50 protein-coding genes (2 of these 50 running past the window's edge) are annotated in these 57,387 nt (G+C 73.2%); 30 read left to right on the top strand and 20 right to left on the bottom strand.

Features of this window, described 5'->3' with window-relative positions:
• The 18 genes from AB0I54_RS36805 to AB0I54_RS36890 form a co-directional block, all read left to right on the top strand.
• On the top strand, positions 1-429 hold the 3' portion of the coding sequence (locus tag AB0I54_RS36805) for a hypothetical protein (protein ID WP_363300625.1). The gene continues 300 nt to the left of window position 1, outside the view; 429 of the gene's 729 nt are visible here — the last part of the coding sequence; its start codon lies off the left edge, out of view; it ends in the stop codon at positions 427-429.
• A complete protein-coding gene (locus AB0I54_RS36810) occupies positions 422-1,162 on the top strand; it encodes a hypothetical protein (protein ID WP_363300627.1) in 741 nt (246 codons plus the stop codon). Before AB0I54_RS36805 ends, AB0I54_RS36810 begins: the two co-directional genes overlap by 8 nt.
• A 61-nt stretch (positions 1,163-1,223) precedes the next feature.
• Positions 1,224-2,159 carry a Pvc16 family protein gene (locus AB0I54_RS36815; protein WP_363300628.1) on the top strand — a complete coding sequence of 312 codons (936 nt, stop codon included), beginning with the start codon at positions 1,224-1,226 and terminating at the stop codon, positions 2,157-2,159.
• Between the two features lie 34 nt (positions 2,160-2,193).
• On the top strand, positions 2,194-4,227 hold the full coding sequence (locus tag AB0I54_RS36820) for an ATP-binding protein (RefSeq protein ID WP_363300629.1): 2,034 nt from the start codon (positions 2,194-2,196) through the stop codon (positions 4,225-4,227).
• On the top strand, positions 4,218-4,502 hold the full coding sequence (locus AB0I54_RS36825; RefSeq protein ID WP_363300630.1) for a hypothetical protein: 285 nt from the start codon (positions 4,218-4,220) through the stop codon (positions 4,500-4,502). Before AB0I54_RS36820 ends, AB0I54_RS36825 begins: the two co-directional genes overlap by 10 nt.
• Positions 4,499-10,921, top strand: a complete 6,423-nt coding sequence (locus AB0I54_RS36830) for a DUF4157 domain-containing protein (protein WP_363300631.1) — start codon at positions 4,499-4,501, stop codon at positions 10,919-10,921. The genes AB0I54_RS36825 and AB0I54_RS36830 overlap by 4 nt, the downstream gene beginning before the upstream one ends.
• A gap of 13 nt (positions 10,922-10,934) precedes the next feature.
• Positions 10,935-11,642, top strand: coding sequence for a hypothetical protein (locus AB0I54_RS36835; RefSeq protein ID WP_363300632.1), 708 nt, complete (start codon positions 10,935-10,937; stop codon positions 11,640-11,642).
• Positions 11,639-12,325, top strand: coding sequence for a hypothetical protein (locus AB0I54_RS36840; protein WP_363300633.1), 687 nt, complete (start codon positions 11,639-11,641; stop codon positions 12,323-12,325). Before AB0I54_RS36835 ends, AB0I54_RS36840 begins: the two co-directional genes overlap by 4 nt.
• 10 nt (positions 12,326-12,335) lie before the next feature.
• Complete coding sequence (locus AB0I54_RS36845; protein WP_363300634.1) at positions 12,336-12,698, top strand: hypothetical protein; 363 nt, start codon at positions 12,336-12,338, stop codon at positions 12,696-12,698.
• Positions 12,691-13,830, top strand: a complete 1,140-nt coding sequence (locus AB0I54_RS36850; RefSeq protein ID WP_363300635.1) for a hypothetical protein — start codon at positions 12,691-12,693, stop codon at positions 13,828-13,830. The genes AB0I54_RS36845 and AB0I54_RS36850 overlap by 8 nt, the downstream gene beginning before the upstream one ends.
• Before the next feature lie 36 nt (positions 13,831-13,866).
• Complete coding sequence (locus AB0I54_RS36855) at positions 13,867-14,403, top strand: phage baseplate assembly protein V (RefSeq protein ID WP_363300636.1); 537 nt, start codon at positions 13,867-13,869, stop codon at positions 14,401-14,403.
• 16 nt (positions 14,404-14,419) lie between these two features.
• A complete protein-coding gene (locus AB0I54_RS36860) occupies positions 14,420-14,755 on the top strand; it encodes a hypothetical protein (RefSeq protein WP_363300637.1) in 336 nt (111 codons plus the stop codon).
• Positions 14,752-15,144 (top strand): GPW/gp25 family protein, encoded by a 393-nt coding sequence (locus AB0I54_RS36865; protein WP_363300638.1) that lies wholly within the window; start codon positions 14,752-14,754, stop codon positions 15,142-15,144. Before AB0I54_RS36860 ends, AB0I54_RS36865 begins: the two co-directional genes overlap by 4 nt.
• Positions 15,141-18,239: a putative baseplate assembly protein gene (locus AB0I54_RS36870; RefSeq protein ID WP_363300639.1), complete on the top strand. Its 3,099-nt coding sequence runs from the start codon at positions 15,141-15,143 to the stop codon at positions 18,237-18,239. The genes AB0I54_RS36865 and AB0I54_RS36870 overlap by 4 nt, the downstream gene beginning before the upstream one ends.
• Positions 18,236-22,012: a putative baseplate assembly protein gene (locus AB0I54_RS36875; RefSeq protein ID WP_363300640.1), complete on the top strand. Its 3,777-nt coding sequence runs from the start codon at positions 18,236-18,238 to the stop codon at positions 22,010-22,012. Before AB0I54_RS36870 ends, AB0I54_RS36875 begins: the two co-directional genes overlap by 4 nt.
• Complete coding sequence (locus AB0I54_RS36880) at positions 22,012-24,189, top strand: hypothetical protein (protein ID WP_363300641.1); 2,178 nt, start codon at positions 22,012-22,014, stop codon at positions 24,187-24,189. The genes AB0I54_RS36875 and AB0I54_RS36880 overlap by 1 nt, the downstream gene beginning before the upstream one ends.
• Before the next feature lie 58 nt (positions 24,190-24,247).
• Positions 24,248-25,801: a DUF6519 domain-containing protein gene (locus AB0I54_RS36885; RefSeq protein ID WP_363300642.1), complete on the top strand. Its 1,554-nt coding sequence runs from the start codon at positions 24,248-24,250 to the stop codon at positions 25,799-25,801.
• On the top strand, positions 25,801-26,700 hold the full coding sequence (locus AB0I54_RS36890; protein WP_363300643.1) for a peptidoglycan-binding protein: 900 nt from the start codon (positions 25,801-25,803) through the stop codon (positions 26,698-26,700). The genes AB0I54_RS36885 and AB0I54_RS36890 overlap by 1 nt, the downstream gene beginning before the upstream one ends.
• A 28-nt stretch (positions 26,701-26,728) precedes the next feature.
• Here the strand turns inward: AB0I54_RS36890 and AB0I54_RS36895 are convergent, their stop codons facing one another.
• Positions 26,729-27,127, bottom strand: coding sequence for a DUF5997 family protein (locus tag AB0I54_RS36895; protein WP_363300644.1), 399 nt, complete (start codon positions 27,125-27,127; stop codon positions 26,729-26,731).
• Positions 27,128-27,185: 58 nt separating this feature from the next.
• On the opposite strand from AB0I54_RS36895, the gene AB0I54_RS36900 reads away from it, so the two are divergent.
• On the top strand, positions 27,186-27,932 hold the full coding sequence (locus tag AB0I54_RS36900; RefSeq protein ID WP_363300646.1) for a LysR family substrate-binding domain-containing protein: 747 nt from the start codon (positions 27,186-27,188) through the stop codon (positions 27,930-27,932).
• A gap of 35 nt (positions 27,933-27,967) precedes the next feature.
• Here the strand turns inward: AB0I54_RS36900 and AB0I54_RS36905 are convergent, their stop codons facing one another.
• The 3 genes from AB0I54_RS36905 to AB0I54_RS36915 all read right to left on the bottom strand — a co-directional run bounded on the left by AB0I54_RS36905 (position 27,968) and on the right by AB0I54_RS36915 (position 30,850).
• Positions 27,968-29,389: an MFS transporter gene (locus tag AB0I54_RS36905; protein WP_363300647.1), complete on the bottom strand. Its 1,422-nt coding sequence runs from the start codon at positions 29,387-29,389 to the stop codon at positions 27,968-27,970.
• A 259-nt stretch (positions 29,390-29,648) separates the two neighbouring features.
• A complete protein-coding gene (locus AB0I54_RS36910; RefSeq protein ID WP_363300648.1) occupies positions 29,649-30,350 on the bottom strand; it encodes an HAD family phosphatase in 702 nt (233 codons plus the stop codon).
• A 20-nt stretch (positions 30,351-30,370) separates the two neighbouring features.
• The gene (locus AB0I54_RS36915) at positions 30,371-30,850 is read right to left on the bottom strand and encodes an Lrp/AsnC family transcriptional regulator (protein WP_363300649.1); all 480 of its coding nucleotides are present in this window, start codon (positions 30,848-30,850) and stop codon (positions 30,371-30,373) included.
• Between the two features lie 262 nt (positions 30,851-31,112).
• Here AB0I54_RS36915 and AB0I54_RS36920 point away from each other — a divergent pair, with 262 nt between their 5' ends.
• On the top strand, positions 31,113-32,600 hold the full coding sequence (locus AB0I54_RS36920) for an FUSC family protein (protein ID WP_363300650.1): 1,488 nt from the start codon (positions 31,113-31,115) through the stop codon (positions 32,598-32,600).
• 93 nt (positions 32,601-32,693) lie between these two features.
• On the top strand, positions 32,694-33,725 hold the full coding sequence (locus AB0I54_RS36925; RefSeq protein ID WP_363300651.1) for a lactonase family protein: 1,032 nt from the start codon (positions 32,694-32,696) through the stop codon (positions 33,723-33,725).
• 103 nt (positions 33,726-33,828) lie between these two features.
• Here AB0I54_RS36925 and AB0I54_RS36930 read toward each other — a convergent pair whose 3' ends face one another.
• The 4 genes from AB0I54_RS36930 to AB0I54_RS36945 all read right to left on the bottom strand — a co-directional run bounded on the left by AB0I54_RS36930 (position 33,829) and on the right by AB0I54_RS36945 (position 37,762).
• On the bottom strand, positions 33,829-34,752 hold the full coding sequence (locus AB0I54_RS36930) for a hypothetical protein (RefSeq protein WP_363300652.1): 924 nt from the start codon (positions 34,750-34,752) through the stop codon (positions 33,829-33,831).
• Between the two features lie 142 nt (positions 34,753-34,894).
• Positions 34,895-35,884: a BadF/BadG/BcrA/BcrD ATPase family protein gene (locus AB0I54_RS36935; RefSeq protein WP_363300653.1), complete on the bottom strand. Its 990-nt coding sequence runs from the start codon at positions 35,882-35,884 to the stop codon at positions 34,895-34,897.
• Positions 35,881-36,558: a uracil-DNA glycosylase gene (locus AB0I54_RS36940; protein WP_363300654.1), complete on the bottom strand. Its 678-nt coding sequence runs from the start codon at positions 36,556-36,558 to the stop codon at positions 35,881-35,883. The genes AB0I54_RS36935 and AB0I54_RS36940 overlap by 4 nt, the downstream gene beginning before the upstream one ends.
• A 118-nt stretch (positions 36,559-36,676) precedes the next feature.
• On the bottom strand, positions 36,677-37,762 hold the full coding sequence (locus AB0I54_RS36945) for an exo-alpha-sialidase (RefSeq protein ID WP_363300655.1): 1,086 nt from the start codon (positions 37,760-37,762) through the stop codon (positions 36,677-36,679).
• Between the two features lie 274 nt (positions 37,763-38,036).
• On the opposite strand from AB0I54_RS36945, the gene AB0I54_RS36950 reads away from it, so the two are divergent.
• Entirely contained in the window at positions 38,037-38,630 is a 594-nt protein-coding gene (locus tag AB0I54_RS36950) for a hypothetical protein (RefSeq protein WP_363300656.1), read from the top strand.
• Between the two features lie 70 nt (positions 38,631-38,700).
• On the opposite strand, the gene AB0I54_RS36955 is transcribed toward AB0I54_RS36950, so the two are convergent.
• Both AB0I54_RS36955 and AB0I54_RS36960 read right to left on the bottom strand, forming a co-directional pair.
• Positions 38,701-40,689 (bottom strand): HEAT repeat domain-containing protein, encoded by a 1,989-nt coding sequence (locus AB0I54_RS36955; RefSeq protein ID WP_363300657.1) that lies wholly within the window; start codon positions 40,687-40,689, stop codon positions 38,701-38,703.
• Positions 40,690-40,823: 134 nt separating this feature from the next.
• On the bottom strand, positions 40,824-42,485 hold the full coding sequence (locus AB0I54_RS36960; RefSeq protein WP_363300658.1) for a DNA alkylation response protein: 1,662 nt from the start codon (positions 42,483-42,485) through the stop codon (positions 40,824-40,826).
• Positions 42,486-42,556: 71 nt separating this feature from the next.
• Here AB0I54_RS36960 and AB0I54_RS36965 point away from each other — a divergent pair, with 71 nt between their 5' ends.
• On the top strand, positions 42,557-43,297 hold the full coding sequence (locus AB0I54_RS36965) for a PaaX family transcriptional regulator C-terminal domain-containing protein (protein ID WP_363300659.1): 741 nt from the start codon (positions 42,557-42,559) through the stop codon (positions 43,295-43,297).
• 171 nt (positions 43,298-43,468) lie between these two features.
• Entirely contained in the window at positions 43,469-44,128 is a 660-nt protein-coding gene (locus tag AB0I54_RS36970; RefSeq protein WP_363300660.1) for a hypothetical protein, read from the top strand.
• Positions 44,129-44,136: 8 nt separating this feature from the next.
• Here the strand turns inward: AB0I54_RS36970 and AB0I54_RS36975 are convergent, their stop codons facing one another.
• On the bottom strand, positions 44,137-45,213 hold the full coding sequence (locus AB0I54_RS36975; RefSeq protein ID WP_363300661.1) for an NADH:flavin oxidoreductase/NADH oxidase: 1,077 nt from the start codon (positions 45,211-45,213) through the stop codon (positions 44,137-44,139).
• A 127-nt stretch (positions 45,214-45,340) separates the two neighbouring features.
• Between AB0I54_RS36975 and AB0I54_RS36980 the strand changes: the two genes are divergently transcribed.
• Positions 45,341-45,700: a helix-turn-helix transcriptional regulator gene (locus AB0I54_RS36980; protein ID WP_363300662.1), complete on the top strand. Its 360-nt coding sequence runs from the start codon at positions 45,341-45,343 to the stop codon at positions 45,698-45,700.
• Between the two features lie 49 nt (positions 45,701-45,749).
• On the opposite strand, the gene AB0I54_RS36985 is transcribed toward AB0I54_RS36980, so the two are convergent.
• Positions 45,750-47,096, bottom strand: a complete 1,347-nt coding sequence (locus tag AB0I54_RS36985; RefSeq protein WP_363300663.1) for an FAD-dependent oxidoreductase — start codon at positions 47,094-47,096, stop codon at positions 45,750-45,752.
• A 199-nt stretch (positions 47,097-47,295) separates the two neighbouring features.
• Here AB0I54_RS36985 and AB0I54_RS36990 point away from each other — a divergent pair, with 199 nt between their 5' ends.
• Positions 47,296-47,817, top strand: coding sequence for a DUF6214 family protein (locus tag AB0I54_RS36990; RefSeq protein ID WP_363300664.1), 522 nt, complete (start codon positions 47,296-47,298; stop codon positions 47,815-47,817).
• A gap of 13 nt (positions 47,818-47,830) precedes the next feature.
• On the opposite strand, the gene AB0I54_RS36995 is transcribed toward AB0I54_RS36990, so the two are convergent.
• The 5 genes from AB0I54_RS36995 to AB0I54_RS37015 all read right to left on the bottom strand — a co-directional run bounded on the left by AB0I54_RS36995 (position 47,831) and on the right by AB0I54_RS37015 (position 51,720).
• The gene (locus AB0I54_RS36995; protein ID WP_363300665.1) at positions 47,831-48,493 is read right to left on the bottom strand and encodes a helix-turn-helix domain-containing protein; all 663 of its coding nucleotides are present in this window, start codon (positions 48,491-48,493) and stop codon (positions 47,831-47,833) included.
• A 139-nt stretch (positions 48,494-48,632) separates the two neighbouring features.
• Entirely contained in the window at positions 48,633-49,346 is a 714-nt protein-coding gene (locus tag AB0I54_RS37000; protein WP_363300666.1) for an HAD-IA family hydrolase, read from the bottom strand.
• A 10-nt stretch (positions 49,347-49,356) separates the two neighbouring features.
• Positions 49,357-50,079, bottom strand: a complete 723-nt coding sequence (locus AB0I54_RS37005; RefSeq protein ID WP_363300667.1) for a phosphatase PAP2 family protein — start codon at positions 50,077-50,079, stop codon at positions 49,357-49,359.
• A gap of 56 nt (positions 50,080-50,135) precedes the next feature.
• On the bottom strand, positions 50,136-51,071 hold the full coding sequence (locus AB0I54_RS37010; protein WP_363300668.1) for a M56 family metallopeptidase: 936 nt from the start codon (positions 51,069-51,071) through the stop codon (positions 50,136-50,138).
• 97 nt (positions 51,072-51,168) lie between these two features.
• Positions 51,169-51,720, bottom strand: coding sequence for a DUF5134 domain-containing protein (locus AB0I54_RS37015; protein WP_363300669.1), 552 nt, complete (start codon positions 51,718-51,720; stop codon positions 51,169-51,171).
• Between the two features lie 182 nt (positions 51,721-51,902).
• Between AB0I54_RS37015 and AB0I54_RS37020 the strand changes: the two genes are divergently transcribed.
• The gene (locus AB0I54_RS37020; RefSeq protein WP_363300670.1) at positions 51,903-53,588 is read left to right on the top strand and encodes an FUSC family protein; all 1,686 of its coding nucleotides are present in this window, start codon (positions 51,903-51,905) and stop codon (positions 53,586-53,588) included.
• Complete coding sequence (locus AB0I54_RS37025) at positions 53,585-54,133, top strand: MarR family transcriptional regulator (RefSeq protein ID WP_363300671.1); 549 nt, start codon at positions 53,585-53,587, stop codon at positions 54,131-54,133. Before AB0I54_RS37020 ends, AB0I54_RS37025 begins: the two co-directional genes overlap by 4 nt.
• Before the next feature lie 85 nt (positions 54,134-54,218).
• Here AB0I54_RS37025 and AB0I54_RS37030 read toward each other — a convergent pair whose 3' ends face one another.
• Entirely contained in the window at positions 54,219-54,983 is a 765-nt protein-coding gene (locus tag AB0I54_RS37030; RefSeq protein ID WP_363300672.1) for a VOC family protein, read from the bottom strand.
• 165 nt (positions 54,984-55,148) lie between these two features.
• Here AB0I54_RS37030 and AB0I54_RS37035 point away from each other — a divergent pair, with 165 nt between their 5' ends.
• Positions 55,149-56,051 carry an N-acetyltransferase gene (locus AB0I54_RS37035; RefSeq protein ID WP_363300673.1) on the top strand — a complete coding sequence of 301 codons (903 nt, stop codon included), beginning with the start codon at positions 55,149-55,151 and terminating at the stop codon, positions 56,049-56,051.
• Here the strand turns inward: AB0I54_RS37035 and AB0I54_RS37040 are convergent.
• Complete coding sequence (locus AB0I54_RS37040) at positions 56,048-56,440, bottom strand: VOC family protein (RefSeq protein ID WP_363300674.1); 393 nt, start codon at positions 56,438-56,440, stop codon at positions 56,048-56,050. The genes AB0I54_RS37035 and AB0I54_RS37040 overlap by 4 nt on opposite strands.
• A gap of 71 nt (positions 56,441-56,511) precedes the next feature.
• On the opposite strand from AB0I54_RS37040, the gene AB0I54_RS37045 reads away from it, so the two are divergent.
• Positions 56,512-57,051 (top strand): GNAT family N-acetyltransferase, encoded by a 540-nt coding sequence (locus AB0I54_RS37045; protein ID WP_363300675.1) that lies wholly within the window; start codon positions 56,512-56,514, stop codon positions 57,049-57,051.
• A 3-nt stretch (positions 57,052-57,054) separates the two neighbouring features.
• On the opposite strand, the gene AB0I54_RS37050 is transcribed toward AB0I54_RS37045, so the two are convergent.
• On the bottom strand, positions 57,055-57,387 hold the 3' end of the coding sequence (locus AB0I54_RS37050; RefSeq protein ID WP_363300676.1) for a glycerophosphodiester phosphodiesterase family protein. The gene runs 351 nt beyond the window's last position; the window shows 333 of its 684 coding nt (coding positions 352-684); its start codon lies beyond the right edge, outside the window; the stop codon is at positions 57,055-57,057.

Genomic DNA, 57,387 nt, shown 5'->3' on the forward strand with positions numbered 1-57,387 from the left:
CTGTCGGAGGACGGCTGGGACCTCGCGTTCCGGCTCCCCGGCCCCGCCGACCTGACGGCGGCGGCCCGGGCCGCCGACCCGCGCGCCGCGCTGCTCGCCCACTGTCTGGTCTCGGCCGTCCACGACGGGAGTGCCGTGACCGCCGACGCCCTTCCGGCGCCGGTACAGCGGCGGATCGCCGATGCCGTCGAGGCGGCCGACCCGGGCGCCGACGTGACGCTCAACGTCGGCTGCCCCGAGTGCGGCGCGGCCACCCGCGCCGAACTCGACATCGCCTCGTACCTGTGGACCGAACTGGACGCCTGGGCACGGGACGTGCTCCTCGACGTCCACCTGCTCGCCACCGCCTACGGCTGGAGCGAGCCGGAGATCCTGGCGCTCAGCCCGCTGCGGCGCCGCTACTACCTGGAGCTGTGTGCGGATGTCTGACTCCTCCTCGGGGGCGCCGCCGGCGGAGCCCGACTTCCTCGACCGGCTGATCGCCCGGCACGCCGCCCCACGACCGGACACGGTCCGGGTACGACCCCGGCTGCCCGGCCCGTTCGAGCGGGTGGAGGCGGTACGGTCCCGGACCGCGGACCCCGACGCCACCGACCCGGTGACCGGGCCGTCCGCCCTGCCGACTGCCGTACCGGACCGGGACGCGCCGCGCCCGGCCGCCGCCGAGGTCCGGCGGCACACGGAACGGGAGCGGACCGTCGTACACACGGAGCGCGCCCCCGCCGAGCCCCAGGCGCGCCCCGCTTCGCCCCTCGCGGCACAGACGCCGCTGCTGCGTCCCCTCGCGCCCCTGGCGCCGGGACCGCTGTCGGCGCCCCGGACCGGGCCGCGCACGTCCGGGCGAGGCCGCCCGGAACCGGGCGCGGACCGCACCGCGGCGTCCGCACCCATCCCCCCGGGCACGGACGCCGCTCCCCCCACCGTCGTGTCCGCGGCACCACGCCCCACCGCCGCGGACACGGCGGCGGCCCGCGACGCAGTCCGGCTGGCCGCCGCCCGGCGGCCGGCGCGGACACCCGAGCAGGTGGTGCAGGTACAGATCGGGCGCCTGGAGGTGACGGCCAGCCGGCCGGGCACCGGGGCACGGCAGCCGGCGCGGCGCGCCGAGCGGCCGGGGGCCGCCGTGAGCCTGGCGGACTACTTGTCCCGGGGGCGCGAGTGAGCCGCACCGGCAGTGACAACGGCAGGACCGGCAACACGAGAGGAACCGAGGAACTGACGTCATGAGCAACGCACTCGCCATCGCCCATGTCAGCCAGGCCCTCGCCCTGCTGATCGAGTCCCATCTGCGGCCGGAGATCGACATGGGCGTCAAGGTGGAGCCGCGCAAGCCGCCCGCCGAACCGCCGGCGGACCCCACCATCTCCGTGTTCCTGTACCAGGTCACACCCAACACCTCGCAGCGCAACAACGACCTGCCGACGCGCGCGTCCGACGGCACGCTGGTGCGCCGGGCCAGTGCCGCGCTCGACCTGCACTATGTGATCAGCGCGTACGGCGACGAGACCGAGCTGGTCGGGCAGCGGCTCATCGGCTCCGTGGTGCGCACCCTGCACGAGACGCCGATCCTGCCCCGGGACATCATCGAACTCGCCGGTGAGCGGCCCTACTTGACGGGCAGCAATCTCGCGGAGGCGGCGCAGCGGGTGCGGTTCACGCCGATGGTGATGGACGTCGACGAGACATCGAAGCTGTGGGGGATGCTCTACCAGACCCCCTACGCGCTGTCGGTGGTCTACCAGGCCTCCCTCGTCTTCATCGACGGCCGCGAGACGCCCGTCCCCGGGAAGCGGGTGGAACGGTCCCAGGTCCGGGTGCTGCCGTTCGGCGCGCCGGGCGCGCCGGTCCCTCCGGGGCCCGGGCCGCGTGCCGACGAGCCGGACGGGTCGGGTGAGGCGGATGAGCCGGACGGGGCGACCGACGCGGGGAAGGCCGCGAAGGCCGCGAAGGCACCGGCGAAGGCCGTGGCCAGGACCGCGGCCAAGGCGCCGGCGCGGCCGCGCAAGGCGGCGGTGCCGCCGGTCAAGGCCGCCACGAAGCAGGCGAAGACAGCGAAGACCGCGAAGACGGTGCGGACGGCCAAGAGCGCGCCGCCCGCCGAGCCCACGGACCCGGGCTCCGCAGCGGGCGCGGGCGGCGACGAGGGCACGGAGAACTGAGGCGACGTTGGGGTCGACGGGGGCAGGTGAGCACATGGGGACATACGAGACGAGCACTGCGGAGGCAGGCGACGGCAGCGCGGCGCTGAGCGCCGAGATCCGCCGCGTCCTGGCATGCGTCGACACCCACGCGACACGCGCCACCACCGCACCGGACGCGGCGGCCGACGCGGGTGCCGGTTCCGCGGCCGGACCGACCGGCGGATCCGACGCGCACGCACCGGACGGTGCGCGGGGGAACGCCGTCGTGCCCACCGTCCCGGCCCCCGCCCTGCTCGACGCCCTCGTCACCTGTTTCGGGCTCACCCCCTTCGAGCGTGACCTCGTTCTGCTCACCGCCGCCCAGGAGTTGGAGCCCACGGCCGGTGCCCGGTGCGCCGCGGCCGCCGGTGACCCGGGGCGGGCCCACCCCACCTTCTCGCTCGCCCTGGCCGCGCTGGACGGTCCGCACTGGAGCGCGCTCACGCCCGTGGCACCGCTCAGGCGCTGGCGGATCGTCGAGCTGGAGGACGAGACACGGCTGACCACCTCCCGGCTCCGGCTGGACGAGCGCATCCTGCACTTCCTGCTGGGCTCGCCCCACCTGGACGCCCGGCTGCACGGGCGGGTGCGCCGCACCCCGGTGCCGGACGCGCTGCCACCGTCGTACGACCTCGCCGCGAGCCGGCTCGCCGAGGGCTGGACGGACGGCGGCCGCGCTCCGGGCGCACCCCTGCTCGTCGAGGTCACCGGCGGCGACCTGCGCAGCCGCGCCGACCTCGCCGCCGCGGCGGCCGCCCGGTCGGGGCTCGGGCTGTACGCGATGAACGCCGAGGACATCCCGACCGACCCCGCCGAGCGCGACCGGCTGGCCCGGCTGTGGCAGCGGGAGGCGATCCTGCTGCCCGCCGTGCTCCTCGTGGAGGTGGGCGAGCTGGACCGCGATCAGCGGGCGGCCGTCGAGGCGTTCCTGGCCGGTGCCGCCGTACCGGTCGTCGTGTCGAGCGAGGACCCGCTGCGCACCGAGCGCCCGCACGGCGTGCGCGTGGCCGTGCCCCGGCTCGACGACGACGAGCAACTCGCCCTGTGGGCCGATGCGTTCGAGGAGGTCGCCGACCTGGAGGAGGGCGAACTCCGGTCACTGGTGGCGCAGTTCCAGTTGCCGCCGCACGTCGTCGGTTCCGTGGCGGCCACCGTGCGCCGCCGGCTGCCGTACGAGGACGAACTCGACGCCGCCGCACTCGCCTGGCGATCCGGTCTCGACGAGGCCCGGATCGGCATGGACGAACTGGGCCGCCGGATCGAGCCGCAGGCCGGCTGGGGCGATCTCGTGCTGCACGAGCGGCAGACGGCCGTACTGCGGGAGATCGTCGCGCACGTGCGGCAACGCGCCACCGTCCACCAGGAATGGGGCTTCGCCGCGACCCTGCGCCGCGGCCTCGGCGTCACCGCCCTGTTCGCGGGCGGCTCCGGCACCGGCAAGACGCTCGCCGCCGAGGTCATGGCGCGCGAGCTGGGCCTCGACCTGTTCGTCGTCGACCTCTCGCAGGTCGTCAGCAAGTACATCGGCGAGACCGAGAAGAACCTCCGGCGGGTCTTCGACGCCGCCGAACGCGGCGGCGCGCTGCTCCTGTTCGACGAGGCGGACGCCCTCTTCGGCAAGCGCAGCGAGGTCAAGGACAGCCACGACCGGTACGCCAACCTCGAAGTCAGCTATCTGCTCATGCGCATGGAGGCCTACCGGGGCCTCGCCATCCTCACCACCAACATGAAGCAGGCCCTGGACACCGCCTTCCTGCGGCGCATCCGCTTCGTCGTCGACTTCCCCTTCCCGGCCGAGCACGAACGCGCCGAGATCTGGCGCCGCGTGCTGCCACCGCAGGCCCCGGTCAAGGACATCGACCACGCCCTCCTCGCCCGGCTCGCCGTGGCCGGCGGCTCCATCCGCAACATCGCCCTGTCCGGTGCGTTCCTCGCGGCCGAGGAGGGCGACCGGCTGCAGATGCGGCACATGCTAGCGGCCGCCCGCACCGAGTACCTCAAGCTGGAGCGCTCGCTGACACCCTCGGAGGTGCGCGGATGGGTGTGAACAGACAGCCGTCGGCGATCCGCGTGGAGATCGGCGAACTCGTCCTCGACGGCTTCCGGATGGATCCGGACCGGGTCTCGGCCGCGTTCGAGGGCGAGTTGGCCCGGCTGGTCCGGGAGCAGGGCGTCCCCCTGGCGGCGAACGGCACCGTGAGCGTCGACGCGCTGACCGGTCTTCCCCCGCTGCCCGCCGGGCTGTCCGCACGACGACTCGGCCAGGAACTGGCGCGCGCGGTGCACCAGGGACTCAGCGGCCACGGGGAGGTGACCCCGTGACCTCACAGGCGCAGCAGACCGGTTCGGAGCAGGCCGCCGAACAGCGCCGGCGCAAGCGCAAGGAGCGGGCCGCCAAGTCCCGGGCTCCGGAGCCGAAGAACATCGTCAGCGGTGCCGGGCAGCCGCTCGACCCGGGCGTACGGCGCGAGCTGGAGGAACAGCTCGGGCACGACCTCGGCCGCGTACGACTGCACACCGGCCGCGACGCCGCACAGCTGACGGAGCTGCTCGGGGCGGATGCGGTCGCCGTCGGCCAGGACATCCTCTTCCGCGACGGCGCCTTCAAGCCCGGCACCGACGAGGGCCGCCGGCTGCTCGCCCACGAGCTGCTGCACACCGTGCAGAACCCGCACGGGCTGGGGGCGTTGCGGGCGGGGCGGGAGCCGGGCGCGGTGAGCATGCCGCAGCAGGCGATCGAGCGGGAGGCGGAGTCGGCGGCGCAGGATCTCGTACGACCCGAGTCCGCGTCGGCCGCCGATCCAGCCCCGCAGGTGGAGCAGGGGCAGGCGACCCCCGGCTGGCTGCGCTACGCCACCGTCCACGCGGACCGTACGCGCGCCGAGCGCGTCGACCCGGAAACGCTGGTGGACCGCCTGGCCAACGACGTCCTGCGGTCCCTGCGCGGCGACCCCGAGGACGCCTCCGGGCGGGTACGGCAGCACCTGGGGCGAATGTCTCCCGATCTGCAGGACCTGGTCCTGGACCGACTGGAGATCCGGCTGCCCACCCCGGATCACGACCGGCTGCTCGACCTGGTCGACGAGGTCGAGGAGGGCCCGCTCCCCGTGGAGGCGGGCACGGCTCCGCACGCCCTGCCGGACGCGGCCGAGGAGCTGGAGCAGGACCGCGAGAGCGCCGAGTCCGCATGGCAGGCGCGGCTGGAGAACGCCGAGCGGCTGGAGGACGAGCGGATAGCGGAGGCCCAGCGGCGCAAGGCCGAGGACCCGGGGGCCTTCGAGCAGGCGAGGAAGGACGGGAGCGCCGGCGCCTCCCCCGCGTCCGGCCCTGACGCCGGGACGGTTCCGGAGCCGTCCGCGTCCCTCGCCGCGTCCGCAGCGTCTGCCTCTTCCTCGACGGACTCCCAGGAGGCCAAGCCCCTTCAGGTGGCGGACGGTTCGGCCGATGCCGCCCGACAGGACAAGGGCGGTGCTGACCAGGGGCGGTCCGCCGCGCCCGGGAAGGACGCCGGCGCGGGGTCGCGGGAGTCGCGGACCCCGGCGGCGCCCGCCCGCGCCGCCGCCAAGGACTCACCGGCTCGTCCGGTCGGTGCGGTACGGCCGGAACCGGTGGACAGGAGCGCGGCCGAACGGGACGACACCCGTACCCCGGCCGAGGAGGAGGCGGCGCCCGGCACCGACCAGGACCCCGACGACGGGCCGCTGGGCCTGGACGAGAGCGGTGCGGCAGAGGCCCTCGCCGAGCTGGAGAACCTCCTCGACGAGTCGGAGGACGAGGCCGACGCGGAGCCGCAGCTCGGTCCCCGACCCGAGGAGGACACCGCGTCGCTCTCGGGCGACATCAGCACGGTCAACACGGCGGCTCCGGGCGCAACTTCGGCCGCCGACGCGGAGAACGGCGCGCGCAGCCGTCCGCCCGAGCCCCGTGTGACCGCGGACGAGGCCGAGGAACTCGCCTCCGCCCTGGAGGAGGACGGCCCGCAGGAGTACGGCCCGCAGAAGGACACCGCCGACGACGCAACCGAGGCCGCGGACGAGCCTGCCGACCAGCAGGTCGGCCCCGACCCGGAGAGCGAGACGGCCGACCGTCCGGAACCCGTCGCGGGCCCGGACGCCGACGACGAGGGCGGCGACCGGGCCGACCGGGCGGAGGACCGCGACCTGGCGGCCGAGACGCGCCGTGCCAACGAGCGGGCGGGCGGGGGCGGCTCTGACGGCGCCGCCGAGGGTACGGCGGGCGCACCGGGGAAGCTGGCCCGTGCGGACGAGGACGCCCGGGGCCAGGAGACGGGCAGCCCCTCCGGAGGCGGCGGCACCACGAGCGGCGGTTCCACGGCTCCCGCACCGAAGAAGGCTCCGGAGGCGGAGGCGAGTTCACCGGCTCCGGCCGTCGTGAGCTCCCCCGGCCCGGCGGCCGGCGGCGACACCCGCGTCGGTGACCAGGCAGTCGAGGTGGAGTCGGCGACGCCGAGGACCGAAGCCCCGCCGCGGCACGAGCCCGCACGCCAGGACGATGACACGCCCGTCGTCGCCAAGGCGGCGGCCCCCGGGCGCAGGAGCGGCCAGAGCCGTGCTCCGGGCGGAGGGGGCGGCGGCGGTCGCGCGGGAGGCGCCGCCGACAGGCCCAAGAAGCAGGCCGCCGCTGCCGATGTCGGCAACGCCACCCCCGAGGCCGGTCTCGCCGTGGCCGAGAGCCTCCAGCCGCACCTGGCGCTCACCGCTCTCAAGGGCGTCGACACCGCCGTCGGCCGTTCGGTGGACAAGGAGCGAGGCTCCCTGAAGGACGCCCCGCCCAGCATGGCGCGGCCCGTCGGCTCGCCCACGACGGTGCACGGCGGACCGAAGCCCGGCGAGCCGGGCGCCTACAGCTCGGAGCAGGTCCGCGAGACGGAGGCAGCGCAGGGCAACACCCCGCAGATCCAGGGGGAGAAGACCCCCGAAGGCGAGTTGCCCGGCGCGAACATGAAGGAGCCGGGCTGGTGGGACATCACCATCGCGATCGGCGGCGCGCTCGCAAGGAAGCTGCTGTCCCATCTGCTCCCGCTCCACAAGCTCACCGACTCCATCAACGATCTGCCCACCACCGACAAGGGACTTCAGGGCGCCAAGGTCGGTGACGCGCCCAAGCTGCCGCTGAAGGACGACTCCGACCCGGAGCGCACGGACAAGCAGAGCCGGTTGCTCGACGACAAGAGCGCCGAACTGCACGAGTCCGGCCGTGACGACGCGGCCCGCCCGATGGGCGAGGACCAGATCTACCCGGACGTGCCCAAGGAGACCCTCACCGCGAAAATCGGCGGCGGCAAGTCGCAGCCCGGCGCCGACGGCGGGCCGCCCGGCAGTCCCGGCGCCGGCCTGCCCCCCGAGGCGGTCTCGGCCGTCGCCGAGCATGAGCAGGGCCCCCGGATCAAGCAGGCCTTCGGGCAGGCGCGGCAGAAGATGACCACCGCGCGCAAGGAGAAGGACGACAAGGCCCGGCAGGACCGCAGCCAGTACGAGCGGGACGTACGGCGTGAGGTGGACGCCAACGCCAAGGAGCAGGCGGACGCCCGCGGCCGGGGCCGTTCCGAGATCGCCGGCTCCCGGGACAGCTGGCGCAAGGAGCAGGACGACAAGCTCAGCGAGGCCGACGGCAAGAAGAGCAAGAAGTTCACCAAGGTCCGCAAGGACATCAAGGACAAGCAGGACAAGACCGATCAGGACGTCGATCAGCGGACCAAGGACGACCAGAAGAAGATCGACGACCGGCGCACGGGGTCCGAGAAGGACGTGTCGCAGAAGCGGGACGACGGGAAGAAGGACTCCGGGAACTGGTTCGAGAAGGGCCTGAACTGGATCAAGGACCAGTTCAAGAAGCTCAAGCAGGCCATCAAGGACGTCTTCGAGAAGGCCCGCAACTACGTCAAGGGCGTCATCGACGACTTCAAGAAGCAGGTCTTCAAGTTCATCGACGACGCCCGTAAGTGGGTCATCGACCAGATCAACGCCTTCGCGGACGAGCTGATCCGGCTCGGTGACGACCTGCTCAAGGACTATCCGGCCCTGCAGGCCAAGTGGCGTCGGACCATCAACGGGCTGCGCGACGCCGCCGTCCGGAAGGTCAACGAGGCCGCGGACAAGCTCAAGAAGATCGCCGGCACCCTGATCGACGCGTTCGGCGGCATGCTGCTGGCCGGCCTCGACCTCATGGAGCAGGGACTGCTGGCCGCCGTGAACCTCGCGGAGACGGTCACGGTCAAGGCCATGGAGCTGGGCTCGGCGATCCTGAACAGCCTGGGCGAATGGGCGGCCATCGCGACGGACATCCTGTCCGACCCGGGCGGCTGGCTGGGCAAGGCCAAGGACGCCGCGGTCGTCGGCGCCAAGGAGCACCTGTTCACGGAGATCAAGGCCGCCGTCCGGGAGTGGTTCAACCAGAAGATCCAGCAGCTCATCGGCATACCGATGGAGTTGTTCAACCGGCTGATCAGCGGAGGCGTCTCCAAGGAGGAGATGGCCAAGATGGCCTGGGACGAGGTCGTCCCCCAACTCCCCATGATCATCGGTGAGCTGATCGTGACCAAGGTGGTCGCGAAGCTGATCCCTGGTGCCGGCTGGGTGATGGCCGTCATCGACGCGCTCAAGACGGCGTACGAGGCGCTGAGTTCGGTCCTGCGGGCGTTCGGCCTGTTCATGAACTTCCTGAAGTCCGTCAAGAGCGGCCAGGGTGCGCTGCCGTTCGCCAAGGCGGTGGCCTCCGGTGTCGTGGCCCTGCTGGAACTGATCTACCAGTGGCTGGTCGCCGGCATCGGCAAGTACCTCGGCAAGGTGGCGCGCACGCTCAGGGAGCGCGCCGGGAAGCTGTTCGGCAAGGGCCGACCCGGGGGCGGCGGGAAGTCGGGGTCCGGTGACGACCATGCCCCGAAGAAGGAGGCCCAGCAGCCCCGGAAGGACGACCCGGCCGCGCGGACGGCCGCTCCCAGGCCGAACCGTCCCGACCCCGCGCCCACACCCGGCCGGAAGCCCGAACCGCCGTCCTCGAAGACCAAGGAGAAGCGGGACGACGAGGACCGCCGCAGGGACGGCCGCTACGTCAACTCCGCCAACCGGGGCGTGAAGGACGCGGCCCACGACGCGAAGTCCCCGTCCCGACCGTCGCCTTCCCGCCCCGGGGACCGCGGCCCCGAACGTCCCTCCGGTCGCCGCCCCGACGGCCGCCGACCCGGCGACAGGACCCCGGACAAGTCCAGGCCGGAAACGAAGCACCCGGACAAGTCCAGGCCCAGCACCAAGCACCCGGACGGGAAGCGCCCCGACACCGGCCGGCCGGGCGACAAGCACCGCCCCGACCTCCGCAAACCGGACCGCGCCGCCCCGCGCGACCCCAAGCGCGACCGCACCGGCAAGGACCGGGATCACAAGGACCACACGAAGACCCCGGACCGACGCCGCCCGCTCCAGCGCGTCAAAAACGCCGTCAGCAAGGCCCTCGCCAAGGTCCGCCGCGCCTCCCGCGCCCTGCTCGGCAAGGCCCGCGACCTGCGCAACAGGCTCCGCAACCTGGCGAAGCGACTGCGGGAGAAGTGGCAGCGGATGAAGGACCGGCTGCTCGGGCGGCAGAAGCACGAGCGGGACCGGCGGAACCGGGACAAGCGGCAGGACCAGACACGCGACTACGAAATGCCCAAGGTCTGGTTCCACGACCGGCGGGGTGAACTGCACACCCTGCAGTACCGAGGCCGTGGGCGTGGCGCCGACCTGATGGTGCGCAGCGATCCGGCTGCGATCCGCTCCTATCTGGCGGCCTGGGCGAAGGACATCGAACCGATCCAGGACACGCCGCGAGGCCGGACCCAAGAGGCGATCCGGATTCAGGCGGAAGGCGCTTTGCTGCATGTGACCGAGACACAGAAGCTGCTCCCTCCGACCGTGACGCGCGCCGAGTACCAGCGGGTCATGTCCGTGCGCAACCGGCTGCACACCCAGCTGGAGCGGCTTGCGTACCTCCTGGAACAGCGAGAGTTCCCCGACGACAAGCCGCCGTTGCTGGAGACCGTCATGCCGAAGTTCCAGGACGGGATCCGGGGCCGTGGCTTCGAGGCCACAGGCATCAACAAGAACATCAAGCGAGGCGAGGTCTCCACCCAGGCTCGTCCAGGCAATCCTCTCGGCTGGGACACGCTGCCGAGCACCGACAACACCTGGGTGCGCATGCACCTCCTCACCGAACGGCTCGACGGTCCCGCCAAGGGGTCCAACCTGGTGCCGGCGCCCGGTTCGGAGGTGAACACCAAGTTCGCGTTCCGGCTGGAACTTCCGGCACACCGCGCCGTCGCGGTCGACAAGAACGAGGACATGATCTGGTACAAGGTCGACGTCGCGTTCCATTCGGATGACCGGGCCAACCCGGACTACCCCTACCCGAAGTCCATCGGAATGAGGTGGGGTGGTTACGAGGTCAAGAACAGGACGTGGGTCAGAAAACCCACCAAGATGTCGTACGAGCGCGACAACATCGAGAAGCCGGGCCGCTATGCGGAATTCAACATCAACGGCCGGAGCCCGGCGCGGATCGTCCGAAAATTCGGTGTGACTCCGGTGTTCGCGAAGGCAGTCGTTCTGCAGGCGCCCTATCGCAACTTCAGGTCACTCAGACTGAGGATGACGAAATACAAGAGGTCCCTACCCGCGGGTCAGATGACCAGTTTCAAACTCGACCTGCAAAAACTGGAAAACCGCCAGAACGAACTTCGCTACAACTGACCCGGAGAACGATGTGCCCGAACTGACCGACCAGGAGGGGCGTTTCCTTGCCCTCCTCGATGAACTGAAAGACGCCCCTGGTCTGGACGTCCTTTTCGAAGAGAGGGGGCTCGTCGACGAGTACATCGGCGATGCCGACGAGGCCTTCGAACTGATCGCCGAGGAGAGGGGAGTCCTCCTGGATTCCTCGCTGCGTCGTAGTTATCTTCGGTTCGAAGGATTGTCCAGTCACTGGGCCGTCGAACGGCCCGACCTGTACCTGACCGGAGAATTCTCCCTGCAGCACATTGCCGCGGCCATGCTTGTGCCAGGCGTGGAACCGGCCGTCGACGAGCCGTCCGAGCAGGAGAGTCGGCTCTACACCGAACTGCGACCTTTCGACGAACACCCCAGAGGGGGCGGTGGCAGCCTTGCCGCCCTGCGTGTCCCGCCAGGGGCGACGGTTCCCGAGGTCTGGTACTACCAGGCCACCCGGGGGGTCTTCCGCATGGACATCGGATACCCGGAATACCTGGACGCCTTGCTCGTCACCAAAGGGACCTACGGATGGCAATACCTCTTCACAGAGGTTGCGCTCGACGACATCGACTTCCAGGGTGCCGCAGAGAACATCCACAACATGCTGCAGGTGTTCCCGGAAATCTTCCCTGAACACGACTACACGCCTTTCGCGAGGCGACTTGCGGAGCGCCTGGGCAAAGAAGGTGGAGACACGGCATGACCCGCTACGCCGACATCCCCAAACCCATCCGCTCCGGCATAGTCGTGATGGCCCCCGACACCGGCACCCCCCAGCGCATCATCGTCCTCCAGTTCAACCCGGACACCCTGGAGCGCAGCGTCGCGCCGCAGACGGCCGGGGACAGTGGGGACGCCGGTGGCGGGGGCGCCGGGAGTGGGGACCGCAACGAGGCCCTCCGTCTCAAGGGCCCCGCCCAGGAGACCTGGAAGTTCACCGCCGAGATCGACGCCACCGATCAGCTGGAGATCGCCGCGCCCGACGGGATCCACCCGCAACTCGCCACCCTGGAAATGCTCGTGCAGCCGACCACCGCGCAACTGCGGGCCGCGAGCAAGCTGACGCAGAAGGGGAGCATCGAGATCAGCCCGATCGAGATGCCGCTGACGCTGTTCACCTGGGGGAGCAAGCGGGTGATGCCCGTGCGGCTGACCGAGGTGACGATCAATGAGTCCGCCTTCGACGTGAACCTCAATCCGATACGGGCCTCGCTGAGCATCGGTATGAAGATCCTCACCGTCAGCGATCTGCCCGCCGGGCACCGCGGTGCCGACCTGTACATGGCCCACCTCGCGCAGAAGGAGCGGCTCGCGGCCGCCGCGCGAGGCGGCAGCCTGGGCGCCCTCGGACTCGGGGGCACCGATCTCGTGACCGGAAGGGGCTGAGACGGACACCATGGCCGACATCGAGCCGTACGAGAGCGCCCTGGACGCGATACCGGGCGCCCATCCCTATCCGCGCACCAGCCGTTACCACGACGCCGAGATCGGCGTGCACAGGAGAGAGGACGGCACCGAAGTCCGGTACACCAAGCGCCGGTTGCTCCCTCCACTCGACGAGGAGACCGAGCCGCACGTCGTCGGGGCAGGGGAGCGGCCCGACCTGCTCGGGCAGCGCTTCCTCGGCGACCCCGGGCAGTGGTGGCGGATCGCCGACGCCAATCCCGTCCTCGACCCACGGGAGTTGACCGAGGAGGCCGGACGCGTCATCGGCATTCCGCTCGCCGGCGGCTTCCCGCGCGGAGAGCGGCGTGTCTGAACAGCCCGTGGGGCAGGGCCCCGTCCACATCCAGCTCCTCATGGGGCCGACCCTGGCCCGACCGGTCCCCGTCGAGGTCGCCGAGGCGCTGCTGTCCGCCCAGATCACCGCCACCGCCGGTGAGCGCAGCGGCTTCCAGCTCGCCTTCGACCTCACCAAGAACGGGATGGTCAACCAGCGGCTGCTGCCCGAGGGGTTCTTCGACCCGAAGACCCGCGTCATCGTCACCGTCAGCGTCCGCGGCACCCCCGAGGTGCTCTTCGACGGGCTGATCGTGCGTCAGGAGGTCGGCGCCAGCAACCGTCCCGGCCACTCCACGCTGACCGTCACCGGCGAGGACCTCACGCTGCTGATGGACCTGGAGGAGCGCACCGCCCGCTACCCCAATCTGCCGCCCTCCGAGCGCGTCCTCTCAATTCTGCGCCGTTACTCCGACTACGGCGTCCGGCCCGACGTCTACACCGAGAAGGTGGCCCAGCCCCCGCACCAGGACCTGCGCGTCCACTACCAGACCGGCACCGACCTGCAGTACGTCACCGAGCTGGCGCGGGCCAACGGCTACACCTTCTATCTGGAGCCCGGACCCAACCCCGGCCAGTCCTCGGCCCGTTGGGGCCCCGAGGTCAGACTGGGCCTCAGGCAGCACGCGCTCAACGTCAACATGGACGCCAACTCCACCGTGGACCAGCTGACGTTCGCCTACGACGGCACCGCGCGGGAGGAGCCGCAGGCGCGCTGGCAGGACCCGGGGACCCGGCAGGCCACCCTGCTGCCGCAGCCGCCCATCAGCCCGCTGCGCCCACCCCTGGGCAGGCGGCCCACCCCGGCCCTCAAGCGCAAGACGCTGTCCGGCACCGCCAAGCAGCAGCGCGAGCAGGCCGAGGCCGAACTCCTCGCCAGGGCCGCGGTCTCCGCCGACGTCGTCTCGGGCTCCGGCTCCCTGGACGTCAACCGGCACGGCTACATCCTCCAGCCGCGCCGGCTCGTCGGCGTGCGCGGCGCCGGACGGGCGTACGACGGCGACTACTACGTCAAGTCCGTCACCCACAACCTGCGCCCGGGCTCGTTCCAGCAGAACTTCACCCTCTCGCGCGAGGGACTGGAAGCGCGCAGCGACTACGTCCGGCCCTAAGACGACCAACGACCCACTCATCAGGAGCAGTTCAGCATGGCCGCACCCAGCAATCGCTACCTCGGCAAGTTCCGCGGCCGGGTCGTGAGCAATGACGACCCGCTGCGGATCGGCCGCATCACCGTCGAGGTCCCTGACGTCCTCGGCGACGAGGCGTCCACCTGGGCGCTGCCCTGCCTGCCGTTCACCGGGCCCGAGGCGGGCCAGTTCGTGGTGCCGCCGCCCGGCGCCGGTGTGTGGGTGGAGTTCGAACAGGGGGATCCCAGCTTCCCCGTGTGGACCGGGTGCTGGTACGGCGACGCCGGCGAGCTGCCGCCCGACGCGCGCCGTGAGCTCCAGGCGAACGCGCCGAGCAAGCCCGTGGTCGTCCAGACACCGCAGGCCCACAAGATCGTCATGAGCGACACCGCCGGAGCCGAGCAGGGGATCCTCCTCCAGGCACAGGGCGGCGCCTACATCCGCATCACCAAGGAGGCCGTGGTCATCGCCAGCGGCGGGGGCGCCGAGGTCATCCTGCGCGGCGGCGAAGTGACCATCAACCAGGGCCAGTTGACCGTGCACTCCAAGCGATAGACAACGGGGGAAGAAGTTGTCCGGAAGTCTGCTGGACGCGGGCGCCGTGATCGGCTGCCCGCACGGCGGCCGCGTCATGCCCGCCACCACACCCACCGGCGGCACACGCATCGCGGGCGCGGCCGTCGCCACGGCCGCCCACGCCTATGTCGTCACCGGCTGCCCGCACATCGTCGACAGGGTGCCCTCGCCGTGCGTCTCGGTCCGCTGGACCGCCGACGACGTCGGCGTCACGGTCGACGGCGCGGCCGTGCTGCTCGACACCTGCGCGGCCCAGTGCTTCACCGCGGCCTTCGTCCCGCAGGGGCCGCCCGTCGTCCAGGCCGCGCAGCGAAAGGTCACCGTCCGATGAGGCCGACGAGTCAACGAACCCGCCCGCGTACCGACATCGCGTTCCCCTTCCACGCCGACCGCCGGGGCCGCACCGCGCACGCCGGCCCCGCCGAGCACGTCCACGACCTGATCGAGCAACTGCTGTTCACCAGCCCCGGCGAGCGCGTGATGCGCCCCGACTTCGGCTGCGGACTGCTCGACCTGGTCTTCGCACCCAACAGCCCCGAGCTGATCAGCACCCTGGAACTCTCCGTCCAGGCCTCGCTGCAGCGCTGGCTCGGCGACCTCGTCGAGGTCGTGGCCCTCGACATCGAGGGCGGCGACGACGTCGTACGCGTGCATCTGTCCTACGTCGTACGCGCCACCGGCGCCGTCCGCGAGGACGTCTTCGAGGGGAGGGCGGCATGAGCGCGCTCACCACCCGGCGCGCCAAGGTGCGCGCCGCCCAGCTCAACGGCGTCGACGCCGTCGAAGTGAGCGACGATGGGCTGCTGCTCACGGTCACCTTCCTGGGCAAGGCCCCGCACGGCCTGGGGCCCGAGAACGTCCGCATCGACGGCGGGCGCCGGATCACCGGCATCACCGCGGTCGACGTCAGCGTCGAGCGCGAGGAGGACCCGGAGCTCGACGACCGGCTCCACGTCACCCTCGACCGGGCCGGCGACACCTCCCGCTACCGGCTGGCACTCGTGGAGCCCGACCCGTACGGGCGGCCCGGCACGGAGCCGCTGCGCGGCTTCGACCAGCGCTACCACAGCGCGGAGTTCGCCTTCCGGCCCGACTGCCCGACCCCCTTCGACTGCACGGACGACCACGAGCCGGAGCCCGCCCTCCCGGCCACCCCGGTCGTCGACTACACGGCCCGCGACTACGACACCATCCGCAAGCTGCTGCTGGACCGGCTCGCGCTCACCACCCCCGACTGGGTCGAGCGCAACCCCGCCGACCTGGGCGTGACCCTCGTGGAGTTGCTCGCCCACACCGGCGACCGGATCAGCTACCAGCAGGACGCGGTCGCCACCGAGGCCTACCTCGACACCGCGCGCCGCCGGGTCTCCGTGCGCCGGCACGTCCGGCTCATCGACTACGCGATGCACGACGGCTGCAACGCCCGCGCGTACGTCACCGTGGAGACCGCCGCCGACCACACCCTGGCGCCCGGCACCTTCCGCTTCGCCTCCGTCGACGTGCGCCGCCTCGATCCGCACGACCTTCCCGAGCCCGGCACCGTCATCGACGAGAACGACCTCGGCGACCTCGACGAGCGCGGCTCGGTGGAGGTCTTCGAACCGGTCGTCACCGCCGACCCGCTGGAGCTCAGGGTCGCGCACAACGCCATCCGGCTGTGGACCTGGGGCGGCGAGGTGTGCGCCCTGCCGCAGGGCGCCACCGCGGCCACCCTGCGCGACGAGTGGGTGGACCAGGAGACCTGCCGGGACCGCCGACTGGACCTCCAGCCGGGCGACGTCCTGGTCCTGGAGGAGGTGAAGGGCCCGCGCACCGGCACCCCCGGCGACGCCGACCCCACCCACCGCCAGGCCGTGCGCCTGACCTCCGTCACGCCAGGCCTTGACCACATCGAGGACCAGCCCGTCCTGGAGGTCACCTGGGCCGCCGAGGACGCCCTGCGCTTCCCGCTCTGCCTCACCACCCGCGGCGGACGCGACTGCCTGCCCGTCGAGGACGTGACCCTCGCCCGCGGCAACGCCGTCCTCGTGGACCACGGCCGCTCCGGACTCCACGAGACGGTCACCGCGCCGCCGGTGCCCGCCGTCGTGGCCCCCTGCGACCCGCCGGACTTCGGCTGCCCCGACCGTACGGAGGGCAACGCGCCCGCCCGGCTCATCCACTCCCTCACGGACCGGGCGGAGCGCGGCGAGGCCCTGGCCCCCGACGACGTCCGCGAACTGTTCGAGGTCGTGGGGGAGAACGCCACCATGCGCGCCGGAATCGGCCTGGAACGCGCCGGGCAGCGGCACGAGCGCGTCGTGCCCGGCACGGCCTATGCGCAGGCCGCCGCGCTGCGGACCCTGCTCGCGCAGTCCGTGTACCCCGGCATCGCCCCCCGCTTCCGCCCGGTCCTCGGCCGTGCGCCCGTCACCCAGGCCGTGCCGTTCCCCGACCCGGCCACGGTCGCCGCCGGACAGGCGGAGCGGATCGCGGGCATCCCGGGCCGGGTCGGGCAGCGGCTCGTCGAACTGTGGCGCAGCGCCCGCGACCGCGACGGACTCGGGGAGCAGGAGACCGACGAACTCGCCGTGATCTACGGCCTGAAGGTGCTGGAGCGGCTGGAGCTCCGCCGCCATCCGGTCCGCGCGCTGCGTGAACTCCTGCACCGCAGCGACCAGTTGCTCGACGCCAAGCTGCGCCGCGTCGAGATCCTCGCCGCGCGGGCGCGCGCGGGCACGGTCCTCGACGGGCACATCGCCTGGGAGATCGCCCACAGTTGGGGCCCGGCGTACGCGGCCGGACTCCACCCCGACGAGAGGGTGCTGCGCGGCTCCGCGACCGGCGCCCTCGCCCAGGATCCACGCCGCGCCCTGCCCGCCGTACGGCTGCACGACACCGACGCCATCTGGGAGCCGCGCCGCGACCTGCTCGGCAGCGCGCCCCGCGACCGGCACTTCGTCGGCGAGACCGAGGACGACGGCCGCCTCGCCCTGCGCTTCGGCGACGGACGCCACGGCGCGCGGCCGACGCCCGGGGCCAGGCTGTCCGTGCGCTACCGGCTCGGGGGCGGCAGCGCGGGCAACGTCGGCGCGGAGGCCATCAACCATCTGGTCGTCGAGGGCGACTGCGAAGCGCCCGCCGCCACCGTGCGCAACCCGCTGCCCGCCACCGGCGGCACCGAGCCCGAACCCGTCGACCAGGTACGCCAGTCGGCCCCGCTCGACCTGCGCCGCACCCGGCTGCGCGCGGTCACCGCCGAGGACTACGCGGCCCTCGCCTCCGCCCTGCCCGGGGTGCAGCGGGCCGCCGCGGAGCTCCGCTGGACCGGCAGCGTCCAGGAGACGCACGTCGCCGTGGACGCGCTCGGCACCGGCGCCCCGACCGAGCGGCTGCTCGCCTCGGTGGCCCAGGCCCTGGAGCCGTACCGGCGCATCGGCCACGACCTGGTGGTCGCCCCTGCCCGGCTGGTGCCGCTCGACATCGCGCTCACCGTCTGCGCCCGGCCCGGCCACCAGCACGGACAGATCCTGGCCGAGCTGTACCGCGTGCTCGGCAGCGGCCGGCTGCCGGGCGGACGCCTGGGCTTCTTCCACCCGGACGCGCTGACCTTCGGCGAGCCGGTCCGGCTCAGCCGCCTGGTCGCCGTCGCCGCGGCCGTCCCCGGTGTGGAGAGCGTCCAGGTCACGCGGCTGCGGCGGCTGTTCGACGAGGACCGAGGAGAAAGGGAGGACGGCGTGCTGCGGCTCGGCCCGCTGGAGATCGCCACCTGCGACAACGACCCGGACCGGCCGGAGAACGGGCGGCTCGCGATTTCCCTGGGAGGTGACCGATGACCGCCGTGTGCTCCTGCGGCGGCGCGTGCGGCGGGCACGACGAACGCCTCGCCCCCGCCCCGCTCCACAACCCTCCCGGCCGCACCGCCCTCGACTACCGCGTCGGCGAGTACGGCTCCTTCCTCGCCGCGCTCCTCGACCGGCTCGCCTCACCCGCCTACCCGGCCCTCGACGGGCTCACCGTGCGCACCCCCGACGACCCGGCGATCGGCCTGCTCGACGCCACCGCCGTCCTCGGGGACCTGCTCACCTTCCACTCCGAGCGGATCGCCGACGAGGCCTACATCCGCACCGCGAACGAGCACCGCTCGCTGGTGCTCCTCGGCCGGCTGGTCGGCCACCGCCCGCGCCCCGGCGTGGCGGCCGGCACCCATCTCGCCTACACCCTCGAACGCGATCCGCGCGCCGGGGCCATGCCGGTGCTGATCCCGCGCGGGGCGCGCAGCCACAGCGTGCCCGCCTCCGCCGACGAGCAGTCCCTGACCTTCGAGACCGGCCGGGACCTCACCGCCCGCTGGGACTGGAACGAGCTGAAGGTGCGGCGCCGCCGTCCCTCCCTGCTCACCCCCGACGACCTCGACCGCCGCTCGCAGCTGTTCGTCGAGGGCACGGCGAACTCCCTGCAGACCGGCGACCAGTTGCTCTTCGTCTTCGGTGAACAAGCGGGCGGGGAGCGCAAGTTGCTGCCCGTGGCGAACGTCCGGATCGACCGCGAGGAAGAGATCACCGCGATCTCCCTGCCCAGGTCGGCCCCGCCCACGCTGAAGGAACTCGTCGACGAGGTACGGCGCTGGACCGCGGAGCCGGTGGACCCGGGCGAGCCGGGCGACGAGCCCCCCACCCCCGAGGTCCCCGACCCGCGTCCGGTCAGCCGGCTGATCGAGGACTTCGACGACCAGGTCCTCGCCCCGCTGCGGGCCGACCTGGACGGCATCAAGACCCCGGGCGGCCTCACGGCCCGCCTCGCGGACCCCGTCGCCCGCCTGGGCGAGGCCCAGGTGCTCGCCGAGCCGTACGAGGACGTGGCGGCGTGGTTCGAGCAGTTGGCTGCGGTGCTGACAGAACTCGCCCAGCGGGCAGAGGAGTTGGCGCCCGCGCGGCCCGCCGATGCCACCGCTTCCGACGCCTCGTCCGGGGCCGGCGGCGCCGACGCGCGGCAGGGAACGGCCCGCGACCCCCGCCAGGCCGCCCTCCAGACCCTGAGCAGGATTCTTCCCGCACTGCGCTCCAGCGCCCCCGCACCCCGTGCAGGCGGCCGCCCCCACCGTCCCGGCACCGACACCGCCCGTCTCCTCGCCGCCCTCGACCCGGGGCTCGGCAGCCTCTACCCGGCCTGGCGTACGGCCGCCGCACCGGGCACCCCGCAGCTGCTGCGCGAGCTGCTCGCGATGCGCGTCACCGCGGCCCCCTTCGGCGCCACCGCCCCGCTCAAGCCCGTCCAGGACGCCAACGGCCGGGTCATCCGCACCGCCGACTGGCCGCTGACGGGCGCGGTGCTGGCGAGCATGCGCGTGGTGTACGACACCGCGGGCAAGGTGCCGGTCCGGGCGGAGTTCCAGTACGTCGAGGGCAGCAGCTCCGACCAGCGCGCCGAGAACCTGCCCGTCACCCAGCAGCTCACCTTCCCGCTCGGCCCCGGCCAGGTCGACCTGTCGACCCGCGCCGCCCAGGACCGCGAACTGAGCTGGCTCAACCGCCGCCCGGCCGTCGCCGAGGAGCCCGGCGTCACCGCCCGCCTTCACTCCGGCCTGCCCGAACGCACCCTGTTCGTGTCCCGGCCGGACGACGACGGCACGGTCCACGTGGGCATCCACAACGGCACGCCGCAGGAGTTCACCCTGCGCCCCGGGGTACCCGTACAGGCCACCCACGGCGCGTACGAGGTGACCCTCAGGTACACCGTGGGCAGCACCGAGCCCAACGTCGAGATCGTCGTCGCGAGCAAGCCGGAGCCGGTCAACCGCCGTGTCCTCCAGCTGGACAGCGTGCACGACGGCATCACGGTCGGCAGCTGGGTGGCCGTCCAGCGCCCGGCCAAGGGAGCCGCCGTACCCGGCGACGCCAAGCTGGCCTTCGTCACCACCCAGGTCGTGGCGGCGCGCACCGCGGCGTACTCCAACTACGGCATCACCGGCCGCGGCACCGAACTCACCCTCGCCGACCCCTGGCTGGACGAGTTCGACGTCCTGCTCTCCCACATCCGCGACACCACGGTGCACGCGGCGGGCGAGCCGCTCCGCCCCGCCGACGAGCCGCTCGGCGAGGACGTGCACGGCAACGAGATCGAACTCGCGGAGCTGTACGACGGTTTGCGTCCCGGCCGCACCCTCGTCGTGAGCGGCGAGCGCGCCGACATCCCGGGCGCGACCGGTGTCACGGCCACCGAGGTGGTCACGCTCGCAGCCGCCGACCCCGCCGTCGATCCCCGGCTGCCCGGCGACCACGTCCACACCCGGCTGACCCTCACCGCCGACCTCGTGCACCGCTATCGCCGCGCGAGTGTCCGGATCCTCGGCAACGTCGTCGAGGCCACCCACGGCGAGAGCCGCGAGGAGGCCATCGGCAGCGGCGACTCCGACCGCGTCAACCAGTCCTTCGCGCTCTGGCAGTCCCCGCTGACCTGGCTCGCCGCCGACAATCCGCTCGGCGCGACCCCCGTCCTGGAAGTGCGTGTCGACGGGGTGCTGTGGCACGAGGCCGACAGCCTCGCCGGGCGCGGCCCGACCGAGCGGGTGTACATCACGGGCACCGCGTCCGACGGCCGCACCACCGTGACCTTCGGCGACGGCGTGCACGGCGCCCGGCTGCCCAGCGGCCACGAGAACGTCCGCGCACGATACCGCTTCGGCACCGGCCGGGCCGCCAACGTCCCGGCCGACCGGATCACCCAGCCCCTCACCCGGCCGCTCGGTGTCACCGCGGTCACCAACCCCCGTCCGGCCACGGGCGGCGCGGACGCGGACGGGCCTGGCCTCACCCGCCGTACCGTCCCGCTCGCCGTCTCCGCCCTGGACCGGCTGGTCTCCCCGCTGGACTACGAGGACTTCGCCCGCTCGCGGGCGGGCATCGGGCGGGCCGCGGCCCGCGAGCTGTTCGACGGACGCCGGCGCGTGCTGCACGTGACGGTCGCGGGCACCGACGACGTCCCGATCGCCGACGACTCCGATGTGCTGCGCGCCCTGCGCGGGGCGCTGACGGAGTACGGGGACCCGAACCTCCCGGTCCGCGTGGACGTACGCGAACTCGTGCTGCTGCTGGTCGCCGCCAAGGTGAGGGTCGCCCCGGACCACTCCTGGGAGATCGTCGAACCGTGGCTGCGCCAGGCCCTGTTGCGGCGACTCGGCTACGAGGGCCGGGAGCTGGGGCAGCCCGCCCGGCTCTCCGAGCTGCTGGCCACGGCGCACTCCGTGCCCGGCGTCGACTACGTGGACGTCGACGTCTTCACCGGAGTCCCCGCCTCCGCCGGCCCGGAGGAGCTCACCGCGCTGCTCACCGGACCCGGCATACCCCGGCCGTCCGTACCGGCGCACCCGGCGACGTACGAGGAGCGGACCCACACCGTCCGCGACGAGCACGGCGAGACCCTGTCGGCCGTCTGCGCCCGCTACGGCATCCCGCTCGCCGAACTCCTGCGCCTCAACCCCGACATCACCCACACCCGGCCCTTGGCGAAGGGCCGGACGGTGTTCGTCTTCCGCGGCATCCGCCCCGCCCAGCTCGCTCTGCTGTCGGCACGGGCCGCGGACACCCTGATTCTCACGGAGGTCAAGTGATGGCCGCGCATTCGGCGGATGTCCAGTTGGAGACGCCGGCCCCGGTGACGCCCCGGGAGCCCGACGGGCTCGCCGAGCTGCTGCCCCGCTGGCACCGGCTGCGCGACGCCGAGGAGGGCGAGCCGCTGCGCGCCCTGCTCGCCGTGATCGCCGAGCAGCTCGACCGGGTCCGCGACGGGGTCCAGCAGGGCTACGAGGACCTGTTCGTGGAGACCGCGGCCCCCTGGGTGCTGCCGTACCTCGGCGACCTCGTCGGCTATCGCACCCTGCCGGGCTATGAACGCGTCCTCACCACCGGGCTGCACGGCGGCGGCCGGGACGCCCTGGCCGAGGCCGTCGCCCCGCGCGCGGACGTGGCCGCCACCGTCGCCCACCGCCGCCGCAAGGGCACCCTCCATCTGCTGGAGGAACTCGCCGAGCAGGTGGCCGAGTGGCCCGCCCGCGCGGTCGAGCTGTCCCGGCACGTGGCCCACACCCAGCCCGTGAAGCTGTACGGCACCGGCCGGCGAGGGGAGCGCGGCCGCCTCCTCGACCTGCGGAACGGCGCGGGACTCGCCCTCGCGGGCGGTCCGTTCGACGAGGCGGCCAGGACCGTCGACGTACGCCGTGCCGACTCCGCCCGTCGGCAGGGTGGTTGGACCCCGTCCGGAGTCGGGCTCTTCGTCTGGCGGCTGAAGGCCCACTCCCTCACCTCGTCCCCGGCCTACTGCATCGACCGCGCCCGCAACCTCTACACCTTCTCCATCCTCGGCAACGACACACCCCTGGTCACCAAGCCCGTCCCGGAACCCTCGCCGGCTCACATCGCCGCCGTCGACAACGTCCCGGCGTTCATCACCCGCCGCCTGCTGCACGACCGGCTCGCGGACTACTACGGCCCGGGCAAGAGCCTCGTCATCCGGCGCGACGGCGAGGACCGGCCCGTACCGCCGTCCGACATCGTGGTCGCGGACCTCTCCGACTGGCGTTACCGGCCCAGGCGCGGCCAGATCGCCGTCGACCCGGAGCTGGGCCGGATCGCGTTCGGGTCGCGGTCGGCGCCCCGGCAGGGCGTGTGGGTGGACTACCACCACGCGTCCGTCGCCGACCTGGGCGGCGGCGAGTACGAGCGGACCGACCGCGAGCCCCGGCCCGACGCCGACTTCTACCGCGTCGGCCCGGAACAGCCGTACCGCAGGATCATGGACGCCTACCGGGCCTGGCAGGACGAGCGCAGCCCGGACCGCACCGGCATCATCGAGATCACGCACAGCGGCGCCTACCAGGAGCAGTTGGACTTCGACCTCGATCCGGGCGACCGGCTGGAACTGCGGGCGGCCGAGGGCACCCGGCCGGTGATCCGGCTGCTCGACTGGTACAGCAACCGCCCCGACGCCCTCAACATCCGTGCGGTGTCCGACGACTGTGCCCCGCACGAGCGGCCCCGCATCGTCCTCGACGGGCTGCTGGTCGCCGGACGCGGCATCAACGTCACCGGTCCGATGGGCGCCGTCGTCGTCCGGCACTCCACGCTGGTGCCGGGCTGGTCGCTGGAGCCCGAGTGCGCGCCGCACTCACCCGACGAGCCCAGCATCGTCCTGGAACGCACCACCGCCTGCCTCCAGATCGAGCACAGCATCCTCGGCACCGTCGAGGTCATCGGCGACGAGGTCTCGGAGGACCCCCTCGACATCCATCTGCGCGACAGCGTCCTGGACGCCACCGGACACGACCGCGAGGCCCTCTCCGCCCCGGACTGCCGCCACGCCCACGCCGTGCTCCATCTGCACCGCACGACCGTGATCGGCGAGATCCACACGCACGCCGTACGGATCGCCGAGAACTCGGTCCTCACCGGCAGGCTGCACGTGGCCCGGCGCGGCATCGGCTGCCTGCGGTACTCGTACGTCCCGCCCGGCTCGCGCACCCCGCGCCGGTACCGCTGCCAGCCGGATCTCGCCGGGCCCGAACAGGCCGCGCGCGTACGGCCCTTGTTCGCATCCGAACGCTATGGGACGCCCTGGTACGGGCAGTTGGCGGACCGGTGCGCCGAGGAGATCCGGCGCGGCGCGGACGACGGCGCCGAGCTCGGCGCCTTCCACGACCTGTACCGGCCGCAGCGCGAGGACGGTCTGCGCGCCCGGCTCGCCGAGTACACGCCCGCGGGCACCGACGCCGGGATCTTCTTCGTGACGTGAGCCGAGCCGCACCTCCTACGCCTGATCCGAGACATCCCGAACCAGGGGGACCCCTTCCATGCACGCTGACCTCTCCCGCGCCACGTTCCGTCCGGAGCGGCACTACTCGGCGGTCGTCGCCCAGCAGGGCCGCGTCCAGCTCGACGCCGACCTCAACGAGCAGACCGCGATCCAGCTCCACCGGGCCCGCACCCTCACCGCGGACCTGATCGGCCGGTACGGCGGACCGCGCGACGCGACCGGCTTCCGCATCGAGTACGTGGGCGGCAAGCACGACATCGACACCCTGTACATCCACGGCGGCCGCTACTACGTGGACGGCATCCTGTGCGACGCGGACCGCCCGGCACCCGGCACGCCCGTGCCCCACGAGGACGCCGGGGAACCGGAGCCGGCGCCGACCGCGGAGAGGTACTGGGACTACTGGAACCAGCCCGACGGCTTCCGCGACCCGGAGAAGCCAGGGGACCGGCTGCCCTCGCCCGCCCAGACACCGTTCCTGGTCTACCTCAAGGTGTGGGAGCGCGCCGTCTGCGCGGCCGAGGACCCGGCCCTGCGCGAGGTCGCCCTCGGCGCCGCCCTGCCCGACACCGCCGTCCGCGCCAAGGTCGTCTGGCAGGTCCTGCCGCTGTCCCTGGCCGAGCTGGAGATCGAGGACGCCGAACCCGCCAAGGAGGTGGTGCGCGCCGCCTTCGACCGCTGGGCGCAGGGCCAGGCCGCCCCCTCGGCGCGGCTCGCCGCCCGCAGCGAGCGGCCCGAGCACGCCGACGAGGACCCGTGCCTGGTCCGGCCCGACGCCCGCTACCGCGGCCCCGAGAACCAGCTGTACCGGGTGGAGGTGCACGCGGGCGGCGAGGCGAAGGACGCCACCTTCAAGTGGTCCCGGGAGAACGGCTCGGTGGTCTTCCCGGTCGACGAACTCGACGGCACCTGGGTGCAGTTGGCCACCCTGGGCCTCGATGACAAGCTGGACCTGGACGTCGGAGACCTCGTCGAGTTCACCGACACCGCCTACGCCTCCCGCCTCGAAGCGCTGCCCCTGCTGCGGGTCGAGGAACTGGACCTGCCGGGCCGGCGCGTCCGCCTCTCCGGCGAGCCGGACCCGGGCGTGGGACGGCTGCCACATCTGCATCCGTTCCTGCGCCGCTGGGACCACCACGAGGGGCCGCGCCGCAAGGGCCGCACCGCTGCCCTGAAGGGCGGCGCGGTGCCCGTCACCGAGGGGGAGTGGCTGCCCCTGGAGGACGGTGTCGAGGTGTACTTCGCCAAGGGCGGCGGCTACCGCACCGGCGACCACTGGCTGATCCCCGCCCGCACCGCCACCGGCAGCGTCGAGTGGCCCACCGACCCGGCCCGCCGCCCCCTGCTGACGGCGCCCGCCGGGATCGCCCGGCACTTCGCGCCGCTGGCCCTGGTCAGGGGCGAGGGCGGCACGGTCGATCTGCGCCTGGCCTTCGGACCGCTGGCCGTCGGCATTCCGGCGGCGGACGAGGCGACGCTCGCCGCCGAGGCACAGGCCGCGAGCGAGGAACAGGCGGCGGAGGCCGATCCCTCCGGCGGCCGCTCACAGACCACAGCGGCGGCCGAGGCCGCCGTGGAAGGAGACCGCTGATGGCCCAGCCGATGAGCGCGTCCAAGCTGGTGGAGATCCTGCGTGCCGAGGGCGTCACCGTCCACGAGGTGCGCAACTGGCGTCAGCACAACCGCAACACCAAGGGCCCCTGGGGACCGGTGAACGGTGTCATGATCCACCACACCGTCACCTCCGGGACGTCCGCCTCCGTCGACATCTGCTACAACGGCTACTCCGGCCTGCCCGGCCCGCTGTGCCACGGTGTGATCGACAAGCAGGGCCATGTCCACCTCGTCGGCAACGGCCGCGCCAACCACGCGGGCCTCGGCGACAGCGACGTCCTGCGCGCCGTCGTCAACGAGACGAGACTGCCCCACGACAACGAGGCCGACGTCGACGGCAACCGGCACTTCTACGGCTTCGAGTGCATCAACCTCGGCGACGGCAAGGATCCCTGGCCCGAGGCGCAGAAGGAGGCCATCGAGAAGGTCTCGGCCGCCATCTGCCGCCACTACGGCTGGTCCGAGCGCTCCGTCATCGGGCACAAGGAGTGGCAGCCGGGCAAGCAGGACCCGCGCGGCTTCACGATGGACGGCATGCGGGCGCGCATCGCCGAACGGCTGGCCGGCAGGGGCGGCGGGAAGGACCCGGGCGGCCCGACCGACCCGAAGCCCGCGCCGAAGCCGGCCCACGCGCCGTTCCCGGGCAGCGGCTTCTTCCACATCGGGCAGAAGTCGCCGGTCATCACGGCCATGGGCCGCCGACTGGTCGCCGAGGGCTGCGGCCACTACGAGAGCGGGCCGAGCCCCGAGTGGACCGAGGCCGACCGCAAGTCGTACGCCGCCTGGCAGCACAAGCTCGGCTTCAAGGGCAAGGACGCGGACGGCATCCCCGGCAAGGTCAGCTGGGACCGGCTGAAGGTGCCGTCGGGCGGCTGAGCGGGCCGCACCCGGGCGGGGCGGGGCCTCAGTCCCGCTCGGCGCCCTGCTCCTTGTCCCGCTTCAGGTTCTTGACGCGCACCGACTCCTTGCGGACCTCGGCCTGGGTGGCGCGCTCCTTCTCCAGCCACTCCGGCCGTTCCTGCCTTAGCGCCTCGATCTGCTCGGTGGTGAGCGCCTCGGTGACCCCGGCGCGCGCCAGGCCCGAGATGGACACCCCGAGCTTCGCCGCCACCACGGGGCGGGGGTGGGGGCCGTTGGCGCGCAGCTCGCGCAGCCACTGGGGCGGATCGGCCTGGAGCTCGTTCAGCTCGGCGCGCGAGACGACACCCTCCTGGAACTCGGCGGGGGTGGCGGGGAGGTACACACCCAGCTTCTTCGCCGCCGTGGCGGGCTTCATCGTCTGGCCGGTCTGCTGCGAACTCATGAGGTCAAGGGTATCGGCCGGGTACGGGAGGTCCGACCACGGCCGGTAACCTGGCCTGGTGACAGGCTCGGAGGAAACACCGTCGTTCCGGCTCGCGTACGTCCCCGGCGTGACGCCCGCCAAGTGGGTACGGATCTGGACCGAGCGACTGCCCGACATCCCCCTCACCCTCCTCCAGGTGACGGCCGCCGAGGCACCCGACGTGCTGCGCGACGGCGGGGCCGACGCCGGGTTCGTACGGCTGCCGGTCGACCGTACGTTCTTCAGCGCGATCCCCCTCTACACCGAGGAGACGGTGGTCGTGGTCCCCAAGGACCACCTGATCACGGCGGCCGAGGAGGTCACCCTGGACGACCTCGCCGACGAGGTCCTCTTCCACCCGCTCGACGACGTCTTCGACTGGGACAGCCCGCCCGGGGAGCCCGCCTTCGAGCGCCCCGCCACCACGGCCGACGCCATCGAGCTGGTCGCGGCCGGCGTGGGCCTCCTGGTCGTCCCCCAGTCCCTGGCACGTCTGCACCACCGCAGGGACCTGACCTACCGCACGGTCGTGGACGGCCCCCGGTCGAGCATCGCCCTGTCCTGGCCGGAGGAGGCCACCACCGACCTGGTCGAGGACTTCGTCGGCATCGTCCGCGGGCGGACCGTCAACAGCACCCGCGGCCGCGCCCAGCCCCCGGCGCAGGAGAAGGGCAAGCGCCCCCAGAAGAAGCCCGCCGCGGGCAAGTCGGCGGCACGGAACCCACGAGGCCGCTCCGGCGGCTCGCAGGGCACCAAGCGGGGCAAGCCCCGGAAGCGGTCGTAGGAGCGGGGATCCGGCTCTGTCCAGGAGACGCCGGGTCAGGACTGCGGGGTGCGGTCGCCCAGGTCGGCGACGGCCAGGGCCAGGCCGGCCAGGACGAACAGGAGGGCCGTCAGCACGCCCAGCTGCAGTGCTCCGGAAGCCCGGCCGTGGTTGGCGAGGTGCGCGAAGTACACCGCGCCCACTGCTGCGATGCCCGCCGCCGACCCGACCCGCTGTCCCATCTGCAGCACGCCTCCGGCCGCGCCGGCCCGGCGCACCGGGACGCGGGCGAGGGTGAGGGCGGTGTTGGGGGAGGTGGTCAGGCCCGAGCCGACCCCGGCGACGAGCAGGGGCAGGGCCGCGGCCCACCCCACGCCCACACCCGGCACCAGCCACACGGCCGCCATGGTCCCCAGCAGGCCGAACACCACGGCGCACAGCCCCCAGACCACCAGCCTGCGGCCGTACCGGACGACCAGCCGTCCCCCGGCCAGCGCGGCGACCGCCGAGCCGACCGCGAACGGCATCGCGGCCAGCCCGGCCGCCAGCGCGCTGTAGTCCAGGGTGTTCTGCAGGAACAGCGTGTACACGAAGAAGACCGAGGTGAAGCCGGCGAAGTACACCAGGCTCAGCAGCGACCCGCAGGTGAACGAACGCCGGCTGAACAGCCGCAGGTCCACCAGCGGCCCCCGCCCCAGCCGCCCCTGCCGCCGCTCCCACACCCAGAACGCCACCAGCAGCGCCACGGCCACGGGGACCAGGACCCACTTGCGCCGCCCGGGCCACGCCTGCTCCTGCACCAGGGGCAGCATCATCGCGAGCGCACCGGCGCCGAGCAGCAGCACGCCCGGCACGTCGAACCCCTCCCCGGAGCCCTTCGGCGGGGACTCGGGCAACAGTCGCAGCGCCGCGGCGAACACGGCCACGCCGATCGGCAGGTTGACGAAGAACACCCAGCGCCAGCTGCCGGACGCCTCGATCAGCAGCCCTCCCGCCAGCGGGCCGACCGCGGTGGAGACGGCGACGACACTGCCGAACATGCCGAACGCCCGGGCACGCTCGGCGCCCTGGAACATCTGCTGGATCAGCCCCGACCCCTGGGGCGCGATCATGCCCCCCGCCACGCCCTGGAGAAGCCGGAACAGCACCAGCCACCCGGCGGTCGGCGCCAGCCCGCAGGCCGCCGAGGCCAGCGTGAACAGGGCCACCCCGACGATGAAGGTCTCCCTGCGGCCCCGCAGGTCACCCAGCCGGCCCGCGGGCACGAGGAACAGGCCGTAGGTCAGGGCGTAGCCGGAGACCACCCACGACAGGTCGGCCTGCGCCGCGTGCAGCCTGTGCTCCATCGAGGGCAGCGCCACGTTCACGATCGACGTGTCGAGCAGGGTCATGAAGCCCGCCGTCAGACAGACCGCGAGCGCCTTCCAGCGTCGCTCGTCGGTGACCGGCTCCGTGAAGCCGGCCTGCACTGTGGTCATGGGGGCCTCCGCCCGGAGCGGTCCACCGCGTCGTGGATTCCTGCGATCACCGTAGAAACCGCTACCGCCCCGCGCTCGTCGTGCCACGACCCCGATACGCCGACGCGGGCCGCCCGGGCGTCGCGCGGCTGATGCGGCTGCTGGCCGAGAGGGCCGTGACACATCCGGAGAACAGTTCCTACTCGGACTGCGCCGACCGGGCGACGCGCCCGCTCACGGACTCGACGCGCCCGGTTACGGACCTACGGCACGCCGTCCGTCAGGACTCGCCCGTGCCCAGGAGCCACGCGTATGCCGACTGCGCCGTGAACTCGGCCTGGCCGCCCCGCACGAGCAGCCCCGCGGTGGCGAACTCCGGGGCGTCGGCCTGTGCGGCGACGTACGGGATCGCGATGCAGCGCATCCCCGCCGCGTGCGCGGCCGCCGCGCCCGGTGCCGCGTCCTCCAGGACCACGCAGTTCGCGGGGGCCACCCCGAGACGCCGGGCCGCCTCCAGGAAGATGTCGGGCGCGGGTTTGCCGCGAGGCACCTCGTCGGCCGTGACGACCGTGCGCAGCCGGGCGTCCAGGCCCGTGCCCGCCAGCACCGCCTCGATGGCCTCGGGGGAGGAGCCCGAGGCCACGGCCGTCGGGACGCCCTCGGCCGCCAGCAGCTCCACGAACTTGCGCATCTCCGGATACACGCGGGTGTGAGTGCGGGCGAGCTTCAGATAGCGTCGGTTCGTCGCGGCGAGCAGTTCGTCGACCGGGGCGGTCAGGCGGTATCGCTGCTTCCAGATGATCACCGTCTCCAGGGTGCTGACCCCGACGTAGCTCTCGTGGTCCGCCCAGCTGTAGTCGCGCACGCCGTGCTCGGCGAGGGTCTCCCGGCTCGCTTCGTAGTAGTTGGGCTCGCTGTCCACGAGCGTTCCGTCGAGATCGAAGATGACCGCGACAGTGCCGAGTCGGCCGAGCTTGCTCATGGCGTCCAGGATGCCAACCTTCAGCTGCGCGCGGCCGTCCGGCCGACCGACTCCACCAGGGGCAGCAGCCGGTGTGCGACGCGCTCGCGCAGCGCCACTTCCGTCCGGGTGCGCACCACGCCCGGCAGGCTGATCAGCTTCTGGATCACGTCCTCGAGATGGGCGTTGTCCCGCGCCACGACCCGGGTCAGCAGATCCCCGCCGCCCGTGATCGAGAAGGCCTCGACGATCTCCGGCACGGCGGCCAGCGCGTCCCCGACGTCGTCGAGGTGGCCCTGGGTGACCTCGATGTGCACGAAGGCCAGCACCGGGTGGCCCAGCGCCGCGGGGGACAGGGCGGGACCCGTGCCGGTGATCACGCCCTCCCGTTCCAGGCGGTCCAGCCGGGCCTGCAGGGTGCCGCGGGCGATGCCGAGGATGCGGGCGTACTCGCGCACGCTGGTACGCGGCTGCTCCAGCAGCAGTCGCAGGATGCGGGTGTCGAGCTCGTCCACGGCCATGGCGCGCCGGCCTCCTCGTCCCTTCGATGATCACCAACGACAGTACCAATGGCACAGCTCACAGCAGTGCGGGTGAGCCGTCCGGCCTGGTCCGTTGGCCCGCAGCCGGACGTCCTCGACCATCGTCGGTTGTGCCAATGGTTCAGTGATGCGGAGGAGACTTGAGCCAGTGCACCGGTTGATGCTGTCATGGAGGCGTCGATGGCGCTGCGGATCCCGCGGCGCCTTTTTCGTGCCAGTGTCCACAGGGGGCGGGAAAGCAGTGCTGAAGAGGGTGTTCGTGGCTCCGGACCCGGGGCGGCTGCGGCTGCGTTTCGCCGCGCGGGCCGTGCTCGGCATCGGACTGGCGGTGGTCGTCTGCGGCCTGGCCGGACACTCCCTCGCGGGCGCCGTCACGGGCGGGCTCGCCGCGCTGCTCGCCCTGTTCACGGTCGCCGACGCCACCGTCCGCGGGCAGGCAGTCACCACTGCGCTGCTGCCCGCCGTGGGCCTGCCGGTGCTCGCCGCGGCGGCCGAGCTGCACGACCACCCCGTGGCGCGGGACCTCGCCTTCCTCGCCGTCGTCGGCGCGGGTGTGTACGCGCGCCGCTGGGGGCCGCGCGGGCACAGCCTCGGCGTGTTCGCCTTCATGACCTTCTTCATCGCCCAGTTCCTGCACGCCACCGCGGGACAGCTGCCGGAGCTGTACGCCGCCGTCCTGCTGTCCGTCCTCGCCGCGGCAGCGGTGCGCTTCGGGCTGTGGTGCTACGAGCGCCGTCTGCCCCCGGTGGCCGCGCCCGCCCCGCCCGCCGGCACCGGCCTGGCCCGGGTGACCACCCGGCAGGCCGTCCAGGCGACCGCGGGCGCCGGCTTCGCGCTGATCGTGGGCCACCTGGTGTCCGGACAGCGCTGGTACTGGGCCGTCGGCGCCACTTGGTGGATCTTCGTGAACACCGCCTCGCGCGGCGAGACGCTGGTCCGGGGCTTCCGCCGGGTGCTCGGCACGGTCATCGGCATCGGCCTCGGCCTGCTGATCGCCGTCCCGGTGCACGGCGCCCCGGCCCCCACCGCGGTCCTCGTCGCCGTCGCCGTCTTCGGCATCTTCTACACGGCCGCCGTGTCCTACACCTGGATGATGCTCTGGGTGACGCTGCTCGCCGAACTGCTCTACGGCCTCCTCGGCGTCCTGAGCCCCGGCCTGCTCGCCCTGCGCCTCGCGGAGACCGGCGTCGGCGCCCTCGGTGCCGTACTCGCCGTGCTGTTCGTGCTGCCCGTCACCACCCACCTCACCACCGACGCCTGGATCCAGCGCGCCCTGCGCTGCGTGCACCTGTGCACCGCGCAGGCCGCGGCCCGGCTCGCCGGCTCGCCCACCGCGGACCCGGCGCCACGGGTCGCCGAACTGGAGCAGCTGCTCGGCCGGGTACGGCTCTCGGTCGCGCCGCTCGTGCACCCGCTCAACCCGATGCTCGGCCGTAAGCGCCGCGCCCGCCGGGTCCTCACCCTGCTGGACGACTGCGCCCGGGAGATCCGCGGCCTGGTCGCCGTCGCGGCCGATCCGGAGGCCTCCCACGACGCCCGGCTGGCCGCCGCCTGCTGGCGCGTCGAAGCGGCCGTCGAGGCGCTCACCAGGGGCTCGGAGCACATCACCTGCCCCGCCGAACCGCCCGCGGAACCCGCCCTCGCCCACCTGCACGGCGTGGAACGCGCCCTCTCCGAACTCGCCGAGCCCCTGCGCACCCCGGCGGGTTCACCGCTGGTCGGCGCCTGAGACGCGCCGACCCGAAGGCCTTGGTCTAGACCGCAAACTGCTACCGTCGGCCCCGTACCGGCTCGTACTGGCTCGTACCGAGAGGGGACAGCGGTGGCAGACGGCGGCAGGCGGCAAAGGGCGTTCATCGGGTCGTTCACGGCGGCGGGCGGACCCGGGGTCGTCACGGCGGCGGTCCACCCGCACAGCGGCGCCCTGGCCCTCCTGGAGAGCGTCGACGGTGTCCCCGACCCGTCGTACCTCGCGCTCGCGCCCGGCGGGCGCACCCTGTACGCGGTCAGCGAGACCGCCGACGGCGCGGTGGCCGCCTACCACGTCCACGACGACAAACCACGGCTCGCCGGTCCGCCGGTCCCGGTCGGCGGCAGCGGGCCCACCCACCTCAGCCGCTTCGACGGGCACGTCCTGACCGCCAACTACGGCTCCGGCAGCATCACCGCCGTCCCCGTCCGCCCCGACGGCACCCTCGCCCAGGCCGCCTCCGGGCTGCTCCAGCACACCGGATCGGGTCCGCACGAGCGACGCCAGCGCGGGCCGCACGCCCACCAGGTGCAGCCGGACCCCAGCGGCCGCTGGGCGGTCAGCGTCGACCTCGGCACCGACTCGGTCCGGGTCTGCACCCTGCACGGCGGCACCCTGGCGGTGCACCGCGAGTTCGCCCTGCGCCCCGGCTCCGGCCCCCGCCACCTGGCCTTCCATCCCGGCGGCGGATACGCCTACGTCGTCAACGAACTCACCCCGACCGTCACCGTCTGCCGCTGGGACGCGGAACGCGGCTCCCTGAAGCCGCTGACCGAGACCCCGGTGCTGCCCGGCGCTCCGGCCGGCGACGCCTACCCCTCCGGCATCGTCGTCTCGCCCGACGGACGCTTCGTGTGGACCGCGACCCGCGGCGAGGACGTCCTGTCGGTGTTCGCGGTCGACGGGGAGGGGCTGCGGCTGACCGGCACCGTCCCCTGCGGCGGCCACTGGCCCCGTGCCCTCGCCCAGTCCGGCGGTTTCCTCTACGCGGCCAACGAGCGCTCCGGGGAGGTGACCTGGTTCGCCGTCGATCCGCTGACCGGCATGCCGCGCTACGACGGCTCGGTGGCGGTACCCGCGGCCTCCTGCGTGGTCTTCGGCTGAGCCCGCCGCCCGGCCTCGCCGGCCCCGCCCGCCTCACCGCACAAGGCGAAGGGCCCGCCCCGTCCCGGGAACGGGCCCTGTGTCCTACAGGTGCCGTGCGGCGTCAGCGGACCGGCGTGCCCTGCGGCTGCTGCGGGGCGATGCCCAGCGCCGTCGTGTACTTGGCCAGGGCGAGCTTGCCGATCGCCGGGTACGCGCCCAGCGCCTCGGCGGTCGCGCAGCCGGCCTCGGCGGCGGCCGCCTCCAGCAGGCCCGGGTCTATCTCGGGGCCGATCAGGTACGGCGCCAGCGCCAGCTGCTGCGAGCCCGAGGACCGCAGCTGCTCGGCGACGGAGGTGATCGCACCGTCCTGGTCCAGGGCCGCCGCCATCACCGGCACGGCAAGCCGCGCGGCGAGCAGCATGCCGGTGATCCCGGCCGCCTGCACGGCCTCGTCGCCGCCCACGGAGGCGAGGATGATGCCGTCGGCGGCGGTCGCCACCGTGAACAGACGGGCGCGGTCGGCGCGGGCGAGACCCGCCTCGGACAGCCGCACGTGCAGCGCCTCGGCGAGCAGCGGGTGCGGGCCGAGGACATCGGTCAGGTCGGCGGCGATCCGGCTGTCCATGACGGCCTGGCGCACCCGGCGCAGCAGCGCGCTGTCCGGACTGGCCAGCAGCGGGACGACGACGGCGACCGGGCCGTCGGGCTCCTTGACCTCGGCACCGGCGGCGACGGCCTGCTCGTAGCGGGCGGTGCGCTCCTCGGCGGCGTGCGTCAGGACGGACCGGAGGGTGGGGAACTCGGCATCGTCCCCGTCCAGGTAGCCGATCCGGGCATCCAGGCCGGGCAGCTCGGAGCGGGCGATGCTCACGACCTCCTCGGCGAGGCTGCGCGTGGCGGCGCTCGGCGTACCGGGCACCGCGAGGACGAGCGCGGGCGCGCCCTCGGGAGCCACCAGCGGTTCGGGGCGGCGGTGCCGTCCGGGCTGGCGGGGTCGCGGCATTCGTACTGGCAGGCCGGACGCGGGCCCAGTGGGGGAGCTCATGGAGCCGCATGTTAGTGGCTTCCTGGGCTCCTCTGTTCGGGGAGGGGGCAGGTGAGCGGTATCCGTCCGGTTTTGTCTGATGAGTTACGCGTGAATCAGAAGTGATCGGGGCGCGTGATGGACAGTTGCCCCACCAAGCGGATCAATCACCTTTTCCGGTCACGATGTACAACATCGTCTCTTCACTCGGCAGAGTGAGCCGACCCGTCGCAAGGTCGGTCGCGACCCGCACGGCGCCGTGCAACGGGTCCCCCTCGGCCGGGACCCGCAGCGCGTGCGGCAGCCGTCTCGCCAACTCCTCGGCGAGGGGTACGAGCAGCGGGTCACCCATCTTGAACAGGCCACCGGTGAGAGCGATCCGTGGCTCACCCGCCGCGGGGCACACCGCGGCGGCGGACTCGGCCATGTGCCGGGCCGCCGCACGCAGGATGCCGGCCGCGACCGGGTCCCCGTCCGCACAGTCGGCCACCCGGGGCGCGAAGGAGGCGAGGACCGCGGGCCGGTCGGAACGCGGGTAGAGCAGACCCGGCAGGCCCGTCACGGGGCCGAACTGCTCCTCGGCGCACGTCAGCAGCCGTACGGAGCCGCCGTCCCGCCCGTCGTGGGCGCGCAGCGCCGCCTCCAGACCGGCCCGCCCGATCCAGGCCCCGCTCCCGCAGTCGCCCAGCAGATGACCCCAGCCGTCCGCCCGACGCCAGCACGTCAGGTCGGTGCCGATCGCCACCAGCCCCGTGCCGCCGGCGACCACGGCACCCGGGCGCGGTCCCAGGGCGCCGGCATAGGCCGTGACGGCGTCGGCGGCGAGCGCGACGGTCCGCACGCCGAGCTCCCGGGCCAGCGCACCCGGCAGTTCGGCGCGCAGTGCCTCGCCCAGGGTGGCGAACCCCGCGGCGCCCACGACAGCCGTGTCCAGGCGGCTCACCCCGGTCTTGGCGACCAGGGCACGGACCATGGGCAGGAGCTGCTCCAGCAGATGGCCGGGATCGATCCCCCGCGCACCAGTGCGCACCGGCTCCCCGGACGCCCGCTGGGCCGACGGCTCCCGGCCGGCGACGCCGACCACGGCACGGAGGCCGGAGCCCCCCGAGTCGACGGCCAGGAAGCCGGATCCGTCCGCCGTGCCGCCGGTCACGGCAGGCGCCAGTCCACCGGTTGTCCCCCCTGCTGGATCAGGAAGTCATTGGCCCGGCTGAACGGGCGCGAGCCGAAGAAGCCGCGGTCGGCCGACATGGGCGAGGGATGGGAGGACTCCACCGACGGCAGGGAGCCGAGGAGCGGCCGCAGATTACGGGCGTCGCGTCCCCACAGGATGGACACCAGCGGCTTGCCGCGCCCGGCCAGCGCGCGGATGGCCTGCTCGGTGACCTCCTCCCAGCCCTTGCCGCGATGCGCCCCCGGGCTGCGCGGGGCCGTGGTGAGCGCCCTGTTGAGCAGCAGCACACCCTGCTGCGTCCATGGCGTCAGATCACCGTTGGACGGCTGCGGCAGGCCCAGATCGGTGTTCAGCTCCCGGAAGATGTTGATCAGGCTGGGCGGCAGCGGACGGACCTCGGGCGCGACGGAGAACGACAGCCCCACCGCGTGTCCCGGTGTCGGGTACGGGTCCTGGCCGACGATCAGGACGCGTACGTCGTCGAACGGCTGTTGGAAGGCCCGCAGAACGTTCGCTCCGGCCGGCAGGTAGGTGCGTCCGGCGGAGATCTCCGTGCGCAGGAAGTCGCCCATCTCGGCGATCCGTCCGGCGACGGGTTCCAGGGCCTTCGCCCAGCCCGCTTCGACGATTTCATGCAAAGGTCGTGGTGCCACGGGCGTCACCCTACTGCCGTACACAGGGTGACGATCAAGCGGTGGCCACAGTCCGACCGAGGTTGACCGAACCGTCGGCCCGGATGACCGGAACCTCCTTTCCTTGCGGGAGTTGACCTCATCCGACGGCCGCGGCCCGCACGCACAGCACGTCCGGCAGATGAGAGGCCAGCTGCTGCCAGCTGTCGCCGTCGTCCGCCGAGGCGTACACCTCGCCGTTGCGGTTGCCGAAATACACGCCCGCCGGGTCCGTGTCGTCCGTCCACAGGGCGTCCCGGAGCACCGTGCCGTAGTGGTCCTCCGTCGGCAGCCCGGCTGACAGCGGCTCCCAGCTCTTGCCCGCGTCCGCCGTGCGGAAGACCCGGCAGCGGTGGTCGGCGGGCACCCGGTCGGCATCGGCGTTGATCGGGAAGACGTACGCCGTGTCGGCGCGGTGCGGATGGGCGGCCACCGCGAAACCGAACGTCGACGGCAGGCCCTCGCCGATGTCGGTCCAGTGCGCGCCCGCGTCGTCGCTGCGGTACACACCCCAGTGGTTCTGCAGATACAGCCGGTCCGGGTTGCCCGCGTCCCTGGCGACCTTGTGCACGCACTGGCCGAACTCCGGGTTCGGATCCGGCAGGAACACCGCGGAGACACCGGAGTTGGACGGCACCCAGCTCGCCCCGCCGTCCGTGGTGCGGAACACCCCGGCCGTGGAGACGGCCACGGTCACGGCATTCGGGTCGCGCGCGTCGGTGAGCACCGTGTGCAGGCCCTCACCGCCGCCGCCCGGCACCCACTGGGAGCGGGTCGGGTGCTCCCACAGGGGACGCACCAGCTCGAAGCTCTCCCCCCGGTCCTCCGAGCGGTACAGGGCGGCCGGTTCCGTGCCGGCGTAGACCACGTCCGGCTCGGCGGCGGCCGGGTGCAGCTGCCAGACCCGCTCCAGCGAGGCGCCGGTGTCCTGGGGGAACTTGACGGCCGGCCGGGACGGCTCGGTCCAGGTGCGGCCCAGGTCGTCGGAGTGGAAGACGGACGGACCCCAGTGCGCGCTGTCGCCCCCGGCCAGCAGCCGCGGGGTGCTGCCGCGGGTGTCGAGGGCCACCGAATACACGGCCTGGGCGTTGAAGTAGGGACTCTCGTCGAACTCCCAGGACCCTCCTCGCCGCCGCCCGATGAACAGACCCTTCCGGGTGCCCACGGCGAGCAGTACCTCGGTCATGCCGACCACCTCCGGGACGTCTTTGTCGCAGACAGTTTTCAGACATCGGCCAGTGTGCACCCCGGCACTGACAACGACCCATGGGAACCACGTCGTCGCAGGTCGGAGGGCTGGTGTCGGCCTGTCGCGGAATTCCGGAGCGCACCTTGCGGCAGAAGCCTGCGCGAGCGGCGACTCTCGTGCGACCGTCGGGACGGGGGCTCGCCCTGAGCAACGAGAGGACCTCTCCCGTATGGGAGGGCGGTCCGGCCTGTCCGTGCGCTCGTCGAGGAGGATGCCGTTGAAGGCGTTCCGTGGTCCGAAGGTGTGGCTGTGGCGCTGGCGGCGCAACCCGCTCAGGCGTCGTGCCGACATGGTGGAGGCCTGGGTGCTGCTCGGCGCCTGGGGGCTCACCGTCCTGGCCGGGGTGCTCGCCGGTCTGGTGACGGCCCGCACCGTCGAGCACGGGCTGGCCCGGGAACGCCTGGAGTGGCGGCCCGTCGTGGCGCGGGTCATCGGAAAGGCGCCGGGATCCGCCGCGTCCGACAGCGGCGCCGGGGGCGGCGAGCGGGTGTGGGCGAAGGTGCGCTGGACCGTGGCCGACGGCTCCCTGCACACCGGCCAGGCACGGGTCGCGGCCGGCAGCGGGGCCGGCACACCGGTCACCGTCTGGACGGACCCGCAGGGCCACCTCGTCACCAGACCCGCCACCGCCTCCCAGGCCCACCTCCGCGCCGGCCTGATAGGCACCCTGGGCGGCGTGAGCGCGGCGGTCGTCCCCTTCGTGGCCGGCCGCGCCCTGCGCGGCCGGCTGGAACGCCGCCGCATGGACCGATGGGACACGGAGTGGGCCCGCCTGGGCCCCCAGTGGGGCCGGATGACGGGCTGATCCCGGTCAGCCGGACTGTGCGGTGTGCCGCCCGCCCGGCACCGCCGTGCGCGTCCCGTCCCGGCGCCCCCTACCTGTCCCCCACCACCTCGTGGCACCTCCTGAGCAACCTCTCGTCCTTCAGGATGTCGTGGTTGCCGTAGCCGCCCGCTCGGGCCGTGTGGCGGCGGGGGCTGGCGAGTTCCGTGGTCACCAGGTCCCACAGGGGCGCACCCGCGGGGCCCATCTCGGTGAGGAGCGCGGCCGTCGTGCCGCGTGTGCGGGGGTTCTCCGTCCAGGCGGAACGCAGGACGGGGAGCACGGGCTCGGGGTCACCGGCGTTGTGCCAGAGGGCGTACGCGGCGGACATCCGCTCCCGGAGCCGGTCCGACCCGGTCATGCGGCGCAGCGCGGGCAGCGCGGGGCGGGCCTCGGGACCGAGGCGGGCCAGCTCCGCGGCGGCGGCGCGTCGGCGGCCGGACTGTTCGTGCGTCAACTCCCGTAAGAGAACGGGGAGTACGGCGGAAGCGTCCCCCTCCACCGACCACAGCGCCCCCGCCGCCACGGCCGCGCACCCGGTGTTCAGCAACCCCCGCAGGTCCGGCACCGCCACGCGCGCGGCCGGCCCGAACGACCCCAGCGTGCGGACCGCGTGCGCCGCCACGGCCTCCCGGGGACCGGGGCCGCCCGGCGTGCCCCGCAGCAGCCGCAGCACCTCCCCGACGGCCTCGGAGTGGCCCAGGGCCCGGAGCGCCGAGAGCAGCGGTACGGCACGGTCGGTGACGTCGGGGGAGTCGAGGGCCACCCGGCCGAGCCCGCGGCGCAGCGCGGGCGCCAGCGGAGCCGCGGACCCGCCGAGATGGACGATCACATGTCCGAGGTCGTCGGGTACGACCGGCCCCGCGAGCACCTCGGCCAGCAGCGGCACCGCCCGCGGATCACCGCTTCTGGCGAGGGCCTTGAGCGGGCCGCCCAGCGTCGGAGCCCCGCGCTCCCACCGGTTGACCCGCAGTCCGGGCCGCTCGGTCAGCAGCGCGGCGAGGTCGTCGGCGGCGGGCGCGGCCAGCTCGAACAGCTCCGACAGAACGGACACCGAGGCGTCCCGCAACTGGTCCTGCTCCGCCCACAGCTGCGCGCCGATCAGCGCGACCGGTTCGGAATGGTCGGCGCGCCACTCGCGGAACAGCGCCGCCGACATCCACACCGCGTTGCACCGGTCGATCGGGTCCGGGCTGGTCAACTGCCCGCTGAGCAGGGCGGTCCGGTCGGTCACCCGGCCGCCGAGGGCGGTGTGGAGCGTCCGCAGCAGGTGCGAGCCCTCCTCGTCCGACGGGCGCAGGCGCCGTATCCGGCCGACGAGCGTGTCCGTCTCGGCCCGGTCCGGCCCGCCGCGGCGCTGCTCGGACCTGTCCCTGAGGAGCCGTACCACGGTGGGGACCAGATCGGCCGGGAGCCGGTCCGGCGCGCCGAGCGCGAGCTGGCCGAGCGCGGCGAGCCGCAGGCCGGGGTGGTACGGCGGAGCGCTCTGCGCGGTCAGGAGGTCCACCGCCGCGGCGGCGTGCCCGGGGTGGCGCCGTACGAACTGGCCGAGGCCCTCGGTCACGGCGAGCAGCACCCGGCCGTCCCGCTCGACCGTGAGCCGCTGCCGCAACACGTCCAGCACGCGTGCCGGTTCGTCCAGGAACCGTACGAGCGCCCCGGGCGCCGCCCGCCGCACCCCCGCGTCCGGGTCCCCGGCCAGCGCGACGAAGGCCTCCGCTCCCGCGCGCACCACGGTGTCCGCAGGTGCGTGGCCGGGCGCGGCGCACTCCTCGCCGATGCTCACCAGCAGCTCGACTATGCCGCCCCGGTCGGGTACCTCCGCGCGGGCCATGAGGCCGAACAGGAACGGCACGCAGGCCAGCGTCGAGTCGTACACGTTCCCCTGGTGGTGCACCGAGCCGTACATCCCGTCGAGCGCGATCTCCCGCTCGGCCGGGTCCGCGGAGGCGAGTCCCCGCAGCAGCGCGGGCACGTCCTCCGCGCTGCCGTACGCGTGCCGCAGCGAAGCCCAGTCGACCTCGTCGATCCCCGTGAACACGTTGTCCTCCCCCGGCGATTGCCACCTGATCGCGAGTCTGCACCACGGCACTGACAACGAAGCGGAGTCGGGTGGCGACTGTGTGCGATCCGTCGGCTGTCACCGGCCACGGAGCGTGCGCCCGGCGGGAGGGATCAGTTTCCGCCGGGCAGCGCCCGCTCCAGGATCGCGTCGAGGTCGGCCGCGCCGGACAGCGTGCCGAAGGAGTGCCCCCAGTCGCCGCCGAGCCGGCTCGCGCAGAAGGCGTCGGCGACTGCGGGTGGAGCGTGCCGCACCAGTAGGGAAGCCTGAAGGGCCAGGGCCATCAGTTCCACCAGCCGGCGGGCGCCGGTCTGATCGGTTTCGGCCAGTCGGTCCTTCAGCCGGGCCACGGCCGCGTCCAGCCGTGCGTCCGCCCCCTGTGCCAGAGCGAGTTCGGCGAACAGGGCCTCCGCGGTGGCGGGCTCGCGGCCGAGCGCCCGCAGCACGTCGAGCGCGTTGACGTTCCCCGACCCCTCCCAGATCGACAGCAGGGGTGCCTCGCGGTAGTGGCGGGGCATGCCCGAGTCCTCGACATAGCCGTTGCCGCCCAGGCACTCCAGGGCCTCCGCCGTGAAGGCCGGGCCCCGCTTGGTGACCCAGTACTTGCCGACGGCGGTCGCGATCCGCCGGAAGGCCTGTTCCCCGGCGTCCCCGCGCACCGCCCGGTCGGCCGCCCCGGCGAGCCGCAGCGTGAGCGTGGTGGCGGCCTCCGACTCCAGCGCGAGATCGGCCAGGACGTTTCGCATCAGCGGCTGGTCGATCAGCCGGGCGCCGAACGCGCTGCGGTGCCGCGCATGGTGGCCCGCCTCGACGAGCGTCTTGCGCATCAGCGTCGCCGAGGACATCACACAGTCCAGCCGGGTGCAGTTGACCATCTCGATGATCGTCTTCACGCCCCGGCCCTCGGGACCCACCAGCCAGGCCACGGTCCCGTCGAACTCCGGCTCGGAGGAGGCGTTGGACCGGTTGCCCAGCTTGTCCTTCAGCCGCTGGATACGGAAGGTGTTCCGGGTGCCGTCGGGCAGGACGCGCGGCACCAGGAAGCAGGACAGTCCCTGCGGAGCCTGGGCCAGCAGCAGGAACACATCGCACATGGGCGCCGACGTGAACCACTTGTGCCCGCGCAGGGTGTACACACCGGGCTCGGCGGTGGGCGTGGCCACCGTGGTGTTCGTACGGACGTCGGAGCCGCCCTGCTTCTCCGTCATGCCCATGCCCGCGAGCAGCCCCCGCTTCTCGGTGGGCACCCGCAGCCCCGGCTCGTACTCGCGGCTGGTGAGCAGCGGTTCGTAGACCTTGGCGAGCTCCGGCTGGGCGCGCAGCGCGGGGACGGCCGCGTACGTCATCGACGTCGGACAGCCGTGGCCGGCCTCGGTGTGACCCCACACCAGCCCGCCCGCGGTACGGGCGACGTGGGCGCCCGGCCGGGCGTCCGCCCACGGCGCGCCGGCCAGACCCTCGGCGACCGCGACCCGCATCAGGTGGTGCCAGCTGGGGTGGAACTCCACCTCGTCGATCCGGTTGCCGTACCGGTCGTGCGTGCGCAGCTCGGGCTCGTGCCGGTTGGCCTGTTCACCCCACTCCTGCGCCTGGGCGCTGCCGGCGCTCAGGCCGAGGCGCCGTACCTCCTCCTCGGCCCAGCCGGCCCCCTCGCGGCGCAGCCCTTCGAGGAGGGCCGGGTCCTCGGAGGCGTCGTAGGGCGCCAGGGGAGAGGCCTGGTTGGTGACGTCGTGGGTGGCGTACTGCGGCTGAGGCCGTGCGGGTGTCGAGACCATGCAGCCATGTTGCACTCTTCCTGCGGTTGTAGCAATGATGCAACAAGAAGGCGCACGTACAGTACGTGCCCATGCGGATGAACGTGTCAGTGCAGCCCGGCGAGGCCGACCTGCGGCCGCTGTCCGCGCGATCGGTCGTGCTGAGCCTGCTGCTGGGCACGCATCCGCCGGAGCTTCCGGTGAAGGACCTCGTGCGGCTGGTGGAGCCCTTCGGTGTCGGAGGCTCCACCCTGAGGGCCGCGCTCAGCAGGATGGTGGCCGTCGGTGACCTGCGGCGCACGGACGCCGTCTACGGGCTCAGCGACCGGCTGCTGGCCCGCCAGCGCCGCCAGGACGAGGCGCTGCACCCCCGCACGCGCGCGTGGGAGGGCGACTGGGAGATGGTGGTGATCACGGCGACCGGCCGCGGCCCCGCCGAACGCGCCGAGCTGCGCGCCCGGTTGACCGCCCTGCGCCTGGCCGAACTCCGCGAGGGCGTGTGGCTACGGCCCGCCAACCTGGTCCGCTCCCTGCCGGACGACCTGGAGCGGGTGGCCCAGTCCTACGGCGCCCGCCCCGATGGTTCCGCGCACGAGCTGGCCGCCCGCCTGTGGCCGCTCGACGCCTGGGCCGACACCGCCCGTGCGCTGCTCGCCCATGTCGCCGGGTCCCACCGTCCGGCCGATCTGCTGACCGCCTTCGCCGCGGTCGTACGCCATCTGCTCACCGACCCCGTCCTGCCTCCCGGGCTCCTGCCCGCCGACTGGCCGGGCGAGGCCCTGCGCACCGCGTATGCGGACTATCAGCGGGAGCTGGCCCGGTCAGTCAGGTGATCTCTCCGTCCGGCGGCGCGGCCTTCGCCTCACGGGTGGTAGAGGACGCATGTGAGCGCTCAACCGCCGTCCGGCCCGCCGCCCGGTCCGCTGCACGGAGCGTCGGAGCCCGAACCGCCGCCGCCCCCGCCTCCTCGCCCTTCTGCTGCTCGGCGACCCTGGTGGCGTGGCGTGCCCGCGCTCGTCGTCGCGGTGCTCGCCGTCGTCGGCATCGCGGTGGTGTTCGCGATGTCCAGGGGTGGTGAAGGCGGCACGAAACAGGACGCCAGCACCGCCGCGTCGGCTCGCGAGCTCACGAGACGCGTGGCACTGACCCCCGCGGACTGGGGATCCGGTTTCACCCGGAGCGATCCCTACGAGAACGAGGAGAAGTCCGAGGGCGTGACCGATCCCGACTGCAATTACGTGACTCAGCCGATCGCGAACGCACTGGCCGTGCTGCAGCGCAGCGTCAGGAAGGAGGACAGGACGGTCTATGCGAACTCGACGGTCGTGGTCTACCGGAACGCGAGCTCCGCTCAGGCGGACGTGGCTCGGCTGCGCTCGGACGTACAGCGGTGCCCGATGGAGAAGGAAGCCGGGAGCAAGGCGAGATGGGAAGGCGTCCACGCGGTCGACGTCCCGCGGCTGAAGGGCTTCGACGAGGTGGTGGGGGAGGAGGGCCACCTGGTCGCCGACGAGAACGGCCGGCCGGCGGACGCGTACTACACGTATCTCACCGGCCGCAAAGGGCGCTACCTGGTGCAGACGTACGTCACCCGCGGCGGCACCCCGGCGCAGAACCGCAGTGACGCCACGAATGCGCTCTCCCTCATGCTGAGCCGCCTATAGCGCGCATGTCACACCGACCGGTGATACTGCTCCGGCACCCGCACTTCGCCCCCGAGCTCACGTGCCGCCAGCCGCGGCCAGGACGGGTTGCGGAGCAGCTCGCGGCCCAGCAGTACCGCGTCCGCCTCGCCGTTGGCCACGATCTTGGCCGCCTGCTCGGCATCCGTGATCAGGCCCACGGCGGCGACCGGCATCGAGGTCTCGGCCTTCACCCGGGCGGCGAAGGGGACTTGGTAGCCGGGGGCGACGGGGATGCGGACGCCGGAGGCGCCACCGCTGGAGACGTCGAGCAGGTCGATGCCGTGGGTGTGCAGTTCGCCCGCGAAGCGGACCGTGTCGTCCGGGGACCAGCCGTTCTCCTCCAGCCAGTCGGTCGCGGAGATGCGGAAGAACAGCGGCTTGTCGTCGGGCCACACCGCCCGTACGGCGTCGACGACCTCCAGGGCGAAACGGGTGCGGTTCTCGTACGAGCCGCCGTATGCGTCGGTGCGGTGGTTGGAGTGCGGGGAGAGGAATTCGCTGATCAGATAGCCGTGGGCGCCGTGGATCTCGACGATCTCGAAACCGGCGTCGAGGGCGCGGCGGGCGGCGGCCGCGAACTGCTCGACGATCGCCCTGATCTGGTCCACCGTCAACTCGTCCGGCACCGGGTGCCTGTCGTCGAACGCGACGGGGCTCGGCGCCAGCGGCTGCCAGCCGTGTGCCTCCGGGCCGAGCGGGGCGCCGCCCTTCCAGGGCCGGTCCGTGGAGGCCCTGCGGCCGGCGTGCGCGAGCTGGACCGCGGGCACGGTGCCCTGCGCGGCCAGGAAGCCCGTGATCCGGCGGAACGCCTCGGCCTGGGTGTCGTTCCAGAGGCCCAGGTCGTACGGCGAGATCCGGCCCTCGGGAGAGACGGCCGTGGCCTCGACGACGATCAGACCGGCGCCACCGGTCGCGCGGGCCGCGTAGTGGGCGAAGTGCCAGTCGTGCGGGGCACCGGTCAGCGGGCCCTCGGGGGCGGCCGAGTACTGGCACATCGGGGGCATCCAGACCCGGTTCGGGATGGTCACTTCGCGCAGGGTGCAGGGCTCGAAGAGTGCGCTCACGGCGGACTCCATTCGTCGCGGGGGCCAGTGGCAGGCTCGTACGATAGGCATCGTAGTACGGTTGATGTCAAACTACGATGGTTCTCGTACAATGAAGGTGCCGATCAGCCGAAGTGGAGCCGCCGCCGTGACCAGTAGCACCGACGCGACCAGTCGCGCGCTTCCGCATCCGAGCTGCGACGAGATCCGTCTGGAGGCCGTGCTGCACGCGCTCTCCGATCCGCTGCGGCTGCAGATCGTGCGCGATCTCGCCACCGACGGCGGTGAGCTCTCGTGTTCGCACTTCGACCTGCCGGTCACCAAGTCCACGACCACGCACCACTTCCGGGTGCTGCGTGAGAGCGGAGTGATCCGGCAGGTCTACCGGGGCACGGCCAAGATGAACGGCCTGCGCAGGGGGGACCTGGAGCGGCTCTTCCCGGGGTTTCTCGACAGCCTCCTCGCCGCCGCCGACAGTCAGGCGGTCCGCCTCGGGGGCGGCGGCTGAGCCGGCACGGTCTCCGCGACCGGGCCGCGTACAGGGCGAACCGGCCTGGCTACCCGGCCGTCGTCCGTGCCGCCGTCAGCAGCGAGTCCCAGTCGGCCAGCTTGACCACGCTGCGGCCCAGCGACGCCCCGAGTTCCGCCTCGGCCCGCTCGATGGCCTGCCAGCCCGCCCACGCCACCGGCTCGATCCCCGCAGCCTTCAGTGCCGTGACGGGGTCCGCCGGCACGTCCCGGCGTTCGAGCACGGGGGCGTCCGCCAGCAGGGACGTCGCGGTCTCCTTGGCGCAGGGGCGGTTGGTGCCGATGACGCCGGTCGGACCGCGCTTGATCCACCCGGACACATACTCGCCCGGGGAGGCGAGGCCGTCGCGCACGACGCGGCCTTCCTCGTTCGGCACGGTGCCGGTGCGCGGGTCGAACGGCAGCCCTGCCAGGGGCACTCCGCGATATCCCACCGAGCGCAGCACCAACTGCGCCTCGATGTCCTCGAAGTGACCCGTGCCGGTCACCCCGCCGTGCCCGTCCGGCGCGGTCCGCTCGAAGCGCACCGCGCCCACCCGCCCTTCCTCGGCGAGGAGTTCGACGGGGCGCAGGAAGAAGCGCAGCCCGATGTGGCGTGCCGCGTCCCCGGGCGGCCGGTCCGCCCAGCCGCGCAGCACCTCCACGTTGCGGCGCTGCGGCGCGGGCAGTCCCGACGGGTCGGCGTAGGCCGGGTCCAGCGCCAACTCGACCCGGTCGACGGCGACTTCGGTGTCGGGCAGGCCGCCCAGCTCGCGCAGCTCCTTGGTGGTGAAGCGGGCCTGCGAGGGGCCGCGCCGGCCCACCATGTGCACGTCGGTCACCCGGCTCGCGGCCAATGTGGTCAGCGCCGCCTGCGGCATGTCGGTGGGGTTCAGCTCCGCCGCCCCGCGGGCCAGCATCCGCGTCACGTCGACCGCGACATTGCCCACGCCGATGACCACGGCCGACCTGACCTCGTGGACGAAGTCCTCGGGCCGGGAGTCGGGATGCGCGCTGTACCAGGACACGAACTCGGTCGCCGACCAGCTGCCCGGCAGATCCTCGCCGGGAATGCCCAGGTGCCGGTCGGTCGCGGCGCCCACGCAGTACACCACCGCGTGGTACAGCTCCCGCAGCCGGTCCACCGGCAGCCCGCGGGTGCCGCCGATCTGCACGCCACCGAGGAACCTCACCCGGTCGTGCTCCAGGACCGTCCGCAGGTTTCCCTGCAGCGACTTGATCTTCTCGTGGTCCGGTGCCACGCCGTAGCGCACCAGACCGTACGGGCACGGCAGGCGGTCCAGGACGTCGACCCGCACCTCGGAGTCCTGCTGGATCAGGCTCTGGGCGGTGTAGCACCCGCTCGGCCCGGAGCCGACAACGGCGACACGCAGCACGGCGGAACCCCTTCCCCGGAAGGCCGGAGGAGATCGCTGATGGCTCCAGCATTGCACCGCGAGGGCTCCGCTGACAGGGTGCAGGCGGGTGATGTGGACGCGTGTCCATTCGTATGGATTGTGATCATGCGGTTACGTTCCGTGTGTGCTAGACGCATCCTTTCTTAATCTTTCCGCCCGCTGTGCGGCGGACGGCGCGGTGACCGTCCAGCCCGCGTGGGCGGTGCGGGAGCGCGGGGAGCGCACGTCCTGGTTCCATGTCCTGCTGGCCTTCGCCGACGGCGCCCGGGTCGACGCACTGGCCGTGGTGAGCGGGGCAAGCGTCTCCATCGAGGACGTCAGGGCCCAGCCCGCCCTCTCCCTGGCCGACCTGACGGTCCTCGCCGACTGGATCGAGACACCGCTGTTCGAGGCGTGCGGCGTGAAGACGAGGGCCGGGGCGGAGAGGAACGCCGCCGGGGAGACGGTTGCCGGGACGGGGACGGCGTACGGCATCTGCCACGCCAGGCCGCTCGGCCCGAGCCGTGCCCGCCCCACATGGCCGCGGGGTGTCGAGGGGCGCCGGCTCGTCGCGGAGAAGTACCGCGCCGCCCGGGACGAGGGGCTCGACCCCGTCCTCGCGGTGATGTGCGCGACCGGGCGCAGTCGCCGCGGGTCGCTCCGGCTCATCGCCCGGGCGCGGGACGCGGGCCTGCTGACGCCCGGTCACGCACGGCGCTGACGGCCCGGTCCTCTCACTCCGGCCGGTCGTTCGTCGCGAAGAAGCGCGACAGGTCCTTCTCGTACGTGCTGCCGGGCGGCTCCGTCCCCGGCGGCATGCCCAGCTCCCAGTCGAGCCGGTAGCGCTTGAACAGCTCCGCCCGCAGGACGGGGATCTCCATCGGCACTCCGGGGATCAGCGCCGCGTACACGGCGCCCATGAGCAGCGCGCGCAGCATCGGGTAGTCGGTCGCGACGTCCTGGGAGCCGTACCGGGCGACGGTGTCTCTGAGCAGCTCCGACAGGCGCTGCTGCTCCGGGCACTGCACGAACCCCTGGGCCTGCAGGAGCCCGGCCATGTGCTGCCGCATCAGCACGGGCCGGTCGCGGGCCAGCCCCAGGATCGCGTCGATGGCCCTGGCCAGCAGCTCCCGGCCGTCCTCGGTGCGCGGCTCGCGCTCCAGGGCCTCCTGCAGCGTCCGGTGCATCAGCCGGTGCACCGCGGACTGCACCAGCTGGCGTTTGCCGGGGAAGTAGTACGACACCAGTCCGCGTGCCGAACCCGCCCGGTCCGCGATGTCACCCAGGGTCGTGGCCTCGAAGCCGTGCTCGCCGACCAGCTCGACCGCGGCCTGCAGGAGCCGCTCCCGGGAACGTCGGCGCAACTCTTCATTGACCGAGGCGCTGCGCGGGGACATGCTGTAACTCCTGCGTTGACTGGCTGCCAGCCAACTATACTCAACGCGGTAGGGCCCGGCTTCTGCGCGGGTCCGTTCAGGGCTGCCGTCCGTCTGGGGCGACGCGGGGGATCGTCTCAGGCGGGCGGCGTTTTCCTCCCTACGACGGTGAACCGGGGGCGGGCCGGTCCATCAGGTCCAGCACCGGCAGCAGCGCGTCCGGTCGCTCGGCGCACGGCACATGGTCCACGAAGTGAACCCGGCAGCCCAGCGCGCTCGCGCCACCGTCCGCGGGGCGGCTGTCGCCGACCATCAGTACGTCCCGTGGATCGGCGCCGAGCGCCGAGCAGGCGGCGGAGAACAGCCGTGGATCCGGCTTCTGGACACCGTGTTCGTACGACAGGACGTACGCGTCCACGTAGGGGTCGAGGCCGTGCTCGCGGAACACCGGGCGCAGGTCCCAGCCGATGTTGCTGACGATGCCGACCCCGATCCCGCGCTCGCGGAGTGTTTGCAGCACCTCGGCGGCGTCGGGGTACGGGGACCAGGCGGCCGGGGACATGTGCCGCTCGTACAGTGCGTCGTGCAGCGTGGGGTCGGGGAGCCGGACCCGGCGGGACAGACCCGTGTACGCGGCCCGGTGCGACTCGGCGCTCTCGTCGCGCACCGCCCACACCGCGGCGAGTTCCTCGGGCAGCTCGACCGGCAACGCCCCGCCCGGCAGCGCACCCGCCGTCTCCAACGCCCGTGCCGTCTCGATCAGTTCCGGCTCGGAAAGACTGAAGACCGTCTCGGCCAGTACGGCGCGCAGCCATGACTCGGTGGACTCGATACGGAAGAGGGTCCCGGAGAAGTCGAAGAGGACGGCAGCCATGTGCTGGACCCTACCGGCGGTCCGTCCAGGGCATGGCCGGGGTCCGGCGCGTGTCGGTGCGGCGGAACGGGTCACGGAGCGCCCCGGGACTCGATGGCCGGCCACCCGGCTGCCCCTCGTACACCATCACCGCCACGGCCACCACCAGCGCCCCCAGCAGCCACCCGCCCACCACGTCCGAGAACCAGTGCACCCCCAGCCACACCCGGGTCAGGCCGACCCCGACGACGGAGACCACCGCCACCGTGAGCGCCGTATGCCACAGGACGCGCCCGGCGCCGAAGCGGCGCAGCAGCCACAGCAGCAGGCCGCACACCACCGTGGCGGTCATCGCGTGACCGGAGGGGAAGGCCGCGTAGTGGGCGGAGTCGACGGGGTCCGGCCAGACCGGGCGCGGGCGGCCGACGGCCGCCTTCAGCGCCTGCTGGGCCAGCGTGCCCAGCGCGCAGACGACCTCCAGCCACAGCGCCGCCCGCCACGCCGAGCGGCGCCACACGAGCCACAGCGCGGCCGCCGCGGCCACCAGGCGCATGGTCAGCGGGTCCCAGACCCAGTCCGTGAGGATGCGGAAGAAATGCGTGAGGCCGTGTTCGTCGAGCGCCCAGCGGTGGGTGGTGTGGGCTATGTGCCCGTCCAAGGTCATCAGGGGGCGCCACTCGACCGCGACCAGGGTCAGCAGCGCCGCACAGAGCACGGTCAGGGCGGCGATGGCGAGGACGGCCGGGCGGTGCATGCCGTGATCTTCCCCGACGCGTGGGGCCGGAGGCCAGCCCGGTGCTCGCCGGCGGCTCAGCCGAGTGCGCGCAGCCCCGGGACGAGTGTCACCAGCACCGGGATCACCGGCACGAGCGCCGCTGCCGCCGTCAGCTTCAGGCGGCGCAGCGCGGTCAGCCGGTCCGGGGGAGTGAGCAGCCGGTGCACCCGCTCCGGGACATGGGTCTGCGAGGTGGCGCCGGGGCCGAACACGCCACGGTCCTCGTTGAGTTCGACCAGCGCCAGCGCGATGGTCAGCCGGCCGAAGCGGCGCGACGCCATGTCGTCGGCGGCCAGCTCGACCAGCCGGTGCATCTCCTCGCGGAACGCGGCGAACACCGGGACCTGCGGGAATCCGCCCGCCAGCGCGGCCGAGCAGTACAGCAGCCAGTGGTGCCGGGCCCGTGCGTGGCCCTGCTCATGGGCGAGTACGGCGTCCAGCTGCCGCCCCTTCAGGCGGCGCAACGCGGCCGTGGTGATGACGAGTTGAGGTGCGGCGCCGGGCAGCCACCAGGCGCCCGGCCGCTCTCCCTCCAGCACGACGAGCCGTCCGCCCACCGGCTCCTCGCCCGGCAACATCGGGGCGCGCACCAGGAGTTCGGCCCGCCGGTGGCGCCGCCGCGCCCCGGCCCGTACGACCTCGCGGACCAGCATCGCCCCGCTCCACAGCCCGCCGCAGGCGAGCGCCACCGCGGTCGCCGCCGCCCAGGGGCCGGTCGAGCCGAGGCCGTACGCGTCCACGACGGCGCTCGGCGCCGGCGCGAACACATGCCCACGCACCGCCTGCCAGGCCGCCGCCGCGCTGAGGGTCATCGACAGCGCGCAGCACAGCAGTACGGCCGCCACGACGCACTGCCACACCCACAGCGCGACCACCGGTTCCCGGTCCGGCCAGTCGGCCCGGGCGAGCAGCCGGGGAGCGACAACGGCGGTCAGGGCGCCGAGCAGCAGCAGTGCCACGGGGACCATCATGAACAACAGCCTAGGAGCGTCGGGCCGCCCGCGGGTACGGTCCGTCGTGGCAAGTGACGCAGACAACGCTTTCGTACGGCGTGCCGCACGGCGCCCGTCACAGCGTGAGCAGCATCGCCAGCATCCCGATCCCCATCGACAACCGGCACGCCCGGGCCAGCTCCGGCCGGTCCCCCCATCCGGCGACGGCCCCGGTGGATCCCGCCGCGGCGGCGGGGATCAGCCGGACGCCGGACAGCAGCACATAGCCGGTGAAGTAGACGAGCAGCAGCCCCGTGACCACGGGCACACCGGTGCCGCCGTGCGCATGGTGATGAGGTTCCGGGGAGCCGGCCATCACGATCGCCATGTAGACCATCGCCGCGGTGCCCACCAAGTGGTGCAGATGGTGCGGGTGGCCACGCGCGGCCCACAGGGCGCGCAGCGCGGCCGCGCCGAACACCACCGCGTACAGCGGCCACGTCCACGACGGAGGGGTGAACACCGCCGCCGGCACGGCCATGGCGGCCATGCCGAATCCCATCAGCGCCTCGCCGCCCGCGGCGCGCCGCTGCTCCTCGACGCTGCTGCGCATCCGCAGCAGACAGTAGGCGCCGGTCGCCGCACACAGCGCGACCAGCAGCCAGCCGGGCGAAGCCGGTCCGTGCACGCGCACCTCCCCGCTTTGCGCTTCACGATCCGTCGATGGTTGCGATGCCCGCGACATGCGGCGCGCACGCAAGCGCAAAGAGGTACACGGGGAGCACTCGGCGGAGCACAGCAGATGACGAAGGGGTGCGGGCGGAACGGTGGCAGATGCTTCACTGATAAAATACATGCTAAATTGTTGGTATGAGCAGTGCGACCCCCCTCCGTCTCCCCCTCGCCGGGGTGCTGCGCCTCGGCCGGCCCTCGGACATCTGGTTCAAGCCCGCGCTCAGCGTGGTCGCCGCGGTCGCCCCGCCCAATCTCACCCTGCTGGCGCTCGGCAGACTCGACCTCGCGATGTACACGATGGCCGGATCCCTGTGCGCGCTCTACGGCCACAACCGCCCGTACGCCGCACGGGCCCGCGCCCTGGCCCTGGTGGTGCTCGGCATGGTCGGCGGGCTCGCGGTGGCCCTGGTCGCCGCGTCGCTCACCACCGACGCCGTCGCCCTGGTCACCGTCGGCGCGCTCATGGCCGCCGTGCAGAAGGCGCTGTGCGACGCCGGCCGCGTCGGCCCACCGGGGAACGTGGTGCTGACCTTCGTCAGCTCCGCCTCGCTCTTCGCCCCGCAGACCCTCGGGCAGGTGCCCGGCCATGTGGGGCTCGCGCTCGCGGCGGGCGGCTGGGCGTGGCTGGTCGGCATGGCGCCGGGGCTGGTCCGCCCGCACGGCCCCGAGCGCCGCGCCACCGCCCACGCGCTGAGGGCCGCCGCCGCGTACGCCGCCACGCGCGGCACCGCCGACGGCCACGCCCGGACCCGAGCAACCGCGGCCGCGGCCGTGCAGGCCGCCTGGCAGTCACTGCTCGCCACGGCCGCCCGCCCGGACCGCGCCCGTCGCGCCCTCGAACGGCTCGTCGTCCGCGCCGAGGTCGCCCTCGCCGCGCCGGCGGACGCGGACCCCGACCGGCTTCGCGCCTGGGCCCGCGACCTGCGCGGCACCGGACGCATCCCGCGCGCCGACCACCCCGAGGAGGCCGCCGACGAACTCCTCGGTGTGGACGCCGAACTCGCCGCCCCACGTCCTCCGCTGTGGCGCGGGCTCGGCCCCCTCACCCCTGTCGCCGCCCGCACCGCCCTGGGCTGCGCCCTCGCCGGATACGCCTCCCTCGCCCTCGGTGTGGGCCGCCCCTACTGGGCCCTGGTCACCGCGGCGTCCCTCTACCAGGCCAATGTCACCCTCACCTGGGGCCGGGGCGTCCAGCGGGTCGTCGGCAACCTCGTCGGGGTCCTCGTCTTCGCCGCGGTCGTCCCGCTCGCCCATCTCCACCCGGCGGCCCTCGTGCTGTGCTGTCTGGCCCTCAACTTCGGCGCCGAGGCCCTGATCGGCCGCAACTACTGGCTCGGCAGCGTCTGCGTCACCCCGATGGCCCTGCTGATCACCGAATTCGCCCGGACGCAGGACTCGGGCCGGCTGATCACCGAACGGATCGCGGACACCCTCGTCGGCGCGCTGGTCGGGTTCGCCGCGGCCGTGGCCGTCACCAACCGGCGGGCCGGCGACCGCGTCGAGCACGCGTTGACCGCCGTCGAACGGGCCCGTGAGCACGCGGCACGCCTCCTGGCCGAGCCGCGTCCGGCGCCCCGGACCCTGGAGCCGGCCCGCCGCGCACTCGTGGCCGCGCTGGCCGAACTGCGCGCCACGGCCGACGCCGCGTCCGGCGAGTGGTGGCAACGTGCGCTCCCCCAGGAGCGGGTCGTGCTCGTCGAGCAAGCCGGACACCGTACGCTCGCCGCGACGGTACGACGCACGGAGCTGCAGTCCCGGGCCGGTACGAAGGCCACGAAGACTGCGCAGTCGACGACGACAACGGAGGACGTACGGCCATGACGGCGACGAACGGACGACCGGCGGCCGGCAACGACGCGGCGAGGGGTGACACCGTCGCCGTGGTCGTCCGGCAGTGGCAGGCCGTCCACCCCGAGCTGGACACCGGGCCCATGGAGATCATCGGCCGCATCAACCGCTGCGCCGCCCTCCTGCAACAGGCCGAGGACGCCCCGCTGCGCCGCGCCGGCCTCAGCCGACCCGAGTTCGACCTGCTCGGCGCGCTGCGCCGCACCGGCCACGAACTGACCCCGAGCGAGCTGGCCCGGGAGACCTTCTCCTCGGGGGCCGCCGTCACCAAGCGCCTCAAGCACCTGACCGAGCGCGGCCTCGTCGAACGCCGCGGCGACACCCGCGACCGGCGCGTCGCCCACGTCCGCCTCACCGACAACGGCCGCGACCTCGTCGACGGCATCCTCCCCGAGCAACTGGCCTACGAGGCAGCCGTACTGTCGGCGCTCGCCCCCGAGGGCCAGGGACAACTGGCAGGCCTGCTCGCCGAGTTGCTGAGCCGGCTCGAAGGCCGGATCGGCGTGCTGCCCGTCTGAGGCACCGGGCGCGACCCCCACGGGCAGCGCTCGGCGCACGCACCGGTCAACGACCGGGTGACGGTGACACCGCCGGTCCGACGGGTCAGGCCCGGTCGCCCTCCGCGTACACCCCGAAGGCCGCACCCTGCGGATCCCGCAGCACCCCGATGCGCCGGACGCTCCCCATCGACATCGGCTCCGCCAGGACCGAACCGCCCGCCGCGACCGCCACCTGCACCGTCGCGTCCACGTCCGTGACCGCGAAGTACGGCATCCAGTGCGGCGGCACCTCGGGCGGGAAACGGTCGCCCATGTCCGTCATCCCGCCGAAGTCCTCGCCGCCGATGCCCCACTGCGTGTACCACTCAGAGGAGTTCACGGTCCATCCGAAGACCGTGGTGTAGAAGTCCCGCGCCCGGTCGAGCTCGCGGGTCGCGAGCTCGACCCAGCCCAGCGATCCGGGCGCGTTGAACAGCCCGGCCCCCGGGAACGCGCGCGCCTGCCACAGCTGGAAGGCCGCGCCCGTCGGGTCCAGGGCCACGGCGAAGCGCCCGACGTCGAAGACGTCCATCGGGCCGAGGACCACGGTCCCGCCCGCCTCCTCGACCTTCCGCGCCGCCGCGTCCGCGTCCGCCACCGCGAACGACACGTTCCACGCGACCGGTTGGGACTCCTGGTACAGCGGGGTGAGCGCGGCGACCGCCGCGTCGCCCATGTGCGCGACCGTGTAACCCCCCGCCTCCTGGCGCGGATCCGTCTCCGGAAGCCAGCCGAACAGGTCCGTGTAGAACCGCTTGGCGCCCTCCAGGTCGTTCGTCCCCAGTTCCGTCCAGCAGGGTCCGCCGGTCACCGGCTTGTCGAACTTCATGGCACTCCTCCGGGCGAGGAACCGTCCCCTCTCAGCACGCTAGTCCCGCCGTCCCACACCGGCCATCGGGAAACCCCTCGCGCGGCGCCCCGGCACGCCCGTACACTCGTCCCGTACCGCATCGCATGGCGGCCTCCCACGACGGTTCCCGACCGGAGGTCACGCATGCCCGAGGTACGCCCCTTCCACCGCGACGACCGCGACCAGCTCACGGACCTGGTGAACGCCCATGTGGCCGCCGTCGTCCCCGGAGTCTCCGTCTCCGTGAACACCGTGCTCAGCAGCCTGGAGCGGCGGCCGGACGAGTTCCTCACCGACCCGTGGGTGAGCGAGCGCATCACGCTGGTCGCCGAGCAGCGCCGGCACGTCGTCGCCGCGGCGCATCTGCTGCGCTACCGCGCCGACGCCGCGGTGGGCCCGGACTACCGGGACACGGGCGAGATCGGCTGGTTCCTGTGGCATCCGGCGGCCTCCTGCCGGCCGGACACCGAGGCGGCCGCCGATCTGCTCATGAACGCCTGCCTGGCCCGGCTCGCCCGCTGGAACGTCCGCACCCGGCACGCCTCCGGCGACCTGCCCGCGCCCGCCGCCTACGGCCTGCCCCGGAACTGGCCGCACGTCCGGGCCGTCTACGAACGCGCCGGATTCCGGCACACCGGCACGACGGAGGTGATCCTGCTCGCCCGGCTCACCGGCCTGCCCCGGCCCGAACCGCGCCCGGGCGTCACGGTCGAGCGCACGTTGGGGGAGTGCGGCACGCGCTTCACCCTGTACGCGGCGGGATCACCCGTGGGCTTCATCGAGGTCGACACCACGCCGGCCCGCCCCGAACGCCACGCCCGCGCCGCGGGCCTGGCCGACATCGGCAACCTCCACATCGGCCCCGGCCGCCACGGGGAGGACTGGGAGCACCGCCTCCTCGCACAGGCCGCCGACTGGCTCCGGCTGTGCGGCGTGGACCGTCTCCTCGCCTACGAAAGCGCCGATGACCGGGCCGGGATCGACACCCTGCTCAAGGCGGGTTTCCACGAACTGACGAGAACGGACCGCGCCTGGACCCACGCCTAGATGCCCGGGCGGTACCGCAGCGGATGGTCGCCCGGGACCTCCACCAGGACGATCGGGGTGCCGTCGGGATCCGCGATCCACATTTCGATCAGGCCCCACGGCTCGCGCACCGGTGGGCGGACGATCTCCACGTCCTTGGCCAGCAGTTCCGCGTGCGCCGCCGGCACGTCCGGAACCTGGAGCCACAGGCGCACGGCCGGGGGCGGCGGAGTCTGTGAGCGTCCGGACAGCTCCAGGAAGCCGCCGCCGAGGAAATAGACGGTGCCGCGATCGGGGCCCGTGCCGAACTCGCGGTAGACGGCGAGGCCCAGCTGCCCGCCGTAGAAGGCCCGGGACCGCTCGGGGTCGGTCGGGCGCAGGAGTGTCCGGCTGCTGAGTACGTGCACCATGCACCGGGAGCCTAGCGGCAGCGCTAGTCTCGTCACTGCCGTGCCGCGCCACAGATTCGGAGACCCGCCCCATGGACACCGCCGCCACCGTGCCCACCTTCCGCGACGCCACCGACGCCGACGTGGACGCGCTGGTCGCGCTGATCGAATCGGCGTACCGGGGAGACACCAGCCGGGTCGGGTGGACCACGGAGGCGGACATCCTGGAGGGGCAGCGGACCGACCCCGAGGGCGTGCTCCAGGTCATCAAGTCGCCCGACAGCAGGCTGCTGACGGTCGAGCGGGACGGCCGCATCGTCGCCTGCTGTCAGCTCCAGCACCGCGGTGACCACACCTACTTCGGCATGTTCGCGGTCAGCCCCACGCTGCAGGGCGCGGGCCTGGGCAAGCTGGTCATCGCGGAGGCGGAGCGGCTGGCCCGCGAGAGCTGGGCCGCCACCGAGATGCACATGACGGTGATCTCCGTACGCAACGACCTGATCGCCTGGTACGAGCGCCGCGGCTACCGCCGCACGGGCCGGATGACCCCGTTCCCGTACGGCGACGAGCGCTTCGGCATTCCGCAGCGCGACGACCTGCAGTTCGAGCTCCTGGTCAAGGAACTCGCATGACGGTTACGCCGTGAAACGGCCGGTGCGCTTGATCTCCGGGTAGTCGGTCGTCGCGCCGTCCAGCTGCAGGGCCCGTACCAGCCGCAGATGGTCCTGCGTGTTCACCACCCAGCCGATGATCCTGAGGTCCGCCTTGCGGGCGTGCTCCACGACCTCCAGGGTCAGCCGCCGGATGTTCAGGCAGACGGTCGTGGCGCCGACCTCGATGGCGCGATCCACCACGTCGGGCCCGTAGCGGCCGGCGATGAGCGCGGTGCGCACGCCCGGCACCAGGCGGGCGATCTCGGCGATCGCCTCGTCGTGGAACGAGGACACCTCCACCCGGGAGACCAGGTC

This window comes from Streptomyces sp. NPDC050625 (genome assembly GCF_040654755.1).
Classification (GTDB): domain Bacteria; phylum Actinomycetota; class Actinomycetes; order Streptomycetales; family Streptomycetaceae; genus Streptomyces.

Bases quoted from the DNA above. Each gene is read 5' to 3' on its own strand.
- AB0I54_RS36810 (WP_363300627.1), top strand. From the start codon at position 422: ATGTCTGACTCCTCCTCGGGGGCGCCGCCGGCGGAGCCCGACTTCCTC.
- AB0I54_RS36815 (WP_363300628.1), top strand. From the start codon at position 1,224: ATGAGCAACGCACTCGCCATCGCCCATGTCAGCCAGGCCCTCGCCCTG.
- AB0I54_RS36820 (WP_363300629.1), top strand. From the start codon at position 2,194: ATGGGGACATACGAGACGAGCACTGCGGAGGCAGGCGACGGCAGCGCG.
- AB0I54_RS36825 (WP_363300630.1), top strand. From the start codon at position 4,218: ATGGGTGTGAACAGACAGCCGTCGGCGATCCGCGTGGAGATCGGCGAA.
- AB0I54_RS36840 (WP_363300633.1), top strand. From the start codon at position 11,639: ATGACCCGCTACGCCGACATCCCCAAACCCATCCGCTCCGGCATAGTC.
- AB0I54_RS36845 (WP_363300634.1), top strand. From the start codon at position 12,336: ATGGCCGACATCGAGCCGTACGAGAGCGCCCTGGACGCGATACCGGGC.
- AB0I54_RS36855 (WP_363300636.1), top strand. From the start codon at position 13,867: ATGGCCGCACCCAGCAATCGCTACCTCGGCAAGTTCCGCGGCCGGGTC.
- AB0I54_RS36865 (WP_363300638.1), top strand. From the start codon at position 14,752: ATGAGGCCGACGAGTCAACGAACCCGCCCGCGTACCGACATCGCGTTC.
- AB0I54_RS36870 (WP_363300639.1), top strand. From the start codon at position 15,141: ATGAGCGCGCTCACCACCCGGCGCGCCAAGGTGCGCGCCGCCCAGCTC.
- AB0I54_RS36875 (WP_363300640.1), top strand. From the start codon at position 18,236: ATGACCGCCGTGTGCTCCTGCGGCGGCGCGTGCGGCGGGCACGACGAA.
- AB0I54_RS36880 (WP_363300641.1), top strand. From the start codon at position 22,012: ATGGCCGCGCATTCGGCGGATGTCCAGTTGGAGACGCCGGCCCCGGTG.
- AB0I54_RS36885 (WP_363300642.1), top strand. From the start codon at position 24,248: ATGCACGCTGACCTCTCCCGCGCCACGTTCCGTCCGGAGCGGCACTAC.
- AB0I54_RS36890 (WP_363300643.1), top strand. From the start codon at position 25,801: ATGGCCCAGCCGATGAGCGCGTCCAAGCTGGTGGAGATCCTGCGTGCC.
- AB0I54_RS36895 (WP_363300644.1), bottom strand. From the start codon at position 27,127: ATGAGTTCGCAGCAGACCGGCCAGACGATGAAGCCCGCCACGGCGGCG.
- AB0I54_RS36905 (WP_363300647.1), bottom strand. From the start codon at position 29,389: ATGACCACAGTGCAGGCCGGCTTCACGGAGCCGGTCACCGACGAGCGA.
- AB0I54_RS36910 (WP_363300648.1), bottom strand. From the start codon at position 30,350: ATGAGCAAGCTCGGCCGACTCGGCACTGTCGCGGTCATCTTCGATCTC.
- AB0I54_RS36915 (WP_363300649.1), bottom strand. From the start codon at position 30,850: ATGGCCGTGGACGAGCTCGACACCCGCATCCTGCGACTGCTGCTGGAG.
- AB0I54_RS36930 (WP_363300652.1), bottom strand. From the start codon at position 34,752: ATGAGCTCCCCCACTGGGCCCGCGTCCGGCCTGCCAGTACGAATGCCG.
- AB0I54_RS36945 (WP_363300655.1), bottom strand. From the start codon at position 37,762: ATGACCGAGGTACTGCTCGCCGTGGGCACCCGGAAGGGTCTGTTCATC.
- AB0I54_RS36950 (WP_363300656.1), top strand. From the start codon at position 38,037: ATGCCGTTGAAGGCGTTCCGTGGTCCGAAGGTGTGGCTGTGGCGCTGG.
- AB0I54_RS36960 (WP_363300658.1), bottom strand. From the start codon at position 42,485: ATGGTCTCGACACCCGCACGGCCTCAGCCGCAGTACGCCACCCACGAC.
- AB0I54_RS36965 (WP_363300659.1), top strand. From the start codon at position 42,557: ATGCGGATGAACGTGTCAGTGCAGCCCGGCGAGGCCGACCTGCGGCCG.
- AB0I54_RS36995 (WP_363300665.1), bottom strand. From the start codon at position 48,493: ATGTCCCCGCGCAGCGCCTCGGTCAATGAAGAGTTGCGCCGACGTTCC.
- AB0I54_RS37000 (WP_363300666.1), bottom strand. From the start codon at position 49,346: ATGGCTGCCGTCCTCTTCGACTTCTCCGGGACCCTCTTCCGTATCGAG.
- AB0I54_RS37005 (WP_363300667.1), bottom strand. From the start codon at position 50,079: ATGCACCGCCCGGCCGTCCTCGCCATCGCCGCCCTGACCGTGCTCTGT.
- AB0I54_RS37010 (WP_363300668.1), bottom strand. From the start codon at position 51,071: ATGATGGTCCCCGTGGCACTGCTGCTGCTCGGCGCCCTGACCGCCGTT.
- AB0I54_RS37020 (WP_363300670.1), top strand. From the start codon at position 51,903: ATGAGCAGTGCGACCCCCCTCCGTCTCCCCCTCGCCGGGGTGCTGCGC.
- AB0I54_RS37025 (WP_363300671.1), top strand. From the start codon at position 53,585: ATGACGGCGACGAACGGACGACCGGCGGCCGGCAACGACGCGGCGAGG.
- AB0I54_RS37030 (WP_363300672.1), bottom strand. From the start codon at position 54,983: ATGAAGTTCGACAAGCCGGTGACCGGCGGACCCTGCTGGACGGAACTG.
- AB0I54_RS37035 (WP_363300673.1), top strand. From the start codon at position 55,149: ATGCCCGAGGTACGCCCCTTCCACCGCGACGACCGCGACCAGCTCACG.
- AB0I54_RS37040 (WP_363300674.1), bottom strand. From the start codon at position 56,440: ATGGTGCACGTACTCAGCAGCCGGACACTCCTGCGCCCGACCGACCCC.
- AB0I54_RS37045 (WP_363300675.1), top strand. From the start codon at position 56,512: ATGGACACCGCCGCCACCGTGCCCACCTTCCGCGACGCCACCGACGCC.